55 protein-coding genes, 1 tRNA gene and 1 pseudogene (2 of these 57 running past the window's edge) are annotated in these 55555 nt (G+C 67.6%); 39 read left to right on the top strand and 18 right to left on the bottom strand.

The window, feature by feature from the left end:
* Both panD and AC1RRV_RS14260 read left to right on the top strand, forming a co-directional pair.
* On the top strand, positions 1–16 hold the end of the coding sequence (panD, locus tag AC1RRV_RS14265) for an aspartate 1-decarboxylase (RefSeq protein WP_492860314.1). It extends 341 nt beyond the left edge of the window; 16 of the gene's 357 nt are visible here — the last part of the coding sequence; its start codon lies beyond the left edge, outside the window; the stop codon is at positions 14–16.
* The gene (locus tag AC1RRV_RS14260; RefSeq protein ID WP_492860313.1) at positions 16–495 is read left to right on the top strand and encodes a hypothetical protein; all 480 of its coding nucleotides are present in this window, start codon (positions 16–18) and stop codon (positions 493–495) included. The genes panD and AC1RRV_RS14260 overlap by 1 nt, the downstream gene beginning before the upstream one ends.
* Positions 496–556: 61 nt before the next feature.
* Here the strand turns inward: AC1RRV_RS14260 and AC1RRV_RS14255 are convergent, their stop codons facing one another.
* Positions 557–1318 (bottom strand): SIMPL domain-containing protein, encoded by a 762-nt coding sequence (locus AC1RRV_RS14255; protein WP_492860311.1) that lies wholly within the window; start codon positions 1316–1318, stop codon positions 557–559.
* Positions 1319–1465: 147 nt separating this feature from the next.
* Between AC1RRV_RS14255 and AC1RRV_RS14250 the strand changes: the two genes are divergently transcribed.
* Together AC1RRV_RS14250 and AC1RRV_RS14245 are read left to right on the top strand one after the other, a co-directional pair.
* A tRNA-Ile gene (locus AC1RRV_RS14250) sits at positions 1466–1541 on the top strand.
* Positions 1542–1705: 164 nt separating this feature from the next.
* On the top strand, positions 1706–1966 hold the full coding sequence (locus tag AC1RRV_RS14245; RefSeq protein WP_492860310.1) for a hypothetical protein: 261 nt from the start codon (positions 1706–1708) through the stop codon (positions 1964–1966).
* Between the two features lie 7 nt (positions 1967–1973).
* Here the strand turns inward: AC1RRV_RS14245 and AC1RRV_RS14240 are convergent, their stop codons facing one another.
* Entirely contained in the window at positions 1974–2318 is a 345-nt protein-coding gene (locus AC1RRV_RS14240; protein WP_492860309.1) for a helix-turn-helix domain-containing protein, read from the bottom strand.
* 177 nt (positions 2319–2495) lie between these two features.
* On the opposite strand from AC1RRV_RS14240, the gene AC1RRV_RS14235 reads away from it, so the two are divergent.
* The 15 genes from AC1RRV_RS14235 (at position 2496) to AC1RRV_RS14165 (ending at position 16418) form a co-directional block, all read left to right on the top strand.
* The gene (locus tag AC1RRV_RS14235; RefSeq protein WP_492860308.1) at positions 2496–2933 is read left to right on the top strand and encodes a hypothetical protein; all 438 of its coding nucleotides are present in this window, start codon (positions 2496–2498) and stop codon (positions 2931–2933) included.
* Positions 2930–3145: a hypothetical protein gene (locus AC1RRV_RS14230; protein WP_492860307.1), complete on the top strand. Its 216-nt coding sequence runs from the start codon at positions 2930–2932 to the stop codon at positions 3143–3145. Before AC1RRV_RS14235 ends, AC1RRV_RS14230 begins: the two co-directional genes overlap by 4 nt.
* On the top strand, positions 3102–3848 hold the full coding sequence (locus tag AC1RRV_RS14225; RefSeq protein WP_492860306.1) for a hypothetical protein: 747 nt from the start codon (positions 3102–3104) through the stop codon (positions 3846–3848). The genes AC1RRV_RS14230 and AC1RRV_RS14225 overlap by 44 nt, the downstream gene beginning before the upstream one ends.
* 293 nt (positions 3849–4141) lie before the next feature.
* Positions 4142–4546 (top strand): phage tail terminator-like protein, encoded by a 405-nt coding sequence (locus AC1RRV_RS14220; protein ID WP_492860305.1) that lies wholly within the window; start codon positions 4142–4144, stop codon positions 4544–4546.
* A gap of 81 nt (positions 4547–4627) precedes the next feature.
* The gene (locus tag AC1RRV_RS14215) at positions 4628–5842 is read left to right on the top strand and encodes a phage tail tube protein (RefSeq protein WP_492860304.1); all 1215 of its coding nucleotides are present in this window, start codon (positions 4628–4630) and stop codon (positions 5840–5842) included.
* 85 nt (positions 5843–5927) lie between these two features.
* Positions 5928–6371 (top strand): hypothetical protein, encoded by a 444-nt coding sequence (locus AC1RRV_RS14210; protein WP_492860303.1) that lies wholly within the window; start codon positions 5928–5930, stop codon positions 6369–6371.
* Entirely contained in the window at positions 6257–6718 is a 462-nt protein-coding gene (locus tag AC1RRV_RS14205) for a phage tail assembly chaperone (protein WP_492860302.1), read from the top strand. Before AC1RRV_RS14210 ends, AC1RRV_RS14205 begins: the two co-directional genes overlap by 115 nt.
* A gap of 87 nt (positions 6719–6805) precedes the next feature.
* The gene (locus AC1RRV_RS14200; protein WP_492860301.1) at positions 6806–12433 is read left to right on the top strand and encodes a phage tail length tape measure family protein; all 5628 of its coding nucleotides are present in this window, start codon (positions 6806–6808) and stop codon (positions 12431–12433) included.
* Between the two features lie 5 nt (positions 12434–12438).
* On the top strand, positions 12439–13350 hold the full coding sequence (locus AC1RRV_RS14195; protein ID WP_492860300.1) for a hypothetical protein: 912 nt from the start codon (positions 12439–12441) through the stop codon (positions 13348–13350).
* 2 nt (positions 13351–13352) lie between these two features.
* Complete coding sequence (locus AC1RRV_RS14190) at positions 13353–14333, top strand: hypothetical protein (RefSeq protein WP_492860299.1); 981 nt, start codon at positions 13353–13355, stop codon at positions 14331–14333.
* Between the two features lie 7 nt (positions 14334–14340).
* Positions 14341–14862 (top strand): DUF4376 domain-containing protein, encoded by a 522-nt coding sequence (locus tag AC1RRV_RS14185; protein ID WP_492860298.1) that lies wholly within the window; start codon positions 14341–14343, stop codon positions 14860–14862.
* A 73-nt stretch (positions 14863–14935) separates the two neighbouring features.
* The gene (locus AC1RRV_RS14180; protein ID WP_492860297.1) at positions 14936–15286 is read left to right on the top strand and encodes a hypothetical protein; all 351 of its coding nucleotides are present in this window, start codon (positions 14936–14938) and stop codon (positions 15284–15286) included.
* A gap of 1 nt (position 15287) precedes the next feature.
* On the top strand, positions 15288–15572 hold the full coding sequence (locus tag AC1RRV_RS14175) for a hypothetical protein (RefSeq protein WP_492860296.1): 285 nt from the start codon (positions 15288–15290) through the stop codon (positions 15570–15572).
* A gap of 24 nt (positions 15573–15596) precedes the next feature.
* The gene (locus tag AC1RRV_RS14170) at positions 15597–16148 is read left to right on the top strand and encodes a lysozyme (RefSeq protein WP_492860295.1); all 552 of its coding nucleotides are present in this window, start codon (positions 15597–15599) and stop codon (positions 16146–16148) included.
* 27 nt (positions 16149–16175) lie between these two features.
* Positions 16176–16418: a hypothetical protein gene (locus tag AC1RRV_RS14165; protein ID WP_492860294.1), complete on the top strand. Its 243-nt coding sequence runs from the start codon at positions 16176–16178 to the stop codon at positions 16416–16418.
* Here the strand turns inward: AC1RRV_RS14165 and AC1RRV_RS14160 are convergent.
* Both AC1RRV_RS14160 and AC1RRV_RS14155 read right to left on the bottom strand, forming a co-directional pair.
* A complete protein-coding gene (locus tag AC1RRV_RS14160; RefSeq protein ID WP_492860293.1) occupies positions 16415–17521 on the bottom strand; it encodes a hypothetical protein in 1107 nt (368 codons plus the stop codon). The genes AC1RRV_RS14165 and AC1RRV_RS14160 overlap by 4 nt on opposite strands.
* Before the next feature lie 140 nt (positions 17522–17661).
* Complete coding sequence (locus tag AC1RRV_RS14155) at positions 17662–20409, bottom strand: TonB-dependent receptor (RefSeq protein WP_492860292.1); 2748 nt, start codon at positions 20407–20409, stop codon at positions 17662–17664.
* Positions 20410–20720: 311 nt separating this feature from the next.
* On the opposite strand from AC1RRV_RS14155, the gene AC1RRV_RS14150 reads away from it, so the two are divergent.
* Both AC1RRV_RS14150 and AC1RRV_RS14145 read left to right on the top strand, forming a co-directional pair.
* Positions 20721–22544, top strand: a complete 1824-nt coding sequence (locus AC1RRV_RS14150; protein ID WP_492860291.1) for an alpha-amylase family glycosyl hydrolase — start codon at positions 20721–20723, stop codon at positions 22542–22544.
* On the top strand, positions 22523–24166 hold the full coding sequence (locus tag AC1RRV_RS14145) for an alpha-amylase family glycosyl hydrolase (RefSeq protein ID WP_492860290.1): 1644 nt from the start codon (positions 22523–22525) through the stop codon (positions 24164–24166). Before AC1RRV_RS14150 ends, AC1RRV_RS14145 begins: the two co-directional genes overlap by 22 nt.
* On the opposite strand, the gene AC1RRV_RS14140 is transcribed toward AC1RRV_RS14145, so the two are convergent.
* Entirely contained in the window at positions 24163–25251 is a 1089-nt protein-coding gene (locus AC1RRV_RS14140) for a LacI family DNA-binding transcriptional regulator (protein WP_492860289.1), read from the bottom strand. The two genes, AC1RRV_RS14145 and AC1RRV_RS14140, sit on opposite strands and share 4 nt — an antisense overlap.
* Positions 25252–25501: 250 nt before the next feature.
* On the opposite strand from AC1RRV_RS14140, the gene AC1RRV_RS14135 reads away from it, so the two are divergent.
* The 9 genes from AC1RRV_RS14135 (at position 25502) to AC1RRV_RS14095 (ending at position 36958) form a co-directional block, all read left to right on the top strand.
* Positions 25502–27013, top strand: coding sequence for an MFS transporter (locus AC1RRV_RS14135; RefSeq protein ID WP_492860288.1), 1512 nt, complete (start codon positions 25502–25504; stop codon positions 27011–27013).
* 34 nt (positions 27014–27047) lie between these two features.
* Positions 27048–29366, top strand: coding sequence for a glucan 1,4-alpha-glucosidase (locus AC1RRV_RS14130; protein WP_492860287.1), 2319 nt, complete (start codon positions 27048–27050; stop codon positions 29364–29366).
* A 124-nt stretch (positions 29367–29490) separates the two neighbouring features.
* Complete coding sequence (locus AC1RRV_RS14125; protein ID WP_492860286.1) at positions 29491–31839, top strand: methyl-accepting chemotaxis protein; 2349 nt, start codon at positions 29491–29493, stop codon at positions 31837–31839.
* A gap of 231 nt (positions 31840–32070) precedes the next feature.
* Positions 32071–32640 carry a hypothetical protein gene (locus AC1RRV_RS14120; RefSeq protein ID WP_492860285.1) on the top strand — a complete coding sequence of 190 codons (570 nt, stop codon included), beginning with the start codon at positions 32071–32073 and terminating at the stop codon, positions 32638–32640.
* A gap of 131 nt (positions 32641–32771) precedes the next feature.
* Positions 32772–33266 (top strand): GAF domain-containing protein, encoded by a 495-nt coding sequence (locus tag AC1RRV_RS14115; RefSeq protein WP_492860284.1) that lies wholly within the window; start codon positions 32772–32774, stop codon positions 33264–33266.
* A 73-nt stretch (positions 33267–33339) separates the two neighbouring features.
* A complete protein-coding gene (locus tag AC1RRV_RS14110; RefSeq protein ID WP_492860520.1) occupies positions 33340–34491 on the top strand; it encodes a GNAT family N-acetyltransferase in 1152 nt (383 codons plus the stop codon).
* The gene (locus AC1RRV_RS14105; protein WP_492860283.1) at positions 34491–35411 is read left to right on the top strand and encodes a glycosyltransferase family 2 protein; all 921 of its coding nucleotides are present in this window, start codon (positions 34491–34493) and stop codon (positions 35409–35411) included. Before AC1RRV_RS14110 ends, AC1RRV_RS14105 begins: the two co-directional genes overlap by 1 nt.
* On the top strand, positions 35297–36331 hold the full coding sequence (locus AC1RRV_RS14100; protein ID WP_492860282.1) for a hypothetical protein: 1035 nt from the start codon (positions 35297–35299) through the stop codon (positions 36329–36331). The genes AC1RRV_RS14105 and AC1RRV_RS14100 overlap by 115 nt, the downstream gene beginning before the upstream one ends.
* A gap of 102 nt (positions 36332–36433) precedes the next feature.
* On the top strand, positions 36434–36958 hold the full coding sequence (locus AC1RRV_RS14095; protein WP_492860280.1) for a flavin reductase family protein: 525 nt from the start codon (positions 36434–36436) through the stop codon (positions 36956–36958).
* Positions 36959–37013: 55 nt separating this feature from the next.
* Here AC1RRV_RS14095 and AC1RRV_RS14090 read toward each other — a convergent pair.
* Positions 37014–37109, bottom strand: a pseudogene (locus tag AC1RRV_RS14090) (hypothetical protein); the annotation flags it as partial.
* A 35-nt stretch (positions 37110–37144) separates the two neighbouring features.
* On the opposite strand from AC1RRV_RS14090, the gene AC1RRV_RS14085 reads away from it, so the two are divergent.
* Entirely contained in the window at positions 37145–38641 is a 1497-nt protein-coding gene (locus AC1RRV_RS14085) for a CoA-acylating methylmalonate-semialdehyde dehydrogenase (RefSeq protein ID WP_492860279.1), read from the top strand.
* Between the two features lie 31 nt (positions 38642–38672).
* A complete protein-coding gene (locus AC1RRV_RS14080; RefSeq protein WP_492860278.1) occupies positions 38673–39656 on the top strand; it encodes a M15 family metallopeptidase in 984 nt (327 codons plus the stop codon).
* On the opposite strand, the gene AC1RRV_RS14075 is transcribed toward AC1RRV_RS14080, so the two are convergent.
* The 6 genes from AC1RRV_RS14075 to AC1RRV_RS14050 form a co-directional block, all read right to left on the bottom strand.
* Complete coding sequence (locus AC1RRV_RS14075; RefSeq protein WP_492860277.1) at positions 39631–40047, bottom strand: hypothetical protein; 417 nt, start codon at positions 40045–40047, stop codon at positions 39631–39633. The two genes, AC1RRV_RS14080 and AC1RRV_RS14075, sit on opposite strands and share 26 nt — an antisense overlap.
* A 39-nt stretch (positions 40048–40086) precedes the next feature.
* Positions 40087–40812 (bottom strand): DUF72 domain-containing protein, encoded by a 726-nt coding sequence (locus AC1RRV_RS14070; protein ID WP_492860276.1) that lies wholly within the window; start codon positions 40810–40812, stop codon positions 40087–40089.
* 30 nt (positions 40813–40842) lie between these two features.
* Complete coding sequence (locus tag AC1RRV_RS14065) at positions 40843–41568, bottom strand: endonuclease III domain-containing protein (RefSeq protein WP_492860274.1); 726 nt, start codon at positions 41566–41568, stop codon at positions 40843–40845.
* 70 nt (positions 41569–41638) lie between these two features.
* Entirely contained in the window at positions 41639–42208 is a 570-nt protein-coding gene (locus AC1RRV_RS14060; protein ID WP_492860519.1) for an NUDIX hydrolase, read from the bottom strand.
* Entirely contained in the window at positions 42196–43197 is a 1002-nt protein-coding gene (locus AC1RRV_RS14055) for an inorganic phosphate transporter (RefSeq protein ID WP_492860273.1), read from the bottom strand. The genes AC1RRV_RS14060 and AC1RRV_RS14055 overlap by 13 nt, the downstream gene beginning before the upstream one ends.
* 5 nt (positions 43198–43202) lie before the next feature.
* Complete coding sequence (locus AC1RRV_RS14050; RefSeq protein WP_492860272.1) at positions 43203–43847, bottom strand: DUF47 domain-containing protein; 645 nt, start codon at positions 43845–43847, stop codon at positions 43203–43205.
* Between the two features lie 223 nt (positions 43848–44070).
* Between AC1RRV_RS14050 and AC1RRV_RS14045 the strand changes: the two genes are divergently transcribed.
* From AC1RRV_RS14045 to AC1RRV_RS14025, 5 genes are all read left to right on the top strand, one after another.
* Entirely contained in the window at positions 44071–44550 is a 480-nt protein-coding gene (locus AC1RRV_RS14045; RefSeq protein ID WP_492860271.1) for a (2Fe-2S)-binding protein, read from the top strand.
* Between the two features lie 2 nt (positions 44551–44552).
* Positions 44553–46742, top strand: a complete 2190-nt coding sequence (locus AC1RRV_RS14040) for a xanthine dehydrogenase family protein molybdopterin-binding subunit (RefSeq protein WP_492860270.1) — start codon at positions 44553–44555, stop codon at positions 46740–46742.
* Between the two features lie 52 nt (positions 46743–46794).
* Positions 46795–47424, top strand: coding sequence for a uracil phosphoribosyltransferase (gene upp / locus AC1RRV_RS14035; RefSeq protein ID WP_492860269.1), 630 nt, complete (start codon positions 46795–46797; stop codon positions 47422–47424).
* Between the two features lie 92 nt (positions 47425–47516).
* Complete coding sequence (locus AC1RRV_RS14030; protein ID WP_492860268.1) at positions 47517–47867, top strand: MbcA/ParS/Xre antitoxin family protein; 351 nt, start codon at positions 47517–47519, stop codon at positions 47865–47867.
* Between the two features lie 5 nt (positions 47868–47872).
* A complete protein-coding gene (locus AC1RRV_RS14025; protein WP_492860267.1) occupies positions 47873–48364 on the top strand; it encodes an RES family NAD+ phosphorylase in 492 nt (163 codons plus the stop codon).
* Here AC1RRV_RS14025 and AC1RRV_RS14020 read toward each other — a convergent pair.
* Positions 48361–49263 carry a 5'-methylthioadenosine/S-adenosylhomocysteine nucleosidase gene (locus AC1RRV_RS14020; protein ID WP_492860266.1) on the bottom strand — a complete coding sequence of 301 codons (903 nt, stop codon included), beginning with the start codon at positions 49261–49263 and terminating at the stop codon, positions 48361–48363. The genes AC1RRV_RS14025 and AC1RRV_RS14020 overlap by 4 nt on opposite strands.
* A gap of 157 nt (positions 49264–49420) precedes the next feature.
* On the opposite strand from AC1RRV_RS14020, the gene AC1RRV_RS14015 reads away from it, so the two are divergent.
* Entirely contained in the window at positions 49421–51457 is a 2037-nt protein-coding gene (locus AC1RRV_RS14015) for an ATP-binding protein (RefSeq protein ID WP_492860265.1), read from the top strand.
* Positions 51458–51547: 90 nt separating this feature from the next.
* Complete coding sequence (locus AC1RRV_RS14010) at positions 51548–51925, top strand: response regulator transcription factor (protein ID WP_492860264.1); 378 nt, start codon at positions 51548–51550, stop codon at positions 51923–51925.
* On the opposite strand, the gene AC1RRV_RS14005 is transcribed toward AC1RRV_RS14010, so the two are convergent.
* The 5 genes from AC1RRV_RS14005 to AC1RRV_RS13985 form a co-directional block, all read right to left on the bottom strand.
* Positions 51922–52554 carry a hypothetical protein gene (locus tag AC1RRV_RS14005; protein ID WP_492860263.1) on the bottom strand — a complete coding sequence of 211 codons (633 nt, stop codon included), beginning with the start codon at positions 52552–52554 and terminating at the stop codon, positions 51922–51924. The two genes, AC1RRV_RS14010 and AC1RRV_RS14005, sit on opposite strands and share 4 nt — an antisense overlap.
* A 41-nt stretch (positions 52555–52595) precedes the next feature.
* Positions 52596–53885, bottom strand: a complete 1290-nt coding sequence (locus tag AC1RRV_RS14000; RefSeq protein WP_492860262.1) for a metal-dependent hydrolase family protein — start codon at positions 53883–53885, stop codon at positions 52596–52598.
* A 44-nt stretch (positions 53886–53929) separates the two neighbouring features.
* Positions 53930–54367: an acetyltransferase gene (locus tag AC1RRV_RS13995; protein WP_492860261.1), complete on the bottom strand. Its 438-nt coding sequence runs from the start codon at positions 54365–54367 to the stop codon at positions 53930–53932.
* A 9-nt stretch (positions 54368–54376) separates the two neighbouring features.
* Positions 54377–55216, bottom strand: a complete 840-nt coding sequence (locus tag AC1RRV_RS13990) for a helix-turn-helix domain-containing protein (RefSeq protein WP_492860260.1) — start codon at positions 55214–55216, stop codon at positions 54377–54379.
* 255 nt (positions 55217–55471) lie between these two features.
* A protein-coding gene (locus tag AC1RRV_RS13985; protein ID WP_492860259.1) for a phosphomannomutase/phosphoglucomutase crosses the window boundary here: on the bottom strand, positions 55472–55555 show its 3' end. Its footprint extends 1413 nt past the window's final position; 84 of the gene's 1497 nt are visible here — the last part of the coding sequence; its start codon lies beyond the right edge, outside the window — the gene reads right to left on this strand; the stop codon is at positions 55472–55474.

The following is a 55555-nucleotide window of genomic DNA, read 5'->3' as shown; positions in this document are numbered from 1 at the left end:
CAAGAAGGCGGCCTGATGACGCCGCGCCCGTGGATGCGGCAAGGCGCGCTCGTCGTTCTCGCCGCGGCTGGCCTGTCGGCCTGCGCCCCGAAGCTGCCCTCGGATATCGATGAAAGCACGCTGACCCAGGCGGTCGGGCGCTCGATCGGTTCGCCCTCGACCTGCGTGGTGATCGCCAACGCCGACGGCAAGCTGATCTGGCGCGGCGGGGGCTATGTCACCTGCGCGCGCACCCTGCCCAATTGCGAGGGCGGCGAGACGACGGCCGAGGCGCTGCTGAAAGCCAATCTGGGCAAGCCGGCCCGCTTCGTCAGCTGTCCTAGCCCGGCCGCCGCGGCCAACACCGTGGGCTGGGCGATCGGTCCGGTGCCGACCGGCGAAGGCAAGCCGGCCCGCAACCTGACCTATGTGGCGGTCATGGAGGGCGATCGAGCCCTGCCGGGTCTCGAGATCAAGGATCGGGTCGAGCGGGCCTTCAAGAAGGCCGGCTTCTAGCCGTGAAAATCAAAGCCGCCGCCGGACGTCCCGGCGGCGGCTTTTTCGTTCCAGTCTCAGCCTACTTGGCGGCTTCGTAGACGGCGCTGACGTCCACCCGGACCTTCAGCTCGCCGGCGGCGATGTTGGTCGCGTCCGACATTTCGCGCTTGGCCATGGCGTACATCGGCATCGGGGGCGGAGCGGGGGCGTAGCCGCCGCCTTCGCTCAGATTGACCAGGCGCACGGCCTTGTAGCCCGTGGCGCGGCCATAGAGCTCGGCCTTGGCCTGCAGGGCCTTCACCGCTTCCAGGCGCGCGGCGTCCTCGGCAGCCCGCGGATCGGCGAGGCCGAAGCTGACACCGTTGACCGTGTTGGCGCCGGCATTGACCGTCGCGTCGACCGCCTGGCCCAGCTTGGTCAGGTCCCGCACCGTGATCGTCACCTGGTTCGAGGCCTGGTAGCCGGTCAGCCGGGGCGGCTGGTTCTGCTCGTAGACGTACTGGGCGTTGATGCTCAGGTTCGAGGTCTGGATGTCGCGCTCGGCGATGCCGGCCTTTTTCAGGGCGGCCATCACCAGGTTCATGCGTTCGCCATTGGCCCTGAGGGCGGCGGCGGCGGTGGTCGCCTCGGTCTGGACGCCCAGATTGATGGTGGCGATGTCCGGGGCGACGTGGGTTTCGCCATAGGCCGACAGGTTGAAGGTCGTGGCCTTGAACGCGGCGTCGGCGCTCGTCTGGGCCAGGGCCGGGGCGGCCGCGCCCATCAGCAGCGCGCCGCCGATCAAGGCGGGCAGGGCGTAGGCGGTCAGGGCGCGAGCGGGGCGGCGAGCGGTGTTGGTCATGTACTTTTCTCCAGGACCGTTCGGGGCAGGGGGAAGCGTCCCGAACAGTTAGGGCTCCCTGGTGACAGGTCCAACCTGAACCGGAGCTTTAAGCCGCGTTCGGCTCATGCTAATCCGCCGACGCACCGCACGCTCTCGTGTTCGCGCGGGCCTGTAGCTCAATGGTTAGAGCCGACCGCTCATAACGGTCTGGTTGGGGGTTCGAGTCCCTCCAGGCCTACCACTCCCTCACATCGTGACGACTCTCGCGCAGCGTCTTTTCGTTTGCGCTCAGCACAAAATCAACTGCCGCCTCGATATTTGTGCCAAATGCAAAAATTTCTCTACGTCAGACTCGGACGCATGCGCCGCCGCGACCGATCGACTCACGCGAAGGAGGCGTGCAGAGTGGAGACGTTGAAGGCGGAGGTTGTCGTGTTTTCGGTGACGCGTTTCTGCGTGCAGGCCTTCGGGAGGCGGGGCGGAGCGCTCATGCCGACCGAGGTCAAGGAGTGCTATTTCGAGGAGGATGCGCGGCGCGAAATGGAGATTCTGGCCCGCCGATCCTCGGGCGTGGCTCTATATCGCGTGTGCGGCGAGCCCCTGTCCGGACTCTGGGAAAAGCCACGACTGATCGAGCGGCAGGGCGAAATCCTGGCGCTGGAATGAGTCGATATTATCCTACCTTTTTAAGGGTTTGCCCGATTTCAACCAACTGGAGGCGCTGTACGGGTTGCAGTTGGTCCCAGATCGACCAGATGGCCTCCGAGGCGCCCGGGTCGCGCATGATCAGGTCGGCCGGCTCGCAGCGATAGATGGTCGCCAGGGCTTCCAGCAGATCTTGGGAGTAACCGGTCTCACCGCGCTCGACCCGCGAGAGTTGGGCTAGCGAATAGGGATAACCAACCTCCAGCTCCAGGCGTTCGACGGCCTGCTCCAGGTTCATGTCGCGATGCTTGCGCCAGGCGCGGATGAAGGTCTTCGCGCGCCGCTGCGCCTTGGCCTGCCGGTCGGGTGTCATGCAAATCCCGTAGTGGAAGCGAAGGTGGAATGTCTGGTCATTAAACACAAAATTTGCTTGCCATGCAAATTTGTATTTGGTACAAATTGGATATTCGGAAAGTTGCGCCCGGCGACGCGAGCCCAGCGACCTTCCGCCAGATCCCCCTCCCATCGGCCCTAGCCGCAGGAAGCTCAGATGATTCCGCTCCACGCGACCGGTCCCGCCGGTCATGCGCCTGTTCACGCCGGTATGCCGGCTCCTATGCCGACCTATGTCGCGCGTCGCACCGAGGCCGATCGCCGGCCGCCGCGCGCGGTGCTGACCGCGTTGCTGATGGGTGATCCGCGCCCTGATCGCTATGCGCTTTCCGAGCGGATCCGCACCCGTCTCTGCGGTGCGGCGCCGGAAGAGCCTGTCGTGGCCCCCAAGGTTCTGGCCGTGCTGGAGGCCTTGGCCGACGGTCCCCTGACCCTGGCGGATCTGGCCGACGAGATGGCCGTCAGTCTGTCGGCCGGCAGCGACCGCGCCCAGGCCGCCCGCCAGATCGGCCTCGTGGAGCGTCTGGGCGGACGGCCCTGTCGAGTGGGCCTGACCGCCGCCGGCCGAAGCGTTCTGGCGGAGCAGGGCGGGTGACAGGCCTGCAGGACGAGGTCGCCGAAGGCGCCATCGACCAAGCCGTTCGCGCCTGTGGACCACGCAAGCCGATGCTGTGCGCGATCATCCGCGCCGCCGGCCGCCTGCTGGCCGAGAGCGAAGGCCATGATTTCGTTTCCCAGGTCTGCGCCGGCGAGGCTCGCCGTCATGCCCTGGCCCAGAACCGACGCGGCGTCCGGCTCGGACGCTGAAGCCATTGCGATACAGAAGAAGGGGACCGTCATTTCCATCCAAGTCATCCGCCCCGAAGGGCTGACCTCGACCGAGATCCGTGATCTGGCGCGCGCCGACCGCGCGGCGGCCCTGGCGATCAGTCCCGCCGCCCGCCAAGCCGCGCGCGAAGCCGTGCTGCGTATCGCCGGCGCCCAGCTGGCGCGCACCGAGGCCGCTAGTGTGGGGCAAGGCCTGGTCGAGACCCTGGCCCTGGCCCGCGCTCGCGGGGAGACGGTCGAGACCGATGGCGGCCCGCTGCGGATTTCCAGCCGCGACGGTTTGCGGAGCCTGCGCCAGGCCGGCCACATCACCGACGCCCACTACGCCGTCGGCCTGCTGTATCGCGCGGGTTTCGAGGCGCGGGGCCGCGATCTGGGCGCAGGAGGTCTCGAGCGCCGAGGCGGCGGGCACGACAATGACCGCTTCGTGGCCGGTCGGCTGAGGCGCGCCCGCATGCTGGATTTCGTGGCCCGCGCCGACCGCGCGGTGGCCATGTCGCTGACCGACAAGCCCATGGCCCTTCGACTGCTCCGCTCGGTGGCGGGCGAGGGGACCAGCCTGTCGGTCTGGGGCTCAGGGCGGGCCTTCGAGCGTAATAGGCAAGTCTTGGTCGAGGGTCTCGATGTTCTTGTGGCTCTGGCCAAACAGATCGCGCGCGATCGTCAAAACAAGAACATTTAGAGAACAAATATCTTGATCGACCGGAAGGTAGATGGTTTAATGATTTCATTCTCGGAGATGCGCCTTCAGCGGTGATTTCGACCTCCGAAGACTTTGAAATAGCAATCCGCACACTTTGAACCCTCGCGAATAGCCTGCGGGCCGTTCGACTCGCGAACCCGTCCTTCGCCGAAGGACGGGTTCATCGTCTCGCCCCTTATCCAGAGACCTCCCGACATGACCCTCGTCCCCGACGATGGGAGCCGCATGGCTTCCGCGACCCGTCCGCGCGTCTTGACCTCGGCGGCCCGCCGATGAGCGTGCTGAAGATCCGCGCGGCGCTGGAAACGGCGCTGGCCGCGATGACCCCCGCCCTCGACACGGCCTGGGAGAACGCGACCTACACGCCGAGCTCGGGCACGCCCTACCAGCGCGTGTCGATGCTGTTCGCCGAGCCGGCCAACACCGAGTACGGCGGCGGCTTCCAGCAGGGCGGGATGTTCGTCGTCGCGCTTTGCTACCCGCAGGGCGAGGGCGCGACCGACGCGGCCGCTCGGATCGAGCTGCTGCGCGCCACCTTCCCTCGCGGCGCGGCCTTCACGGCCGACGACCTGACCACCACGGTCGCCCGCACCCCCATCATCCTGGCCGCGATCCTGGAGGGCGACCGCTACGTCGTGCCCGTCCAGGTCCCGTTCCTGGCCACGGTCACCAGCTGACGGCGGTTTCCGCCCGAAGGGACGAGCCCTGGGCCTCGTCCGACTTTCACCCATCCCGATAACTTCTCAGGAGAAGACCCCATGGCAGTCGCCCAGGGCATCAACAAGAAGACCGTCTACAAGAAGCAGACCGGCCTCGGCGCTCCCGCCGCCGGCGCCGGCGGCCAGATCGTCCGCCGCACCAGCTCGGTGTTCCAAGCCCCGCCGGACACCTTCGAGAGCAACGAGATCGTCAGCCACCAGCAGTCCACGGGCGTCGGCATGGGCGTGGTCAAGCCGTCCGGCAAGATCGACAGCCTGCTGTCGCCGGGCAGCTATTCGGCCCTGCTGGGCTCGCTGCTGCGCAAGGACATGGCCGCCGGTGTCTCGGCGACCGGCGCCTCGATCACCATCGCCGCCTCGGGCCAGAACTGGACGCTGACCCGCGCCGCCGGTTCGTACCTGACCGACGGCTTCAAGGTCGGCGACGTGGTGCGCCTGACGGCGGGTACGTTCAACGTCGCCAACAGCCAGAAGAACCTGCTGGTCGTCGCCCTGACGGCCACGGTCGCCACGGTGAAGGTGGTCAACGGCTCGGCCATGGTCGCCGAAGGTCCGATCGCCAGCGCCACGATCGCCGTCGCCGGCAAGAAGTCGCTGGTCCCGACCAGCGGCCACACCAACGACTACTACACCTTCGAGGAGTGGTATCCGGACCTGGGTCGCTCGGAAACCTACGCCGACCAGCAGATCGGCCAGGCCGCGCTGAACCTGCCGGCCACCGGCAACGCCACGATCAGCCTGGACAGCGTCGGCCGCACCCGCACCCTGGGCGCCGCCCAGGTGCTGACCTCGCCGACCGCCGAGACCGCCACCGACATCCTGACGGCGGTCAACGGCGTGATCCTGGTCAACGGCGCGCCGGTCGCCAACGTCACCGGCGCCCAGGTGACCATCAACGGCAACACGGCCCATAGCGACGCCGTGGTGGGCTCGAACGTGGTCGACGACATCCAGCGCGGCCGCGTGGCCGTATCGGGCTCGTTCACGGCCAAGTTCGACGGCGTGACCCTGCAGACGATCTTCGAAGGCCGCTCGACCACCTCGCTGGTGCTGGCGGTGACCGAGGACGCCACGGCCAACGCCGACTTCGTGGTCATCAACCTGCCGATGATCAAGCTGACCGGCGACACCCCCGACGACGGCGAGAAGGCGGTGATCCGGACCTATCCGTTCACGGCCCAGATCAACGGCGCCGGCGGCGCGGCCCTGGCCACCGACCAGACCATCCTCGCCATCCAGGACAGCGCGGCCTAGCCGCCCGCCGTCCTTCACCGCCTCCCGATTTCCCTCAACTCAACGGCCGGGTCGCGCCCGGCCGTCCTTTTCCAAGGACCGACCCATGACCAAGACCTCGATCGACACCCTGTTCGACCTCAACGACCTCGACGCCGTCGCCGCCGGTGATAGCGCCTTCGAGATCGAGTATCTGCGCGCCGACGGCTCCGGCTCCGGCGTCTTCCTGTTCGTGCTGGGCAGCCAGTCCGAGAAGGTGCAGTCCGAGGTCAACCGCCTCGTCAACGACCGCCGCAAGAAGCAGGCCCTGGCCGCCTCGGTCACCTCGCGCAACAACACCCAGGCCGAGGCCTTCACCCCGATCGAGGACGACATCGCCTTCGGCCACCGCCTGACCGCCGTCCGCCTGGTCGGCTGGCGCGGCATCAAGCAGGAGTGGTCGGCCGAGAACGCCTACCGCCTGGTCAGCCGCAATTCCGAGATCGCCGAACAGATCACCACGGCGTCGAACAACCTCGGAAATTTTATGCCGACGAAGTCCGCGGCCTGATCGCCTTCGGCCGCGAGCAGTTCGAGCTCGCGGTCCGACAGGACGACGGCGAACCGCTGAGGACCCACCTCGAAAGCCTGGCCCGACAGGGCGAGGCCGAGGCGACCTGGCGGCTCGCCCACCCGCCGCCGCTGTCGCCGCACGTGGTCCACCTGTGGAGCTGGTACGCCGACCTCAGCCAGACCCGCCAGAGCGGCGGGTTCGGCCCGTCGCGCCTCTCGCGCCTGGAGATCCAGGCCTGGGAGCGCGACGAGGGCGTGCGGCTGAAGCCGTGGGAGCGCCGGGCGATCATGGCCCTCGACGCCGAACACCTTCTGACGATGACGGCCCCCGACAAGGGCGGCTGACCACCTCCGGGCCGTTGCTCTCATAACCGAGAGCGCGGCCCGCACTTTTTGGGGAGAGCCGTTGTGGCTGACAAGGATCTAAGTGAGTTGGCCAAGAACTTCGCGTCCGCCGCCGACGCGGCGGGGAAGCTGACCGCCGCCGAGCGGAAGCTGGCTGACGCGAGCGATGACGCCGCCGATGCCGTCGGCCGGCTCGTCACCCAGGCCGTGAAGTGCGTCAAACAGATCGAGGACCTGGACGCGAAGCTGTCCGCCCTGACCAAGGCGGCGACGCCGCTGAAGGGCGCCCTGTCCAGCGTGAACGACGAGATGACCGAGTTGATGGCGTTGTCAAAGGATGGCGCCAAGTTCGGCGACACCTACGCCAAGGGGCTCAAGGAGGCCGAGAAGGCCGCGAGCGGCGCCGCCAAGCAGATCGATGCGCTGGGCAAGGCGCACAAGAACGGCGGCGCCGAGGCCAAGCTGTCGTCGGAAGAGGTCAAGAAGCTCGGGGGTTCGCTGAAATCCGCCTTCACCTCGTTGGCCTCGGGAAGCGATCCTTTCAAGGTGTTCCTTGAGCAAGGTCCCGCGGTCGCTGAGATTTTCATGAAGGCCGCCGATGGGGGCGTAGGCCTGAAGGGCGTGCTGTTGGGCATCGGCGAGACGGTCGCGCCGATGCTATTGCCCTTGGCGGGCGTCGCGGCGGCGGCGCTCGCGCTGGCTGCGCCATTCGCGCTCAGCGCGGCCGAAATCAACCGGGCCAACGGGGACATAACCAAGGGCCTGGGGCTGACCGAGGAGCAACTGAGCCGGGTCACCCACAAGTCTGTGACCATGGGTGACGTCTTCCAAGCGACGCTCAACGTCATGGGGCGCCACATCACCAGTGGGCCGATTGGCGCAGCCCTGGATTGGCTTCGCCAGGCGTTCGAACAAGTCCTGCGTGGCGTGATCGGTGGTGTGGTTGATCGTGTGGCCGACATCGTCGGCTTTTGGGTCGCCGCCTACGACACGATCACCAAGAACTGGAGCAATTTGCCGGCGGCCTTGGGGGCGATCTTCACGGGCGCGGTCAACCTGGTCATTCGACACGTCGAAGGCATGATCAACGGCGTCTTCGGTGGCATCAACACAGTAGTCGCTGCCGCCAACAAGATACCCGGGATCAAGCTGGCGACCTTCAAGCCTGTCGATATCCCGGAACTGAAGATGGTCGGCGGCAAGGCCGCCGAGGCGGTCTACGACGGTTTTGAGAAGAAGCAGAAAGAGGCCAAGGCCGCCATCACGCGATCGGTCGGTGAAGGATGGAAGGAAGTCAGCGCCGAAGCCGTCGCCGTTGCGCAGAAGGCCGCCATAAAGCAGGCTGGGAAGAACCCGCCCGCCACAGGCGGCTTCAAAAGTACCGCCGCCCCCCGCTCGCCGCAGGAAGCGGCCGAAGCCATCGTGCGCGACTTCTCCGATGTTCATCCTGTTGTGACGGTCGAAGTCGCCGCGGACCTGTCGGCTGCCGAAGAGGCGGTGGAAGGCCTCAAGGCAGAGATCAGCACGCTGATCCCCGTGCCGTTGATTGATGAAAAGAACCTGCTTCTAAGCAACTTGATCAGTCAGTTCGACGAGATCAACAAGCTGGCTCCGGAGGTGGGTAAGAACTTCGAGGCCGCCTTTGGCGGTTCCGGAAAGGCGATTACCGGCGTCATTGCCGCCGTGGCGACGCTTGGCAAGAGGCTCGCGGAGACGAGCCTCGATCAGCGCAAAGCTCAGGGTGCTGAACAGAACGCTGTCAAATTCACACGTGAGCGCGTGAATGCCTCGGTCTCGGGCTTCGCCGAGATGTCGATCGCAGCCAAGGACTTTTTCGATAAGAACTCCAACGGCTATGCCGCCCTGCAGTCCGTCGAGAAAGCCTATCGGGCTTGGCAGTTCGCGCAGAGCGTCCAGCAGATGGCGCAGCAAGCGGCCGATACGGTCAGCAGTGTCGCAAACTCCGTGAGGAAGGGGGCGGCATCGACTGCTGCCGGCGCCGCCAAGATGTTCGAAGTCTTGGGTCCGTTCGCGTTCCCGGCGGTTGCTGCCATGATCGCACTTTTGGCTGGATTTGGCCTTTCCGGCGGCGGAAGTGGCTCGGCCCCCGGCGCCACCGACATGAAGACCCGCCAGGACACCCAGAGCGCCGGCTCCGTCCTTGGCGACTCCAAGGCCAAGTCCGAGAGCCTGGAAAAGGCGCTCACCCATGCTCAGGCCTACGAGAACAAGGATCTCGAACACGGCAACGCCATGGTTCGCGCCTTGCAGTCGATCGACAACCAAATCGGCGTCGTGGCGTCGGCCCTGGCGCGGTCGTTCGCCGCTGGCGGCATGCTGAGCACCGAGGACCTGAACCTTGGCAAGAGCGGCTCGGCGGCGACGCTGTCGAACCTGGGCTTCGGCAAGACCACGACGCGGACGCTGCAGGATCAGGGGATCCAGTTCAACGCCGCTAACCTGAGCGAGGTGCTGACCGGCAATCTCGGCGGTTCGACCTATCAGCAGGTTCTTGAGAACACCAAGAAGAAGGCGTTCGGGATCACCACATCCAACAAGAACAAGGTGATCACCGAGACCGGCGCGCTGGACGGCGATTTCCTGGGCGAGATCACGCGTCTGGTCGGCTTCCTGAACAAGGGCGTCTCGGAGGCGGCCAAGGCCCTCGGGTCCACCGATTTCGAGGCTGCTCTGGCCGGCTTCCAAGTCGACCTGGGCAAGCTGTCGTTCAAGGACATGACCGGCACGCAGATCGAGGAGGCGCTGAACGCTGTCTTCGGCAAGCTGGGCGACGACATGGCCAAGGCCGCCGTCCCGGCCATCGCCGAGTTCCAGAAGGTGGGCGAGGGGGCGTTCGAAACCCTGGTCCGCGTGGCGCGCCAATACGAGGTGATCGACACCACGCTGGAGTCGGTCGGCATGAAGTTCGCCACCGTCGGCGTCGCATCGCTGGCGGCGCGCGAGCGGCTGGTCGAACTGGTAGGCGGCCTCGACAACTTCACCGAACAGGCCGGCTTCTTCGCCGAGCATTTCCTGAGCGAGGAAGAGCGTCTCAAGCCGGTGCGGAATTCGGTCACGGCCCGCCTGGCCGAACTGAATTTGCCCGCCGATCTGACGCGCGAGAGTTTCAAGAACACCGTCACCAACTTGGACGTCTCGCAGGAAGGCGACGCCAAGCTCTACGCCGCCCTGATGGACCTCGCCCCGGCCTTCGACAAGGTCGCGGCCGCCGCCGAGAACGCCAGGGAGAAGATCGACGAACGCCGGACCTCGATCCAGGACGAGATCGATCAGCTGACCAAGTCGCCGAGCGAGCTGCTGGCCGCGAGCCGTCTCAGGGAACGCGAGGAAACGGAGAAGCTGGACGCCAAGCTCGGCGACCTGCTCACCACGCTGTACAAGCTCCAGGACGCCGCCAAGGTCGACGAGAAGCGCACCTCGATCCAGGGCGAAATCGACCAGCTGACCAAGTCGCCGGCTGAATTGCTGGCCGCCTCGCGCGACAAGGAACGGGAAGCGGTCGAGGCGCTGGACGCCTCTCTGCTGCCCCTGCTGCAGCAGCTGTGGAGCCTGCAGGACGCCGCCGAAGAATCGGCCAAGGCCATGGCCAACCAGCAGACAAATGTCGGCATCATGCGCAAGCTGATGGCGATGGACGATGCGGCGTTCAACGCGGCCGGCGGCCACAGCACGAGCGCCCGGGACGCGGACCGTGCCGAAGAACTCGCCGGCCTCGACGCCACCGGGCAGGCCTTGATCAAGATCTACTGGGCTCGCCTAGATGAGGCCGAGGTCATCGAGAAGGCGGCTGCCAAGGCCAGGGAGGTTGCCGACTTCCGCGCGTCGATCCAGGACCAGATCGACGAACTGACGATGACCGACGCCCAGAAGGTCGAGAAAAGCCGGGCGGCGCAACTGAAGGCGGCGCTGGCGCTCGATCCTGCCCTGGAGTCGATGGTCAGGAGTCTTTGGAATGCGGAGGACGCCGCGAACGCCTTCGCCCACGCCAACGCGGTCGCGGACAAGACCAGGTCGATCCAGGATCGTATCGACGACATCGTTCTGACGCCGGCCCAGAAGCTGGCGAAGACTCGCGAGGCCGAGACGGCCGAGGTCATCAAGCTCGACGCCGCGCTCCTGCCGCTGTTGAAGGCTCTGTTCGACACCGAGGACGCCGCCAAGGCCGCCGCCGAGGCGGAAGCGGCCGCCGCGGAGGCCAAGCGCAACGCGGAAGAGGCCGCGACGCGGGCCGCGGAGCTCCAGGTCGCGCGTCAGTCCAAGCTGGCGGAGCTGTTGGACGCTCAAGGCCAGACTCAGGCCGCCAAGCTTTTGCGGCGTGCGCAGGAACTGGCGGCGTTGACCGATCCGGTGCAGCGCGCTCTGCAGCAGCAGATCTACGTGGCTCAGGACGCCGCCGAACGGATCTCCAAGGCGCGGGAAGTGCTGACCGCCGCCTACGAGAAGGAAGGCGCGGCCATCCAGGCCGTCCGCGACAAGATGGCGGACCTGGGCAAGACGCTGCGGGACTATTCGGGGTCGCTGTCCAAGGCGTTGGTCGGGTCCCTTGATCCGGCCTCGCAACGGACGCTCGCCGAGCGGGCGTTCGTCGACGCGGGCAGCCGTGCTCGTCTCGGCGACATGGAGGCCGCGGCGCTGATCCCGTCCCTGGGCGAAGCCTTCCGGGCGGCGTCCGAGGCCAGCGCCGTCGACCAGATCGCCTATCTGCGCGACCTGGCCGTGATCAAGGAGACGACCGACGCGGCCGCGGCCACGGCCGAGCGGCAGAAGACCGTCGCCGAGCAGCAGCTGGCCACGCTGAAGGCGCAGGTGAGCGGCCTGATCGACGTCGAGGCGGCGGTGGTCACGGTCAATGAAGCGGTCGCCGAGATGCAGTCGGCGCTCGTGGCGGCGCAGGCCGACCAGACACTTGTCCAGGTCGAGGCGCTGAACGAGCACCTTGCGGTCCTCTGGGACCTCAACAAGATGCTCATCCTGGTCGAGGGGGCGGTGAAGGACACCGCCCTGACCACGACCCAGGCCTTGCTGGCCAACAGCGCGCTCGAACTGCAGGCCATGGCCAACCAGGCCACGATCCTGACGTCGATCAACACGTCGGTGCTGTCGGTGAACATGGCGACGATCGCGGTCCAGCAAGGGGTCTCGGCTCTGGGCGGACAGCTTGGGGGCCTGGGCGGGCAGATTGGGGGTCTGGCGGACAAGATCGCCGAGGCCGCCAAGCCGCCGTTGGGTACGCCGGGTAACCTGACCAACGATCAGCTTTTCTACAAACAGCAGATCGAGACCGATGCGAACGGCGCGCGGATCCTGAGGGAGACCAACCCGACGGCCTATGCGCAGCTCGTAGCCTATGCGAGCGGGCAGACGGCCATATTCCCGTTCTCGAGGTACGCCCAAGGCGGCGTCTTCACCAACGGCGTCGTCAGCCAGCCCACGACCTTCGACCTGGGGCTGATGGGCGAAGCCGGGCCGGAAGCCGTCGTGCCGCTGGTCCGGGGCCCCAAGGGGCTCGGGGTTCGGATGTCCGGCGACGCCGACCGCAACGCCGAGCTGGCCGCCGAGCTTCGCGCTCTGCGGCAGGAGGTGGCGGCGCTCCGCTCCGACGCTTCCCGCACCGCCCGCGCCTCCGAAAAGACGGCCAACACCCTCGTCCGCGTCAGCCGCGACGGCGACGCCCTCATCACACAGGCGGCCTAAGTCCCATGCGAGTCATTCCTCCGCTCGGCATCGCTCCGGCGATGCTGACCTCGACGACGTGCGCCGAACCCTCGGCGGGCGAAACGGCCTACAACGCCGGCACGACCTACGCGGCCGGCGCCGAGGTCATCAGCACCACGACCCACCGCAAGTACCAGAGCCTGCAGGCCGGCAATGTCGGGCACGACCCGACCTTGGCGGCCAACGCGACCTGGTGGGCCGATATCGGCCCGACCAACCGCTGGGCGATGTTCGACCTGTTGCGCAACACCGGCACGACCGTGGCCTCACCACTGACGGTCACCCTCACGCCGGGGCAGCGGATCGACGCCATCGCCCTGGTGGGCCTGGTCGCCAGCGCGGTGCAGATCACGGTGACCAGCGGGGGATCGACGGTCTTCACCCAGACCATCGATCTCAGCGCCCGGATCGTCACCGACTGGTACGACTATTTCTTCGAGCCCTTCTCGTACAAGGGCGCGGTCGCCAACTTCAGCCTGCCGCCCTACACCAACGGCGTCATCACCATCACCATCACCCGCTCGTCGGGGAATGTGACCTGCGGCGGCGTGGTGATCGGCCAGTCGGCCTATCTGGGGGCGGCGCTCTACGACGCCCAGAACGACGCCCTGAACTTCTCGACGATCAACCGGGCCTTCGACGGCACAGCCGTCCTGGTCCAGCGCCGATCGGTGCCCAAGACCCTGCAGCAGACGCGCTTCGACAAGGCGATCGTCAACCGGCTGATCAAGGTCCGCACCGATCTCAACGCCGTCCCCGCCCTCTGGTCCGCGCTCGACGACGAGGAGGCCTCGTACTTCGAGCCGCTCCTGATCCTCGGCGTCTACAAGCGCTTCACGGTCAATATGGATCGACCGGACCAGGGGCTCCTCGAACTCGAACTTGAAGAGGTCTGAGCATGCCGACATCCCCAACCCCGATCACCGCCCTGCCGCCGGCGCCGAGCACGAGCGATCCGAGTAACTTCGCGAGCAAGGCGGATGCGCTACTGGGCGCGTTGCCGACGTTTACCACTCAAGCCAATGCCGCGGCGGTGAACGTCTACAATAACGCGCTAGAGGCAACCTCCAGCGCGAGCGCCGCAGCCTCATCAGCAAGCGCAGCGGCAGCGTCGAGCACTATCACGCGTTCGACTAGAAGTTCGAATATATCTCTAACTTCTTCCGACAAAGGAAAAGTTATTGAAGTTGGTGCTGGCAGTTTTACTCAAACTTTTGATAGCTCATCGAGTTTGGGGGCTGGATGGTCAGTTAGGTATATAAATAGTTCTACATTTGATATCACTCTGGATCCATTCTCAGGGGAGGGTATTGGGTCTCAGGGTGTTACTTCAAGTGTTGCCGTTTTGAAGCCTGGCCAATGTTGTCTAATCGTGTGCGATGGATCGCAGATTTACTTTGCCGAACTTCCGAGTAGCTATCGAAATTTTGAAGTATTCACATCAAGCGGGACGTTTTCAGTGAAGTCAGGGTGCGTCCGATACTGGGTCGAAGCTGTCGGCGGAGGGGGGAAGGGATCGACCACCGCCGGTGGCGGCGCGGGCGGTGGTTTCAAAGGTTTTGTAAATACCAATAGCAACGTGACCGTCACTATCGGCAGTGGCGACACGACCGGCTCCGGTGGCGGAAACACGACATTCGGCGGATCGACTACCGCCTATGGCGGCGGAGCGGCGAGCGGCGCGACGCCCGGATCGGGCGGGAGCGGCCTGATATCCGGCGGGCTGGTGTTCGCCGGCCAGCGGGGGGGACCGGATGATGGAAGTGGAACGGGTCGAACGGCGAACAACGCCGCTTCAATGTTCGGCGGCGGCTACGGTTCGGGTGGAACGGGCGGTAATGGCAATGGCGCGAATGGCGTCTGCATCGTGATGTGGTGAGGGCGATATGAGAACCGTTCGTATTTCCAAGACGACCAACGAGGTCGTCAACGTCGAGCTGTGGGCCGATCCGCCCGCCGCCAACGACGAGTTCACCTGGATGGCTTCCGACGTCGGAACCTTCGGCTGGACGCTGGTGGATGGCGTCTTGACGCCGCCCTTCGTGCCGCTGGCGGATCTCAAGGCGCGCAAGCTGGAAGACCTCGCGGCGATCCGCTGGGGCAAGGCCCAGACGGTCACCTACGACGGCGTGACGACCAAGGCCGAACCGGCTGTCGCCGTCGTGTCGAGCAAGCTGGAGCTGCGCCGATTGCGCCAACTCCCACCGGATGCGGCGGAAACCTTCAAGCTCGGCGAAGGTGAGTACCGCCAGTGGGGCGAGGCGGACTACGTGGCCTTTGGCGTGGCGGTCGGCGCGCACATTCAGGCCTGCTTCGATCACGAGGAAGGCCTCTTCTCCGCCATTCAGGCGGCCGAAGACAAGGACGAGCTGGACGCCATCGACATCATGTCGGGCTGGCCGTCGTAGTCGCCAACGCACCGTCAGCACCGCCTCGCCCACCGCCCCGCTCGCCGGGGCCTTTTCATACCTGGAGTACCTCATGGACATCGACCCCGACCGCCTGAGGGCGGCGGTCGGCGCGTTGGGTGGCGCGTCGATCTATGGCCTGGTGCAGTTCGGCGCCCTGGCGCTGAGCGGCCACCCGGTCACGCGCGAGGAGTACAAGGCCCTCGTGCTCAACATCGCCTGCGCCACGGCGGCGGGCGTGATCATGGCCGCCTTCCTGGTGAAGGTGGCCGCGCCCCTGATCCCGTTCGCCCTGTTGCGGGACGCCTCGGCGTTCGGCTTCGGCGTCGGCGCCTTCGGCTGGGAGCTGCTGCCCCTGATCTTCAAGGTCATCGGCAACCGGGCCCGAAGGCAGGTCGAGGGCTTGGCCGGGGAGGGGCGCTGAGATGGCGCCCCTGGACCTCTTCACCGCCGCCGCCGCCGTGGTGGCCGGCCTGGCCCTGGCCGTGCGCGGCAACATGCTGAAGCCCGAGACCCGGGCCTGGGCGTCCAGCCGCATCGCTTCGCTGATCGTGCTGGGCCTGTCGATCGTCATGGCCGGCGAGGCGATCGAGGTCTGGGGCAGCGGCGGGGCCACGCCGCGCGAGGCGGTGGTGGTGGCGGCCGTGGCGACCGCCGCCATCGCCATGCTGATCCACCTGAACGCTCAAGGCCGCCACCCGCCGGCCTGATCTCATGCGAAAAGGAGAACCGCCATGCCGACGCCTCGTGCGCGGGACGTCCCCGCGTGCGCGCTCGCGCTGATCCAGCGCTTCGAAGGCCTGCACGACGGCGACAAGCGGACGCCCAATGTCCTCGAACCCCAGGCCGATCCGATCGGCGTCTACACCGTCGGCTGGGGCTATGCCCTGTTCGACAGGGGTAGGCCGGTCAGGGACCGTGAGACGGCCTACCGGTCGTGGCGGGCCCAGTGGCCGGGCGGCATGACGCGGGCCGAGGCCGACGCCCTGCTGCGCCAGGTCGCCCAGGCGGTCCGCGACAAGGTCGTGGACCTGTTTCCGGGCCTCGCGCTCGGTGACGGCCAGCTCGGGGCCATGGTCTCGCTGGCCTACAACATCGGCGTGGGCCAGCCCGGCGGCGGCGCCGACTTCGCCGACAGCAGCGTGCGTCGGCGGCTTCTGGCGGGCGACGTGCAGGGGGCCGCCGACGCCTTCCGGATGTGGCGCTTCGCCGGCGGCCGCGAGCTGCCCGGCCTGGTCGCCCGACGCGAGGCCGAGCGCGCCGTCTTCCTCGGCCGTGTGGCCTGATCACTTCATCACACGAAAGGAGCGCCCATGCAGCGCATCGTCGGTCCCGTGACGGGCCTTGTCGTCACCATCGCCCTGTCGGGCTGCGCCGGTCTCGCCGCCGATCCGGTGGCCTTGGCCCAGGCCGTGAGGATCCTGGACGAGGGCTGCCAGCGGACGGTCGACCTCAATCTGGACAAGCGCCGGCCGGGCGGCGGCTCGCTGCGCGTGACCCGCGCCTGTCCCCCGGCGCCCGAGACGCCTGAAACGCTCGGGCCGCCGAAGCCCTAGAACTGGCTCGGATAGGCCTTGGCGGTCTTGGCGTCGTTGTACTTCGCGCCAGGGCAGTCGGCGCCGTAGCTGGTCGCGGTCTCCCCCAGATAGGGACCGCGATTGACGTCGCCGTTCAGGGCGCGGCACGAGACGGCGGTCTTGTAGACGACCGAGCCGTCGCGGCTGAGGTCGCTCATGAAGATGTCGAAGGCCAGGTCCATCAGCCCGCGCGTGGCGGCCAGGCGGCGCTGGCGGCCGTTGAACAGCGTGGTGACCTCGCCATTGGCCGTCACGTCCCGGGCCAGGGGCGCGGGGCCGGCGGCGGCGCTGGCGGCGTTGATCGCGCCACCCGCCAGCATGGCCTCCAGGTCCTGGAAGCGGCCCGAGGCGGTGCTGACGGCCAGGGCGGTGGCGAAGGCCGCGTCATAGCCGGGACCCGCGCGATCGGAACCGCCGATGGCGGCGGCCTGCGCGGCGCCGATCAGGCCGGCATAGGGGGTCTCGGCGATCGAGACGATCATGTTCTGATTGACGTAGTAGCCGAGGGCCACGCCGCCGATCGCGCCGCCGGGCAGGGCGATGACACGGTCCTTGGACACGCCCAGCGGGCCGGCGATGGCGGCGCGGGCGATGTCGGGAGTCACGCCGGTCCAACGGGCCTGGTACGAGGCTTCGATGGTCTTCTCGCGGACGACCTCGTCGGTGCGCCAGCGCACCAGGCGGAAGGTGACGCGCGCCGAGGCCAGCTTGTCGCTGCCCAGCCAGACGTCGGGGCCGCGCAGCTCCTCGAAGGTCGTGTACAGCATGTACTCGGCGTCGAGACGGCTGGGGGCCAGCATCTCGGCATGCCGCAGATGGTCGTTCAGGCTCTGGACGACCTGGACGCGGGTCGGGCGGGTGGTGATCACCGCGCCGCCGTCGAACCAGCGAAATTCGGGCGCGCCCTCGACAGCCTGGACGGCGACGTTGCGATAGAAGGCGCGGGCGGCGGAAGCCTTGGCCACGGCCAGCGGCGGCATCGGCGGCTGGCGCAGGGCGGCGACGTCTTCGCGGCTGGCGCAGGCGCTCAGCAGGCCGGCGCCGGCCAGCAGGACGGTCATGCGGATGGACTTGAACGGCATTCTGCGCTCCCCCAGATTGGCGGGCAATATCGCGTTCAATCCTAAAGAGAGCTTGAAAGGCCAAGCTTCCGGCCAAAAAAGAGCCCCTGCCGGGCAGGACCGACAGGGGCGCCAAAGGCCTTGGGGAAGGCGTACTCGGTTTAGAACCTGTAGTTCAGGCCCAGCAGGAAGGTGCGGCCGAAGCGCTGGTAGTCGATCACCTGGCGGGTGTCGTTGTTCTGGTAAGTGGTGAACGGCTCGTCGGTCAGGTTGTTGACCTGGGCCAGCAGCGACAGGCCGTCCATCGGGCCGTCGTTGAAGGTGTAGCCGACCTGGCTGTCGATGACGGACTCGCCCTTGACCATCCGGTAGGTGCGGCCGTTGCCGAAGCCCGACATCTCGCCCAGGAACTTGGAGCGATAGCGGTCGCTGACGCGGAACGAGAAGCCGTTCTTCTCATAGTAGACGGTCAGGTTGGCCACGTTCTTCGACAGGCCTGGGATCGGGGTCGAGGCGTCGGCGGGGTTCGGGTGGATCTTGCTGTCGGTGTGCGAGGCCGAGAAGACCGCGCCGAAGCCGTCAAGCGCCGGAACGATCAGGCCGGCCGGCATCGAAATCGTGAACTCCACGCCCTTGATCGAGCCGCCCTTGCCGTTCTGCGGCGTCGACACGATGCCCGTGCGCAGCTTGGGTTCGGGGCCGCTGGTGACCGGGAAGCCGGTGAAGTCGAAGACCAGGTTCTGGTCGTAGACGTAGGTCTTCAGGTCCTTGTAGAAGCCGGCCAGCGAGACATAGGCCTGACGACCGAAGTACTTTTCGTACGACACGTCGAAGGCGTTGGCGCGCCAGGGCTCCAGCTCCGGATTGCCGCCGCTGCCGCTCCAGGGCGACAGGTTGACGTCGGTCGAATTGGCCCTCGCCGGGTCGTAGTTGAAGTTCTTGGACGCGCGCATCTGGTCCATCCGCGGACGGGCCAGGGTGCGGGCCGCGGCGATGCGGATCACCTGCTCGTTGCCGAGGTGGAACTGCAGATTCATGCTGGGCAGGATGTCGGTGTACTTCTTGCCGCCCGCCAGGTTGGTGCGGACCACGCCCGTGCCGGAGCCGCTGGCCCCCAGCGCGGTCGAGCTCTGGTCGGTGTGGACGACCTGGACGCCGACATTGCCGGTGACGTTCAGGCCGCTGAGGTCGGCGTCGATGTCGGCCTTGACGTAGCCCAGCGTCACCTTCTCCTCGACGTCCCAGCTCTTGACCAGCACATCGGCGTTCGGATTGCGGACCAGGTCGTAGACGCCCGAGTTGATCAGGGCGAACGGGTCGTAGCTGACCATGCCCTTGATGCCCATGAACGCGAGCGAGGTGGTGCCTACGATGGCGTTGGTCGGAATGGCGACGCTGGCGGGGTTGCCCTTCACGCGCAGGAACCACTCGTCGTTGATGAGTTCCTTGCCGCGTTCGCTGTAGTTCAGGCCGACGTCGAGGGCCTTGATCGGGCCGTCGTTGAACGCGCGCTTGGCCGACAGGCGGATGGCCTTCAGCTCGTCCTCGATGGTCGGCTTGTTCAGGTAGCCGTCCTGGCCGCCAGGCATGTTGACCGGATCGGAGCCCCAGCCCTGCGAGCTGGTCAGCTTGATCAGGTTGGGGTCGGCGTAGTTCAGGGTCGAGGTGAACTGGGCGACGCCGTCGCCGTCCATGGTAAAGCCCAGGGTGTCGGTCGCGCCGGTGCCGCTGCGGCCGGTGCCGGCGTAGGTTTCCAGGATCTGGTCGGTGCGGTGGACCTTCGACCAGGAGAGGTCGGCCGTGACGGTCAGGTTGTCGTCGACGAAGAACTTGTTGTTCCAGCCGAGCGCCTTGACGGTGTTCTCACGCAGGTTGCCGTCGTTGCGGATGACGCCCTTGACGCCGGCGAACGTGCCCTTGGTCACCAGCTTGTCCACGGCGGTGTAGCCGGGCTGCAGCGTGGCCGACGACCAGTACAGCGGCAGCTCGATGCCGCGCATGATCTGGCGGTTGTTGAACTTCGAATAGAAGACGTCGACGGCGCCGTTGTAGTGCTCGTTCGGCTTGAACTCGAGGACGCCGATGACGCCGTCGCGCTTCAGCTTGCTGGACATCACGTACGGCTTGGCGCCGCCGATCACCAGGTTGCCGGCCGCGTCGGCGGTGGGGTAGCCCCAGGCGTTCCAACGCTCGGCCTGGTAGGGCGACTCCATGTGGGCGTAGCCCAGCGCCAGGCCGATCTTACCGTCGGCGAACTGATTGATATAGGAGATGCTCAGGCGGTTGCCGTGGGCCTTGGTGCCGGCGTTCAGGGCGCCGATGTCGTTCCATTCATAGCGGGCGCCGATAGCCAGGGCGCGCTTGCCGTAGGGCAGGGGACGGACGGTCTGCATGTCGGCGGTGCCGGCCAGGCCCTGGCCGACCAGGGCGGCGTCCGGCGTCTTGTAGACGACCACGCCGCTCAGCAGTTCCGACGGATACTGGTCGAACTCGACGCCCCGGTTGTCGCCGGTCGAGACCTGCTCGCGGCCGTTCAGCAGGGCGGTGGTGAAGTCGGGCGCCAGGCCGCGAATCGAGATGACCTGCCCGCGACCATCGAGGCGCTGGGCGGTCAGGCCGGGCAGGCGGGCGATAGACTCGGCGATCGACACGTCCGGCAGCTTGCCGATGTCCTCGGCCGAGACGGCCTCGACGATCGAGCTGGAATTCTTCTTGAGGGCGATGGCGCCTTCGATGCCGCGACGGATGCCGGTGACAACGATCTCTTCGACCTTCGAGTCGTCCTGGGCGCCGGAAGCGGGGGCCGCGGTTTGGGCCTGGGCCGAGCCGGCGACGGCGAAAGCGAGCGCCAGGCCGGTGGCTCCGCCGGCCATCAACCAGGCGCGACGGCGCGAAAATTCAGTGGTCATGAGTCTCACCCTCCCTGTCCGGCTCTGCGCTATTTGAGTGGTGCGACGGGCCGTTGGTGCAAACTACTGCAAATTAACGCGGTGTAATCAACCCAAAAAATTGCAAACCATGGTTCTTCGGATCCGCGCTTCCGGCGGAAACCCCAGGCTTGTGGCTTTCTTGCGCCACTTATGCGGGGTCATCTGGGGCGAAAGGACCGCAAATCGCTTCAAGGGAGTGGATTGACAGCTTGCGATCGGGCCTGCAAATTCTTGCAAAGAGTTGCAAAGGCGATCCGGCTGCCGTGGTCGCCGCCTTGGGAGGGGGAGCGATGTCGGCCTTGACGCCCTGGCGACGGACGCTGCTGGCCATGACGGCCCTGAGCGCGCTTGGCATGGGCGCGCTGGCGACGACCGCGTCCGCCGCGCCTCAGGTGGCGTCCAAGGCCTACCTGCAGCGCAAGCCTCAGGACGAGGTGATCTACTTCGTCCTGCCCGATCGCTTCGAGAACGGCGACGCCAGCAATGACCACGGGAAGCTGAAGGGCGGCCCGCTAATCGACGGCTTCGACCCGACTCGGGCGGGTTTCTATCACGGCGGCGACATCAAGGGCGTGACCCGGCGGCTGGACTATATCCAGGGTCTGGGCGCGAGCGCCGTCTGGCTGGCGCCGATCTTCACCAACCGCGCCGTGCAGGGCCCCCCAGGCCAGGAATCGGCCGCGCATCACGGTTACTGGATCACCGACTTCACCGACGTCGATCCCCATCTGGGGACCAAGGCCGACTTCAAGGCTCTGGTCGACGCGGCCCATGCCCGGGGCATGAAGGTCTATATGGACATCGTCGTGAACCACACGGCCGACGTCATCCAGTACCGGGAATGTCCGGACAGTCGCTGCGCCTATCGCGGCGTCGCGGACTACCCCTTTGTCCGCCGGGGCGGCGTCGACGGCGCGCCGATCAACGACGGCTTCGACGGCAAGGATTTCAGCAAGCTCAAGCGGACCGACTGGGCCTACACCCCTTACGTCCCGGCGGGCCAGGAGCACGCCAAGACGCCCGACTGGCTGAACGACCCGATCTACTACCACAACCGGGGTGACAGCACCTTCGCGGGCGAGAGTTCGCTGCTAGGTGATTTCGCGACCCTGGACGACGTGTTCACCGAGAACCCGCGTGTGGTCGCCGGCTTCATCGAGATCTACGGCCGCTGGATCGACGACTTCGGCGTCGACGGATTCCGCATCGACACGGCGCGTCATGTGGAGCCCAAGTTCTGGCAGGCCTTCGTGCCGGCCATGCTGGCCCGCGCCAAGGCCAAGGGCATCCCGAACTTCCACATCTTCGGCGAGGTGTTCGACCCCGATGTGGCCGCCTTGGCGCGCCACACGCGCGTCGACAAGTTGCCGGCGGTGCTGGACTTCGCCCTGCAGTCGGCGGTGGTCGACATGGTGGCGGGCAAGGCTGGAACCGAGCGGCTGGCCCGAGTCTTCGCCGCCGATCCGGTCTACGAGGGCGGCGAGGCGACCGCGCGCCAATTACCGACCTTTCTGGGCAATCACGACATGGGCCGCTTCGGCTGGTTCGTGCTGAGGGCCCGGCCGGACATCTCCGACGACGAGCTGCTGGCCCGGGTCACCCTGGCCAACGCCATCATGCTGACCGCCCGGGGCGCGCCGACCCTCTATTACGGCGACGAGCAGGGCTTCACCGGGGACGGCGAATATGCCGACGCCCGCGAGGACATGTTCCCCAGTCAGGTCGCCGGCTACAACGACAACCGTCTGGTCGGCTCGAGCGCCAAGGGCCCGATGTCGGCGTTCGGGACCGACGGCGTGCTCTACCGCCGCATCGCCGCGCTGTCGAAGATCCGCCTGGCCACGCCCGCTCTGCGCGATGGCCGGCAGGTCGTCCGCCTGGCCGGCGACAAGCCCGGGCTCCTGGCCTTCTCGCGCCTGATGGCGGGGACCGAGGTGCTGGCGGTCTTCAATACGAGCGACAAGCCGATCAAGGCCCAGCTCCCGGTCGACGCTGGCTCCGTCGCATGGAAGGCCCTGCACGGCGCATGCGCCGCGACCGCCGTCGCGCCCGGCAGCTATTCCATCGAACTGGGGCCGCTCGACTACATGATTTGCGTTTCCGAGGGACGATAGTGACAGTGCAGGTTGTTGAGCGCCCCGGTGCGGAGACGTCGATGAACGCCGAATGGTGGCGCGGCGCCGTCATCTATCAGGTCTATCCGCGCAGCTACGCCGACTCGAACGGCGATGGCGTCGGCGACCTGCCGGGCGTCACGGCCCATCTCGAGCATATCGCTTCGCTGGGTGTCGACGGGGTGTGGCTGTCGCCGTTCTTCACCTCGCCGATGAAGGACTTCGGCTACGACGTCTCGGACTATCGCGATGTTGATCCGATCTTCGGGACGCTGACCGACTTCGACGCCCTGATCGCCAAGGCCCATGCGCTGGACCTGAAGATCATCATCGACCTTGTGTTCTCGCACACCTCGGACGAGCACCCCTGGTTCGCGGAAAGCCGCCAGGACCGGACCAACGCCAAGGCCGACTGGTTCGTCTGGGCCGACGCCAAGCCGGACGGCAGCCCGCCCAGCAACTGGCAGTCGGTGTTCGGCGGGCCGGCCTGGACCTGGGACGCGCGCCGCGGCCAGTACTACATGCACAACTTCCTGGCCTCGCAGCCGCAGCTGAACCTGCACAATCCGGCGGTCCAGGAGGCCTTGTTGGCGGTCACCCAGTTCTGGGTCGACAAGGGCGTGGATGGCTTCCGCTTCGACGCCATCAACTTCTCGATGCACGACCCGGCGTTCACCGACAATCCGCCGCTGCCGCCGGGCGGCAAGCGCACGCGGCCGTTCGACTTCCAGGACAAGATCCACAACCAGAGCCATGCCGACATCCCGAAGTTCCTCAGCCGCCTGCGGGCGCTGACGGACGCGGCGGGCGGCCGGTTCTCGGTGGCCGAGGTCGGCGGCGACCACGCCGATCGCGAGATGAAGCTGTTCACGGCCGGGAACGATCGGCTGAACAGCGCCTACGGCTTCCTCTATCTCTATGCCGACAAGCTGACCGGCGACATGGTTCCCGGGGGCGCGGCCATGTGGCCGGGCGACGAGGGGGAGGGCTGGCCGTCCTGGACCTTCTCGAACCACGACGCCCCGCGCGCGGTGTCGCGCTGGGCTGAAGGTCGCGATCGCAAGGCCTTCGCCGAGATGTGCCTGCTGCTGCTGATGGGCCTGCGCGGCAACGTCTTCGTCTATCAGGGCGAGGAACTGGGCCTGCCCCAGGCCGATGTGCCGTTCGAGCGCCTGGTCGATCCCGAGGCCATCGCCAACTGGCCCCAGACCCTGGGTCGTGACGGCGCGCGCACGCCGATGCCGTGGGCGTCGGGCGCGATCAACGCCGGCTTCTCGGCGGTCGAGCCGTGGCTGCCCGTCGATCCCGAGCACCTGCCGCTGGCGGTGGACGCCCAGGAGGCGGATCCGGCTTCGACCCTGCATGTCGCGCGTCGCCTGATCGCCCTGCGTCGCGCCCATCCGACCCTGCGTACGGGCGGCATCAGCTTCGTGCACACCAACAGCCCGCTGCTGATCTTCCAGCGCGGTGAGGGGGCTGACGCACTGCTGCTGGCCTTCAATCTGGGCCATGAGACAGTGACGTGGTCGCTGCCCGAGGGCTGGGCGATGCTCGACGGCGTGAACCTGGGCGGCGAGGGCGAGATGCCGTCGTGCGCGGGGCTGATCGCGCGGCGGGCTTAACCCCCGCAGCTCTCGCGGATGATCAGGTCCGTCGGCACGCGCTCCGACCGGCTGGCGCGTTCGCCGCTGTCGAGCAGCTTGGACACCATCAGCCGGCCGGCCTTGGTGGTGTCCTGGGCGATCGTGCTGAGGGCCGGGCTGGCGTAGCGGCTGAACGGGACGTTGTCGAAGCCCATGACCGAGACGTCGCCAGGCACGGCCAGGCCCGCGTGCTTCAGCGCGCGGATGGCGCCCAGGGCGATCAGGTCGGAGGCCGCGACGACGCCGTCGAATTTCACGCCGTGATGGATCAGAGAGTCGACCGACGCCTCGGCCGACTCGACCTCGAAGTGGGCCGGCACGATCAGGTCGGGATCGACGCCCAGCTTGGCGTGCTCGAGCGCGTCCAGATAGCCGCGGTGGCGCTGCATGGCCTCCGGCGCCTCGGTGTCGCCCAGGAAGACGATGCGCTTGCGGCCCAGCCGCTGCAGGTGGAGCGTCGCGCGCCGGCCGCCCATGACGTTGTCCGAGCCGACCGAGCAATAGTTCTGGTCGGGCAATTGCGCGCCCCAGACCACGAAGCGGGTCTCGGTCTCGGCCAGGCGGTTGAAGGCCGCGTGCAGCGAGCTCTGGCCCAGGAAGATCACCCCCTCGGCCCGGCTGGAGGTCATGGCCTCCGACAGGTCCTCGAAATTGGTCGGGGCGATGTGGCTGAGGATCACGTCGCAGCCGCGTTCGCGCGCGGCCTCGCCGACCCCAGCCAGGAGTTCCAGGAAGAACGGGTCCGACATGCTGCTGCCGCGCCCCTGCGGACGGGGGGTGACGATGGCGATCGTCGCTTCGGCCCCGATCGGGCCGGCGGGCATGTAGCGGCGGAAGGGATAGTCCATCTCGCGCGCCAGCTTCCAGATCAGCTGCTTGGTGCGCTTGTTGACGGCCGGGCTGTCGTTGAGGGCCCGCGAAGCGGTCGAGATCGAGACCCCCGCCAGCTTGGCCAGGTCCTCCAGTCGCGTCGCCCCCTTGGTCACCGTCGAGCCGTCCTTAGTGCAAAGATTTCTGCAAACTTTTTCAGTCGCCCATAAGGCGCCGTTCGAGTTGGTTTGCAAGCCGGACGGGGGTGGTTTTGGTCGAATCTTGGGCTTGAAAACTCTTGCAAACACCTAGCGACAAGGCGTGGCGGCCTTAGGCGCTTTAGCGAGGTTGGCGGTTCGATGAGGCGAGCAGTATCGTCAATCAGATATGGATTTTTCGTTGCATGCCGCTTCGGCGCATGCGCAGATGTCGGTCTCGACGGTTTATGAAAAAACTTGCGAACCAGCCGGAGCAACCGGCGGTCGGAGCGGGGGCGGAGGATCCATGGCCAGGCAGAGGCTGAAGTTCCTGCAGATCTGGAACATGTGCTTTGGCTTCTTCGGAATCCAGATCGGTTTCGGCCTGCAAAACGCCAACACCAGCCGCATCTTTCAGACGCTCGGCGTCGACGTCGGCGACCTTGCGATTCTGTGGATCGCCGCGCCGGCCACGGGACTGCTGGTCCAGCCCATCATCGGCCATCTCAGCGACAAGACCTGGGGGCGTCTCGGTCGTCGCCGGCCCTACTTCTTCTGGGGCGCGATCCTGACCACCCTGGCCCTGGTGGTCATGCCCAACTCGCCCACCCTGTGGGTGGCGGCCGCGGCGCTGTGGATCATGGACGCCTCGATCAACATCACCATGGAGCCCTTCCGGGCCTTCGTCGGCGACAACCTGCCCGACGACCAGCGTGCGACCGGCTACGCCATGCAGAGCTTCTTCATCGGCCTGGGCGCGGTGCTGGCCTCGGCCCTGCCCTGGATGCTGACCAACTGGCTCCACGTCGCCAACACCGCCCCGGCGGGGCAGATCCCCGACGCGGTGCGGATCGCCTTCTATACCGGCGGCGCGGGCCTGCTGCTCGCGGTGTTGTGGACGGTGTTCACGACCAAGGAATACAGCCCCGACCAATTGGAGGCCTTCGAGACCGCCGAGCGCGCCGAGAGCGGCTTCCAGTCCCATGAAGAGCCCGAGCCCTCGGTCAACGCCTATATCGGCCTGGCCGCCCTGGGCCTGATGGGCGGCGCGGCCCTGGCCCTGATCGTCTGGACCGCCCGGCTGGAGAAGGAGCTCTACGTCCTGGCCGGCCTGCTGGCCGTCTTCGGCGCGGCCGGGATCGTCGGCGTCCGACTCAAGCGTCATGGCGTGACGAGCAACGGCTTCTCCGAGGTGCTGGAAGACTTCTTCCGGATGCCCAGGACCATGCGCCAGCTGGCGGTGGTGCAGTTCTTCTCGTGGTTCGGCCTGTTCGCCATGTGGATCTACACGACCCCGGCCGTGGCGGCGGTCCACTTCCACGCCAGCGACGCGGCGTCCAAGGCCTATAACGAAGGCGCCGACTGGGTGGGCGTGCTGTTCGCCGTCTACAACGGCGTCGCGGCCCTGGCGGCGCTGGTGATCCCGCTGATGGTTCAGGCCACCAGTCGCAAGGTCAGTCACGCCGCCTGCCTGGCGCTCGGCGCTCTCGGCCTGTTGTCGTTCCTGCTGATCCGCGAGCCGGGCATGCTGTGGATCGGCATGATCGGCGTCGGCTTCGCCTGGAGCTCGATCCTGTCGGCCCCGTACTCGATCCTGGCCGGAGCCCTGCCGGCCCGGAAGATGGGCGTCTACATGGGTATCTTCAATTTCTTCATCGTCATCCCGCAGTTGCTGGCGGCGACGGTGCTGGGCCTGTTGCTCAAGACCTTCTTCGGCGGCCAGCCGATCTTCGCCCTGGTCCTGGGCGCGGCCTCGTTCGCGATCGCCGCCGTCGCGACCTTCGCCGTCCGCGACCGTGTCGCCGGCGAACCCGCCTGAACCCGTTTTCCTTTCAGCCTGACGAGTCCTCGCCATGCGTAGCCTGAAACTTCTCGCCCTGGCTTCGGCCGCCCTGTTCGTCGCCGGCGAGACCCACGCCGCGACCCCGACCACCTGGGCCTATTCGGCCAAGACCGGCGTCGGCGCTTCCTATGAGACCTATGTCGACGGCGCCTACAAGGCTGGCGGCAGGACCGGAGCGGTGTCCAAGGTCTGGTTCTCGATCGCCGACGGCGTGCTGACCGAGACCATGTACGGCCTGATCCACGAGGCCCAGATCAAGCAGATGCGCATCGCCGTCCAGACCTCGACGGGCCTGGCGGTCGAGGGCATCGATACGACCTCGAAGACCGAATACCTGCACGTCGACGCCGCCGGCCGTCCGCTGTCGCCGGCCTACAAGATCACCACCGCCGACAAGCAGGGTCGCTTCGTCATCGAGAAGCGGATCTTCACCGATCCCGACCGCAACGCCCTGTTCCTACGCGTGACGGTCAAGGCGCTGAAGGGCTCGGTGACTCCGACCCTGGTGCTGGAGCCGCACATGGCCAATACCGGCGGCGGCGATACGGGCGCGGCTTCGGCTTCCGCCCTGACCGCCTTCGAGGGCAAGGCGTTCCTGAGCCTGAAGGGGACCAAGCCCTTCGCCAAGGCCTCGGCCAGCGCGCTAAGGGACAACGACGCGCTACTGGGTCTGAAGGCCACGACCGCCTCCGCCAAGGGCGCGATCGTCCTGACGGGCCAACTGCCGGCGGTAGCCAAGGCGGCGACCTTCGACTTCGCCATCGGCTTCGGTCCCGACGCCAAGAGCGCCGACGCGACGGCCGCGGCCTCGCTGAAGACCGGCTATGCCGAGGTGCTGGCCCGCTACAATGGCGAGGGCGTGCGGGTCGGCTGGGAAGACTATCTCGCCTCGCTGACCGAACTGCCGCGCCTGCGTGAAGCTTCGGAAGACGGGGGCAAGCTGGTCCAAGCCTCGGCCCTGATGCTGAAGGTCCAGGAGGACCGCACCCACGCCGGCGCCCTGATCGCCTCGCTGTCGAACCCCTGGGGCGACACGGTCGACGCCACTCAGTCCTCGACCGGCTACAAGGCCGTCTGGCCGCGCGACTTCTACCAGTGCGCCATGGCCCTGGCGGCCCTGGGCGACAAGGAGACGCCGCTGGCGGCCTTCTACTATCTGCCCACCGTGCAGGTCGGGCTCAAGACGCCTGGCAACAAAGGCGACGGCGGCTGGTTCCTGCAGAAGTCGCACGTCGACGGCACGCCCGAATGGGTCGGCGTCCAGCTGGACCAGACGGCCATGCCGATCATGCTGGGCTGGAAGCTGTGGAAGCTGGGCTGGCTGCCGGAAGCTGAGCTCAAGGCCTACTACGCCAAGATGCTGAAGCCGGCCGCCGACTTCCTGGTCAAGGGCGGCAAGGTTGATCTGGACTGGAACAAGTCCACCATCACGCCGCCCTTCACCCAGCAGGAGCGCTGGGAAGAGCAGGGCGGGTACTCGCCCTCGACGACCGCCGCCGTGATCGCGGGTCTGGTCGTGGCGGGCGACGTCGCGGAAGTCGCCGGCGACAAGGCCTCGGCCGAACTCTACCGCCAGACCGCCGACGACTATTCGTCCAAGGTCGAGGCTCGCATGGTCACGACCAAGGGGTCGCTCGGCGACGGCCACTACTATCTGCGCCTCAACAGCGACCAGGACCCGGACAACCGGAGCAAGGTCGAGGAGCGCAACGGCCAGCAGGCCGTGCCGGAAGACAAGATGCTGGACGCCGGTTTCCTGGAGCTGGTCCGCTACGGCGTGCGCCGGGCCGATGATCCGGCCATCGTCGCCAGCCTGCCCAAGCTGGATGACGAGTCGATGGAGGACCTCTATCGCGTTCGCTACGGCTTCAAGTTCCCTGGCGTCGAGGGGACCTTCCCAGGCTGGCGCCGCTACGGTGTCGACGGCTATGGCGAGGACACCAAGACGGGCGCGAACTACGGCGCGGGCAACCAGATGCGGCCTGGCCAGCGCGGCCGGGTCTGGCCGATCTTCACCGGTGAGCGCGGCCACTACGAGCTGGCGCTGGCCAGTCTCTCCGGCAAGCCGGACGCGGCGGCGGTCAAGAAGATCCGCGACACCTATGTCCGCGCCATGGAGCTGTTCGCCAACGAAGGCCTGATGATTCCCGAACAGGTCTGGGACGGCGTCGGCGCGCAAAGCGGCCACGGCTACACGCGCGGGGAGGGCACCGACTCCGCCACGCCGCTGGCCTGGAGCCACGCCGAATACGTCAAGCTGCTACGCTCGGTCAGCGACGGCCGGGTGTGGGACAACTATGCGCCCGTGAAGGCCCGGTTCTCTCGCTGAGAGGGACGGTTCGGGCGCGCGGATTGTCGCAGATCCGCGCGCCTAAAGCATAGTTAACGGCCGATTCAGGATTCGAACGCGAAGACATGGTTAACAGCCAAGTTCGCTGCCGGAGTCCTTTGAAATGACAGCGTTCCGCCGATTGACCATCGCCTGGAAATTGATCCTGGTGGCGGGGCTGGCGATCGGGCTGCTGCTGGTGGCCGCCGCCGCCGCGGTGTCGTCGCACACCAGCACGATCGTCTCCGGTCTGACCAACCAGTATGCCGGCGCTGTCGCCAATGAGGCGATCGATCAGGTGACCGCCGACATCGCCTCGGCGGCGGCGGCTTCGCGAGCCATGGGCGGATCGATCGCGGCCGCGCACGAGGCGGGCCTGATCGAACGCGACAAGTTCATGGCCATCGTCAAGCCGAACGCCCTGGCGACCAGCAGCGTCATGGGCGCCTGGTTCATGGCCGAGCCAAATGCCCTGGACGGCAAGGACGCCGAACACGTCGCCGACACGGTCACGGCGTCGAACAAGGACGGCCGCTTCTCGGTCTATTGGGTGAATGCGGGCGGCCACTCGGCCCTGGAGCTGCAGTCGGACGGCACGGACTTCGCCGAGAGCTACTACACCGACACCGCCAAGAGCGGCGCGCCGAGCCTGACCGAGCCCTATTTCGACACCGTGGCGGGCAGCCAGGTCGCCATGACCTCGGTGGCCTATCCGGTGCTGTCGGGCGGCAAGCTGATCGGCGTGGCCGGTCTCGACATGTCGCTGGACAATCTGTCCAAGGCCCTGGGGCAGCTGCACCCGCTGGGTGGCGGTCGCGTGATGCTGCTGTCGTCCGGCGGCCAATGGGTAGCCCACCCGGATCCGCAGCAACGCATGAAGCCCTACGCCGACGCCGACGCCGAAGCCGTGCGCGGCGTGCTGGCCGGCGGCGCGGCTGTCGAGGTCCTGGGCGTCAAGGAGGGCGACGTCGCGATGATCCGCATCGTCCGCCCGATCGCCATGCCCGACCTGAACACGCGCTGGGCCCTGGTCATGGACGTGCCGGCCGCCGCCATCACCGGTCCGGCCGACCGCCTGGCCAAGATCCTGCTGGTTGGCGGTCTCCTGATCACCGTCGCCGTCCTGGGCGCGCTGTTCTTCGCCAGCGCCGCCCTGGTCAAGAAGCCGCTGACCGGCCTAACCCGCAGCGTCGATAAGCTGAGCGCCGGCCGATACGACGAGGCCGTTCCCGGTGTCGATGGCGGCGACGAGATCGGCGCCATCGCCCGCGCCCTCGACGGCTTCCGCCACGACCTCGCCGACGGCCAGCGCCGCCGGGCCGAGCAGGAGGCCGAACGCGCCGCCGCCGAGATCGAGCGCCAGCGCCACGAGCAGGAAGCCCAGGCCTTCGCCGCCGCCCAGACCAAGGCCGTCCACAGCCTCGGCGAGGGCATGGAGCGCCTGGCCGACGGCGACCTGATCTGGCGCATGCGCGAGGACGACTTCTCGGGCGACTCCGCCAAGATGCCGCGCGACTTCAACGCCGCCGTCGAGAGCCTGCAGGCGACCATGGCCGGCATCCTCACCGCCGCCCGCAGCATTCGCGGCGGCTGCGCCGAGATCAGCAACGCCGCCGACGATCTCTCGCAGCGCACCGAGCGCCAGGCCGCCGGCCTGGAGCAGACCGCCGCCGCCCTCGACCAGATCACCGCCACCGTCCGCCGCAGTTCGGAAGGCGCCGAGCGCGCCCGCCAGGTGACCATCACCGCCAAGGCCGCCGCCGAGCGCAGCGGCGCGGTGGTCAAGGAAGCCGTCGAGGCGATGGGCGGCATCGAGCAGTCGTCGCGCTCGATCACGCAGATCATCGGCGTCATCGACGAGATCGCCTTCCAGACCAACCTCCTGGCCCTGAATGCCGGGGTCGAGGCCGCTCGCGCTGGCGAGGCCGGTCGCGGGTTCGCGGTGGTCGCTCAAGAGGTGCGGGCCCTGGCCCAGCGCTCGGCCGACGCCGCCAAGCAGATCAAGGGCCTGATCAGCACCTCCAGCCAGCAGGTCGGCAAGGGCGTCAAGTTGGTCGGCCAGACCGGCGACACCCTGCGCGAGATTCTGGTCCAGGTGGCCGAGATCAACGAACTGGTCGGCGAGATCGCCTCGTCCTCCAAGGAGCAGGCCACGGGCCTGGCCGAGGTCAATCAGGCGGTGAACCAGATGGACCAGGTCACCCAGCAGAACGCCGCGATGGTCGAGCAGAGCACGGCCGCCAGCCACGCCCTCTCGACCGAGGCCGCCGAGCTGGAACGCCTGATCGGCCGCTTCCAGGTCGGCGCCGAGATCCGCGAAATGCCGGCTCGCATCGAGCGTCGCCCGGCGGCGCCGGTGGCGCGCCCGGTCGCCGCTCCGACGCGCGAGAGCTTCCGCCAGCGGTATGTGCAGGGGGCGAATGCGCTGAAGGTGCAGCCGGGGTCACGGCCGGGGGAGTGGGAGGAGTTCTGAGGGGAGGGCGGCTTTCAACCCTAGTCGGGCATTGGCTCACTGCGTCCTTCGAGGCGCGCTCAGGAGCGCGCACCTCAGGATGAGGTGGTCAGTGCAAGGAGATCCTCATCCTGAGGCGTGAGCCGCAGGCGAGCCTCGAAGGACGCACTGAACATCCGACTCCCACCCATTGCGGACATTGCGGCCAAGCTAGCATAGTCCTCCGCCTAGGGGCGATTGGGAGGGGGCATCGTGAGCATGTTCGAATATGTCGTCGTTCTGACGGGAGTCGTGATCGGGCTCGCCCTGACTCATTTGATGCAAGGCATGGCGCGGATCATCGAACAGCCCAGTCGCGTGCGCGTCTGGTGGCTGCACCTGGGCTGGGTCGGCTACATGTTCGTCAACGCCGTGTTCTGGTGGTGGTGGGAGTTCCGGCTGCGGCTGATCACCGACTGGTCGTTCCAGCTTTACGCCTTCGTGCTCGGCTATGCGTTCCTGATCTATCTGATCTGCGCCGTGCTCTTCCCCAGCGACGTCGGGTCGTTCCAAAGCTTCAAGGACTACTTCATGGCCCGCCGGCGGTGGTTCTTCGGGCTGCTGATCGCGTGGTTGGGTGTCGACTTCTTCGATACGTGGGCGAAGGGCTCGGTCTATTTCGCGTCGCTCGGCATCGAATATCCGATCGCCCAGGCGGGCCTTGCGCTGCTTTGCCTTGTGGGCCTGTTGAGCCCGCGCGAACGCGTCCAGGTCGCCGTCTGGATTCTGATCGTCGGCTATCAGTCGTCGCGGATCATTCGCTTCTTCGACCACCCCGCATAGGACAGGCGGAGACCCTGGCCGGCCAAGGTCAGCTCCCCACCCATCGCCGCCGCCAATTCCCTCTCCTCGTGTCTGAGGGATTTTCCGCGCGCCCCTCTGACATCCCCCGCCGCCCGCGCTATATCCCCGCCATGGCCGAAGCGTTCAACGACATCACCCTCTCCGCCGACAAGGCGACCCGCTATGCCGAGGTCGCCGATGAGATCGCGTCCGTGCTGGACGGCGAGAGCAACGTCACCGCCCGCATGGCGACGGTGGCCTCGATGCTGGCCAACAGTTTCGACCATTACTTCTGGACCGGCTTCTACGTGGTCGATCCGACCAGGGAGCGCGAGCTGGTGGTCGGGCCCTACCAGGGCACGCTGGGTTGCCTGCGCATCGCCTTCGGGCGCGGCGTCTGCGGCGCGGCGGCGGCGACGGGCCAGACCCAGCTGGTGCCGGACGTCCACGCCTTCCCGGGCCATATCGCCTGCGACAGCCGTTCGGAGAGCGAGATCGTCGTGCCGGTGTTTGGTCCTGGCGGAGAGTTGATCGCGGTGTTCGACGTCGATTCCGACAAGCCCGCCTCGTTCGACACGACCGACCAGCATTGGCTGGAAAAGATCCTGGCGGCGACCTTCGGTTGACCTCCGCCATGGCCTGATGATTGCAGGTGGACCTCCATCTTTCCCTAACCGACCAGGAGTAGGACAGATGGACATGCTGGACGTCGAGACCCTTCATCCGAGCCTTCTGGCGCCCGCCGACGCGGCGCTGTGGCGGAGTCTGTCGGTGTCCCAGGCGGCGCTGGCCAATCCTCTGCTGGGTCCAGATTTCGCGCAAGCCGTTGGAAAGGTTCGCGAAGATGCGCGGGTCGCCGTGGTACGCCTGGCGGGCGAGACCGTGGGCTTCCTGCCGTATCACCGCCGCCCCGGCGGCGTGGCGCGGCCGATCGGCTCGCCGCTGTCCGACTATCACGGCCTGGTCAGCCGTCCCGAAGCGGGACTGAAGATCGAGGACGTGCTGCGCGCCGCCGGCATCAGCGTGTTCCGCTACACCGGCCTGCTCGATCCGAACGCCGCGTTCCCGGCCGCGCACGAGGTTGACCGCACGGCCTATGTCATCGATCTGCGCGGAACGACCGCTGACGACTATCTCGAAGCGGTCCGCGCCGAGAGCCCCAAGAAGATCAAGAACTACCGCCGCCTGGACAACAAGCTGGACCGCGAGGTCGGGCCGCTGCGCCTGGTCGCCGGCGACGTCTCGCGCGACGCCTTCAACCAGCTGCTCGACTGGAAGCGCGAGCAACTGGAGCGCACGGGCGTCCACGACTTCCTGCGCGCCGACTGGACGCGCGAGCTGATGGCCGAGCTGTTCCAGCGCCGCGACGGCGCGTTCCAAGGCCTGATGATCAATCTCTATGCCGGCGACGCCCTGGTGGGCGGTCACTTCGGCATCCGCCAGGGCGCGGTCTATCACCCGTGGATCGCCTCGACGAACCCCGAGCACGCCGACTGGTCGCCGGGTCAGATCTTCTTCCCGCGCGCCATCGCGGCCATGCCGGAGCTGGGCTTGACCCGCTACGACCTCGGCCCGGGCCATGACCACTACAAGCGGACCTATGCCCGGAACACGGTGACGATCGGAGAGGGCGCGGCGACCTCCGCCAGCCTCGGGGGCCGCATGGCCCATTCGATGGAAAGCGTCTGGACCATGGCCGGCGCGCACGGCGCGGGCCCGGTCGGCCAGCTGCGCCGGCGCATGGACGCCATCGCGAGCACCGAGCTGACCATGAGCGGTCGCGTGCGCGACTTCGTCGAGGCGGTCGCCTCGCGGGCGCATCGCCGCCAAGGAGCCCATCCGGAGGCCTGATGGCGCGCGTAACGATCATGATCCCGACCCAGCGACGCCCCGACGGCCTGACCGTCGCGGCGCGTTCGCTGTTCGGCCAGACCGGTGTCGACTTCGCCGATCTGGAGCTGGTGATCGTCGACAACGACCAGGTCCCGTCCGCCAAGCCGGTCGCCGAGGATCTGGCCAAGGCCGCGCCGTTCCCGGTGATCTATGTCAACGAAAAGCGTCCCGGTGTCGCCAACGCCCGCAACGCCGGCATGGCTCGCGCCTCGGGTGACTTCATCGCCTTCCTCGACGACGACGAGGAAGCGCCGCCCGGCTGGCTGGCCGCGCTGATGGCCGCCCAGGTCCGTTTCGACGCCGACGTGGTGTTCGGACCGGTGAAGGGCCGCGCCCCGGCCCAGATCGTCGAGCACCGCGACTATCTTGAACGCTTCTTCTCGCGCGAGGGACCGGCCGAGGCGGGCATCCTCGACCATCACTATGGCTGCGGTGACAGCCTGATCCGCCGTTCGGCCCTGCCGGACCCGGTGTCGCCGTTCTCGGCCATCCGCAACGAGATCGGCGGCGAGGACGACCTGCTGTTCGGCCACATGGGGGCCAACGGCGCGCGCTTCGCCTGGGAGCCGGCCGCCTGGGTCTGGGAAGATCCGGTCCCGTCGCGGCTGAACCTCGCCTACACAATCCCGCGCGCCTTTTCGTACGGCCAGGGGCCGACCTCGCACTGCGCCGCCGCCGTGCCGCCCGACAGGACCGGCGTCGCGCGCTGGATGGTCATTGGCCTGGGCCAGGTCGTCGTCTTCGGCCTGGTCGCGGGCTTCAAGTGGCTGAGCCGCGCCAAGGACCGCGCCGAGTGGCTGGACCGCGCCGCGCGGGGCCTGGGCAAGACCTTCTGGTGGGGCCCCTTCAAGATCCAATTCTACGGGAGGACCGCGTGAGCGTGATCACCGACTGGACGGCGGACAAGGCCAAGGCCTTCGGCCGCGAGAACCTGATGTTCAAGCACGCCCTGCATGAGCGTCCGATGTTCGACGACGAGGGGCTGGCGCGCCTGCTGGATCTGTATCCGCGCGACAAGCTGGGCGTCTTCACCATGGGCGAGGACCCCCAGGCCTGGACCACCTGGCGCAAGGGCTCGCCGGGCAACCTGACGGGCGACCAGCTGCTGGACGCCGCAAAGTCGGGCCGCATCTGGCTGAACCTGCGCCAGACCAATGACCACGTGCCGGAATATGCCGCCCTCAGCGACGAGATCTTCGCCGACAAGGAGGCTCATGTCCCCGGCCTGAAGACCTTCAAGCGGGACGTCGGCATGCTGATCAGCAGCGCCAACGCCCAGGTCTTCTACCATCTGGACGTGCCGCTGGTGTCGCTGTGGCAGATCCGCGGCGAGAAGAAGGTCTGGGTCTATCCGGTGGCTGATCCGTATGTCGGCGACTTGGCCCTGGAGAAGATCGTGCTGCGCGAGACGGCCGAGCAGTTCGCCTTCCAGCCCGAGTGGGACGCCGGCGCGCAGGCGGTGACCCTCACCCCCGGCAACATGGTCACCTGGAAGCAGAACGCCCCGCACCGGATCGAGAACGGCCCGATGCTGAACGTCTCGATCTCGATCGAATTCATGACCCCGCCGGCCCTGATGCGGGCCAATGTCATCTACGCCAACGGCGTGCTGCGCCGCCGCCTGGGCGCCCGGCCGCGCGTGCAGAGCGGTTTTGGCCCGACGGCGCTGACCAAGCTGGCCGTGGCGCGCGGGGCCAAGGCCCTGGGGCTGCAGACCCCGCACGTGCGCAATCTGCCGGTGACCTTCGGTCTCGACGCGGCGCGTCCGGGCGTGATCGTCGAAGGTCCAAGCGCCTAAAGCGCGGGCATAAGTAATAATTTTATTCATTCACGGGGCGACCTCGCCCGGACGTCCGTCTCGGACTTGCCCGACGCACTGCTTTGCCCCACTGCTTAGGTGATGAGTAAAGCCGTTACGATCGAACTGGGGGAGGGCGCCGAGCACGACGCCCGGGCTCTGCGCAACGCCTTCGGGTGCTTCACGACCGGGGTGACTGTCGTCACGACCGTCTGCGAGGACGGCCGCAAGGTCGGGTTGACCGCCAACTCCTTCACCTCGGTGTCGCTGGATCCGCCGCTGGCCCTGGTCTGCGTCGACCTGAAGTCGTCCAGCCTGAGCAGCCTGGACGCCGCCGGCCGTTGGGCGGTCAACGTCCTGCACGCCGAGCACCAGCAGCTGGCCCGCCAGTTCGTCCAGAAGGACACCGACCGCTTCGCAGGGATCGACACCGAGACCTGGCGTACGGGCGTGCCGATCCTGCCCGGGTGCATGGCCAATTTCGAGTGCGAGACCCACCACGTCTTCGACGCCGGCGACCACCGGGTCTATGTCGGTCGGGTCGTGAAGCTGCGCTACGATCCGGACCATGAGCCGCTGGTCTATCTGCAGGGACGGTTCCGCCGGGTGCATGTCGACGCCGAATAGGTCGTGCGTGCTTCGAGGCCCGCTGCGCGGGCGCCTCAGCATGAGGACGTTTTCCGATTTCCTCATCCTGAGGTGCGAGCCGAAGGCGAGCCTCGAAGGACGCACAGCCTAAGCAGAAGAAATTTCCGGCATACGTGTTGCCGGAGGGATGCTATTGACGCGCAAAACAGCGTTAGGGAGCGCATCATGCGAGACATCGCCCATTTCGTGAACGGTCAGACCCTGACCGGTTCTTCCGGCCGCTTCGGCGACGTCTTCAATCCCAACACCGGCGAGGTCCAGGCTCGCGTGCAGCTGGCGACCGACGCCGAGCTGGACGCCGCCGTCCAGGCCGCCGCCAAGGCCCAGATCGGCTGGGCGGCGACCAACCCGCAGCGACGCGCCCGGGTGATGTTCGAGTTCAAGCGCCTGATCGAGCGCGACATGAACGTCCTGGCCGAAATCCTGTCGTCCGAGCACGGCAAGGTCATCGCCGACAGCAAGGGCGACATCCAGCGCGGCCTCGAGGTCATCGAGTTCGCCTGCGGCATCCCCCACATCCTGAAGGGCGAATATACTGAGGGCGCGGGCCCCGGCATCGACGTCTATTCGATGCGCCAGCCGCTGGGCGTCTGCGCGGGCATCACCCCGTTCAACTTCCCGGCCATGATCCCGATGTGGATGTTCGGCATCAGCATCGCCGTGGGCAACACCTTCATCCTCAAGCCGTCGGAGAAGGATCCGACCGTGCCGGTGAAACTGGCCGAGCTGATGATGGAAGCGGGGGCTCCGGCCGGCGTGCTGAACGTGATCCACGGCGACAAGAGCGCCGTCGACGCCATCCTGACCCATCCGCTGATCCGCGCGGTCAGCTTCGTCGGCAGCTCCGACATCGCCCACTACGTCTATCAGACCGGCACGGCGCACGGGAAACGCGTCCAGGCCATGGGCGGCGCCAAGAACCACGGCATCGTCCTGCCCGACGCCGACATGGACCAGGTCGTGAAGGACCTCTCGGGCGCGGCCTTCGGCTCGGCCGGCGAGCGCTGCATGGCCCTGCCGGTCGTGGTTCCGGTCGGCAAGAACACCGCCGATGAACTGCGCGAGCGCATGGTCGCCGAGATCCAGACCCTGAAGGTTGGCGTCTCCACCGATCCCGACGCCCATTATGGCCCGGTGGTCTCCAGCCAGCACCGCGCCAAGATCGCCGACTACATCCGCATCGGCCAGGAAGAGGGCGCCGAGCTGGTGGTCGACGGCCGTGACTTCCAACTGCAGGGCTTCGAGAAGGGCTTCTTCATCGGCCCGTCGCTGTTCGACGGCGTCCAGAAGGGCATGAAGACCTACCAGGAAGAGATCTTCGGCCCGGTGCTGCAGATCGTCCGCGCCGAGAGCTTCGAGGAGGCCATGGCCCTGCCGTCCGAGCACCAGTACGGCAACGGCGTCGCCATCTTCACCCGCAACGGCCGCGCGGCCCGCGAGTTCGCGGCGCGGGTCAATGTCGGCATGGTCGGCATCAACGTGCCGATCCCGGTGCCGGTGGCCTATCACACCTTCGGCGGCTGGAAGCGCTCGGCGTTCGGCGACACCAACCAGCACGGCGTCGAGGGCGTGAAGTTCTACACCAAGGTCAAGACGGTGACCGCCCGTTGGCCGGAAGGCGACGTGGGTGACAGCAGCTTCGTCATCCCGACGATGAAATAGAGACCTGGGAAATAGGCCTGAGGCGGTGGTGATGAGCAGTCTGGTTCGACGATCCTTCCTGTCCATCGCCGCCGCCGGCCTGCTGGCCCCGGCCGCCTTTGCGCAGACGCCCTCTTTGGCCAAGGCCGAGTGGGCCGCCATCGGCCAGTATGGCGACAAGGCCGCGCCGTTCACCGTCTTCGAGAAGGACGGCGCGCTGCACATCGACGGCGAGGGCTTCACGTCGGCGCGCCTGACACCCTCGGGCGGTGGTCGCTACGCCATCGCGGGCGGCGGCGAGCTGGTGCGGGAGAAGGGCGCGGTCCGCCTGAACGGCAAGCCGCTGGCCTTCCATGATTTCGGCGTCGAGACGCGGGACCGGATCCACAAGGCCGTCCGCGCCGATCCGGCCGCTCTGCGCAAGCGCGCCCTGGCCGCGACGCCGCCGGTCGAGACCGGCGAGCGCCTGCCGTCGGACCTCGTGGACCTGACGACCATCGATCCAGGCATCAAGCTCGACATCTGGTACGCAGGCCCGGACAACTTCATGGGCATCCCGCTCTACGAACGAGCGGCGGCCTATATGCAGCGTCCGGCCGCGCAGGCCTTGGGGCGGATCCACAAGGCGTTGGCGGCCAAGGGCTATGGCCTGCTGATCCACGACGCCTACCGGCCCTGGTACGTCACCTGGATGTTCTGGGAAGCCACCCCGCCCGAGGACCACGTCTTCGTCGCCGATCCGGCCCAGGGCTCGCGCCACAACCGCGGCTGCGCGGTGGACCTGACGCTCTACGATCTGAAGACCGGCGAGGCCGTCGAGATGCCCGGCCGCTACGACGAGTTCTCGACCCGGTCCTATGCCGACTTCGTGGGCGGCACGACGAAGCAGCGAGCGCTGCGCGCGGTCCTGCGCCAGGCGATGGAGGCCGAGGGCTTCACCGTCTATCCCGAGGAGTGGTGGCACTTCGACTTCAACGACTGGCGTCGCTATCCGATCGGGACGAAGACCTTCACGGAGCTGGCTGCTCGAAGCTGATCACGGCCCAGCCGTAGGCGCGGATCCGCCAGCGGTCGGCTTCGCGGACCTGGACGAAGGTCCAGCCGCCCAGTTCCCTGAAGGACTGTTCGTCGCGCACGCCGGACCAGCGGGTCGGCAGGGTGAAGTGAACGGTGTCGCCGTCCTGGCCGAAGTCCTGGGGGGATCCAAATTCGTGGCGGAGGTCGCTGATCGCGCCGACATGCTTGGTCATCAGAGCCCGCCAATGGGCTAGGCCGTCCTGACCCTGGAAGACGTGCGGCGGGAAATTCTCGAGGATCGTGACGTCGCCAGAGGAGAAGACGCCGTCGAGAAGAGACGGGGTGGCGGTTTCAAGGAAACGGGCGAGGGCCGCTGGAGCGGCCATCATGGCGGCGTCGGGGGTGGTCACGGTCACCTCTCCTGGCTTGCTATCGGCGGCGGCGGTTCGCTACGACCCGGAGGCGACCATGTCCATGAGCTTCAGCGCGTCGTGGCCAGCCGCGCCCAACTGGGTGTTGTCAAATATGCACCACGCCTCAGCCGTCGTGGCCTGAACCGTCAAGCGCCTGGCCAGGCTGGCGAGGGCCGGATCCTCATAGGCCGAACGATACATCACCGGCGAGCCATGCAGGCGATAGTAGGTGAGCCCGCTCCAGCCGCCTGGCTCCGCCGCCTCCGGGACCTTCGCCGGATCGGCCGCTACCCGGGCCATCTCGAAGGCCGTGAGCATCGCGGTCGCCTCGGGCGTGAACCAGGTCGCATGGCGCGGTTCGATCACGGTCGGGCCAGGCGCCCGTCTTCGCCAGGCGGCGAAGAAGCGGTCGACCACGGCCGGGTCGAACTTCAGGCTTGGCGGCAACTGGATCAGAAGCGGGCCGAGTTTCGCGCCGAGGGCCGAGCACTCGTCCAGGAAGCGCGCCAGCGGCTCCTCGACGTCGATCAGCCGGCGCTCGTGCGTGACCGTCTTGGGGATTTTCACGGCGAACCGAAAGTCCGACGGCGTGCTCGCGGCCCATCGCTCGTAGGTCTTGGGCTGATGCGGTCGGTAGAACGAGGTGTTGATCTCGACCGCGTTGAAGCGCGTCGCGTAGCGTTGCAGGCCAGTGCCTTCGGCGGGGAAGGCGTCGGCGACGCGATAGAGGCTCCAACCGGCCGTGCCGATGCGAATGTCCATGCTGAGCCAGCGCGCGAGCCGGCGCTTGGTTCAGCCGCGCGGCCGCCAGGCCAGCACCTCGGCGCTGTGGCCGACGCCGACCTTGGCGCAGATCTGCTTCAGCGGGCAGGCGCCGCACTTGGGGCCTTCGTGCGGACAGAGCATCTGGCCCAGGCCGCGCTTCATCAGCCAGTGCAGCTCGAACAGGTCGTCGGCGCTCCAGGCCGGCGGCGCCAGGTCCATCAGCGCGTGATAGGCATGGGTCGCGTCACCCGCGCCGACGAGCCCGATGCGCTTGGCGACGCGATGGATGTGGGTGTCGACCACCAGGGCCCGCATCGCCAGCTCGCTGAAGTTCAGCACGCAGGCGGCCACCTTCACGCCGACGCCGGGCAGGGCTTGGAGTTCCCAGCGGGCCTGGTCGACGGACATGGCTTTCAGATGGTTCAGCGAAAGCCAGCCGACCTTGTCCTCGATCATCCGCAGGGCGGTGGTCAGGTGGCGCGCCTTGTCGTCCGGGAAGGTCACATCGTCGATGAGCCGGGCCACGGCGGCGACCGGCGCGCTGGCCAGGTCCTCCCAGCATTTGAACTCGGCCCGCAGGCGCAGGAAGGCGGCCCACGAGACGGCGTCCTGGGTGCGGCCGCTGATCGACGACTTCACCAGTTGCGAGATCGGATCCATCCGCGCCACCGGCCGCTGCGGGCCGAATTCGCAGAGCAGGGCGTCGCGCACGCTTTCCAGCGGCGACCGGGCGAGGCCTAAGGACAGTTGCATGGGGATTCGCCGCGCAGGAACATAATGAGAACATTATGCGGCGCGGGACGACTTGTCCACAGCTTGTGGGTTAACGCCGGTAGCGCCCCCAGAGCGCGGTCACGCGACGGCGCAGGCGCTGGAGGGCGATGCGGACGGGCGTCGGCGCGAGAGCGGGGGCGGGGCGCTGCTCTTCCGGCAGCTCGACACCGGTGAAGCGGGCGATCAGGTCGCGCAGTTGTGGTTCCTGGACGGCGAGCGCCGCCTCCACAGGCGTCATCCACTGGAGTGTGCGCTGGCCCTTTTCGGGCCAGGTTTCGTGCCCGCCGGTCACCTGCAGCGGAAAGACGTCGACCTTGACCAGCCGCGCCGCGCCGCTCTTCAGCTTCTTGAGATATTCGTACTCGCCGACCGGCCGTTCGGAGATCACGCCGTCGAGGCCGGCTTCCTCATAGGCTTCCTGGGCGGCTGCGGCGAAGTCGGCCTTGTCCTTCATCGGCCAGCCCTTGGGGATCACCCAACGGCGGGTCTCGCGGGAGGAGACCAGCAGGATGCGCAAGGCCTCGCCTTCGCCGCGCCACGGCAGGGCGGCGACCTGGCGGCGCTTGCCGCCGGACTTGCGCCCTTCCTGCTTTCCTCCCGTATCGGTCACTTCATCCAGAACCCGAGATAATAGAACAGCGCCGCCGTCAGGGCCGCCGCCGGCAGGGTGACGATCCAGGCGATGACGATGTCCTTGGCGACGCCCCAGCGGACGGCCGAGACCCGGCGCGAAGCGCCGACGCCGACAATAGCGCCCGTGATCGTGTGAGTCGTCGAGACCGGAACGCCGATATGGGTGGCCATGAACAGCATGATGGCGCCGCCGGTCTCCGCGCAGAAGCCTTGCATCGGGGTCAGGCGGGTAATCTTGCTGCCCATGGTGTGGACGATGCGCCAGCCGCCGAACAGCGTGCCCAGGCCCATGGCCGTCTGGCACGCGAGGACGACCCAGAACGGGATCTCGCCGGGCTTGCCGGTGGCGCCATGGGCGAACAGCAGGGCCGCGATGATGCCCATCGTCTTCTGGGCGTCGTTACCGCCGTGGCCCAGGCTGTAGAGGGCGGCGGAGACGAACTGCAGCTTGCGGAACACCCGGTCGGCGAAGAACGGCGAGCTCTTCACGAAGGTCCATGAGACGATCAGCACCAGCAGCATGGCCAGGATGAAGCCCATGGTCGGCGAAACCACGATGCCGGCCGCGGTCTTGCCCAGGCCGGCCCACTGGATGGCGCCCAGGCCGCCGACCTTGGCGATCGAGGCGCCGACCAGGCCGCCGATCAAGGCGTGCGAGCTGGACGACGGGATGCCCGCCCACCAGGTCAGCAGGTTCCAGCTGATCGCGCCCATCAGCGCCGCGAAGATCAGACGGTCGCTGATCACGTGCGGGTCGACAATGCCCGACCCGACCATCTTGGCCACGTGCAGGCCGAAGAACAGGAAGGCGATGAAGTTGAAGAACGCCGCCCAGATCACCGCCCAGCGGGCCGACAGCACCCGCGTGGAGACAATCGTGGCGATCGAGTTGGCGGCGTCGTGAAGGCCGTTCAGGAAGTCGAACGCCAGGGCGACGACGACCAGGAAGACCAGGATCAGGAGCGTGGGGTCCACGGTGATCAGACCTGCTCGACGACGATGCCGCTGATGCGGTTGGCCACGTCCTCGAAGCGATCCATGACCTTTTCGAGGTGGCTGTAGATGTCGACGCCGACGATGAAGGCCATCGGGTCGCTGTTGCGGTTGGCCAGGAACAGCGCCTTGCGGCCTTCGTCGTACATGACGTCCGACTGCTCCTCGATCTGGGTGATCTGCACCGCGATCTCGCTGAGGTGATGAGCGTTCTGACGCATCTTCGGCAGCAGGCCCACGGCCTCTTCCGTCAGCTTGGCGGCCTCGACGATGATCCGGGTCATCTCGCGCATCTGCGGCTCGAAGGTCTTCACCTCGAACAGGGCGACGACCTTGGCGGTCTTGCGCATCTGGTCGATGGCGTCGTCCAGCGAGGTGGTCAGGCTCTGGATGTCGCTGCGATCGAACGGGGTGATGAAGCTGCGGCGGACGGCCAGCATCACCTGGCGGGTGATTTCGTCGGCCTCGTCCTCGTGCTTGTTGACCCGCGCGCCGGCGGACTCGACGGCGTCGCCGCCCGCGGTCATGTCGTGCAGCGCCTCGGCGCCGGCGACCAGCGTGCGCGCGTGGGCGGAGAACAGGTCGAAGAAGGCGTCTTCCTTCGGCATGACGGCCTTGAACAAGCCCAGCATAATGCTTCTTTCCTTCGTACGAAGCGGTAGGGGACGCCCCGATACGCGAGGCGAGAAATCTGTGCGGAACGATGTCCATCCGTGAACGGAACGCCGCGCGGCGCACCGGAACCACGGAAGGATTTGGCCGTCAAATCCTATCTGTGAAAGTTATGTGACAGCCCTCGCGCGAACGGCCCCGTTGGGGCAGGATCGCCGCAACCTAGAGGAAGGGAGTTGCGTCATGGCCTTCACGCTGACCGTCAATGGGGAGACCCGCACGGCTGATGTCGAGGGCGACACGCCCCTGCTGTGGGTCCTGCGGGACACGTTGGGCCTGGTCGGCGCCAAGTATGGCTGCGGCGCGGCGCTGTGCGGGGCCTGCACGGTCCATCTGGACGGCGCGCCGGTCCGAGCCTGCATCACGCCGGTCAGCCGCGTGGGCAAGAAGGCCGTGACCACCATCGAGGGCGTCGGCAAGACGCCGGTCGGGGCCAAGGTCCAGGAAGCCTGGAAGGCGGTCGACACGCCCCAGTGCGGCTACTGCCAGGCCGGCCAGATCATGTCGGCCACGGCCCTGCTGACCGCCAAGCCGAAACCCACCGACGAGGAGATCGAGGCGGCGATGGACGGCAACCTGTGCCGCTGCGCCACCTACATCCGCATCCGCAAGGCCATCAAGGTCGCCGCCGGGCTGGACGTCGCCTCTGGGAAGGGGGCTTGATCATGGACGGCGAGATCCTCCGCGACCCCACCCGTCGGTTCGTGCTCACCAGCGGCGCCGCCGTCGGCGGCGGCCTGATGCTCAGCTTCACCATGGCCGCTGAAGGCCAGGCGGCGGGGGCGACCCCAGATGGGGCCAAGCAGGTCAACGCCTATGTCCGCATCGCGCCGGACGGCAAGGTCACCATCGCTTCCAAGGTCCCGGAGGTCGGGCAGGGCATCAAGACCGCCTTGCCGATGCTGATCGCCGAGGAACTGGACGTCGACTGGTCGGCCGTCACGGTCGAGCAAGCCATCGCCGACGCCAAGGTCTATGGCCGCCAGGTGGCCGGCGGCAGCATGGCCACGACCCTCGAATACGACGGCCTGCGCCGGGTGGGCGCCACGGTTCGCGCCCTGCTGATCGCCGCCGCCGCCGCCCGCTGGAGCGTTCCGGCCGACAGCCTGTCGACCGAGCCGGGCTTCGTCGTCCACGCGGCCAGCAAGCGCCGCGCGTCGTATGGCGAGCTGGCCGAGGCCGCCTCCGCCCTCACGCCGCCGGACCCCAAGAGCCTGACCCTGAAGGACCCCAAGGCCTTCCGGATCATCGGCCAGTCGCACAAGAGCCAGAACCTCGACGCCATCACCACCGGCAAGCCGACCTACGGCATCGACGTGCGCCTGCCGGGCATGCTGTACGCCACCTTCGCCAAGGCCCCGGTCTATGGCGCCAAGGTCGCCAAGGTCGATCTGGCCGCCGCCAAGGCTGTGAAAGGCGTCAAGGACGCCTTCGTCGTCGAGGGTGGAACCAATTTGCAGGGGTTGATGCCCGGCGTGGCCGTGGTGGCCGACAGCTGGTGGACCGCCCGCAAGGGCCGCGACGCGCTGGAGATCCAGTGGGCTGAACATCCGACGTCCGCCCAGAGCAGCGCTGGCTTCGCCGCCAAGGCCGCCGAACTGGCCAAGGCGCCGCCACATCGCACGCTGCACAATGACGGCGATTTCGACGGGGCCTTGAAGGGCGCGGCCAAGACGGTCAGCGCCGCCTACAGCTATCCGTTCATCGCCCACGCCCCGCTCGAGCCGCAGAACTGCACGGCGCAGGTCAAGGACGGCAAGGTCGAGATCTGGGCCCCGACCCAGAACCCCGAGCCTGGTCGGGGACTGGTCGCCAAGGCCCTGAATATCGATCCGTCGGCGATCACCATCCACCTGATCCGCGGCGGCGGCGGCTTCGGCCGGCGCCTGATGAACGACTACATGGTCGAGGCGGCGGTCATCGCCTCGAAGCTCGACGGGCCGGTCAAGCTGGTCTGGACCCGCGAGGACGACATCCAGCACGACTTCTACCGGCCGGGCGGCTGGCACAACCTGACCGCCGGGCTCGACGCGAACGGCGCCCTGGTCGCCTGGAAGGACCACTTCGTCACCTTCGGCGAGGGCGAGACCTTCAACACCTCGGCCGGCATGAACTCGACCCAGTTCCCGTGTCGGGCGGTGGCCAACTATCGTCACGACGTCTCGGTCATGCCGCTGGGCTTCCCGACCGGCTATCTGCGCGCGCCGGGCAACAACGCCTTCGGTTTCGTGCTGCAGAGCTTCACCGATGAGCTGGCCATCGCCGCCGGCAAGGACCCGGTGGCCTTCCGTCGCGAGCTGTTGGGCGAGCCGCGCCTGCTGGGCGAGCCGGGCAAGGGCGACAGCTTCCACACCGGCCGCATGCGCGGCGTGTTGGACCTGGTCGTCGAGAAATCCGGCTGGGGCCGCAAGCTGCCGAAGGGTTCGGGGCTGGGCGTGTCCTGCCACTACAGCCACCTGGGCTATGTGGCGGTGGTCATGCAGGTCACGGTCAAGGATGGCGCGCTGAAGGTCGACAAGGCCTGGGCCGCGGTCGACGTCGGTCGTCAGATCGTCAACCCCAAGGGCGCCGAGCAGCAGGTCCAAGGCTCGATCCTGGACGCCATCGGCGCGGCCCTGCACCAGCAGGTCACGTTCGAGGGCGGGGCGGCGACGCAGAGCAACTTCGGCGACTTCCCGCTGCTGCGCATGAGCGAGGCGCCGGACGTCGAGGTGCACTTCAAGCTGTCGGACAACAACCCGACGGGCCTGGGCGAGCCGGCCTATCCGCCGGCGCCGGCGGCCCTGTGCAACGCCATCTTCGCGGCGTCCGGGAAGCGGATCCGCAGCTTGCCGGTCGGCGACCAACTGGCCTGATTTTAGGCGGCCTGCTAGGAGCGTGGAGACACGCTTCCAGCAAGGTCTTCCCATGTCTCAGGTCACCGTCGTCAGCCACCCGCTCGTCCAGCACAAGCTGACCAAGATGCGGGACAAGACGACCTCGACGAAGACCTTCCGCGCCCTGATGCGCGAGGTCGCGACCCTGATCTGCTACGAGATCACCCGCGACCTGCCGATGGACCCGGTCCAGATCGAGACCCCGGTCGCTCCGACCACGGCCTATGAGATCGCCGGCAAAAAGCTGGTCTTCGCCCCGATCCTGCGGGCGGGCCTGGGGATGTGCGAGGGCATGCTGGACCTGGTGCCCTCGGCCCGCGTGGCCCACATCGGCCTCTATCGCGACCACGATACGCTGGAAGCGGTCGAGTACTACTTCAAGGCCCCCGAGGACATCGCCGGCCGCCTGGTCATCGTCGTCGATCCGATGCTGGCCACCGGTCACTCGGCCATCGCCGCCATCTCGCGCTTGAAGCACTATGGCGTCACCAACCTGCGCTTCGTCTGCCTGCTGGCGGCCCAGCCGGGAGTAGAAGCCCTGCAGGAGGCGCATCCGGACGTGCCGATCTGGACGGCGGCGGTCGACGCCAAGCTGAACGACAAGGGCTACATCGTGCCGGGGCTGGGCGATGCTGGGGACCGAACGTTCGGAACGCGGTAGGGGGCAAGTCCGGTTCCCAGGCGAGCGCCTTGATTGCCGCGTGAATTGACGCCATATTCGTCATTCTGACCGGCAATGACGAAAGGCATCCCATGGGCCTGGCCAAATATGCCGACGACGGGTTCTTCGCCCCGCGCAAGATCGCCGACGCCTTCCGCACGACCAGCGAGGAAGTCGCCCGCACGGCCGGGCTGGGCAGGGATGCGGTTCAACGCCGGGAGCGCTTCCGTTCGCCCAAGACCCAGCGCCGCCTGCGGGAAATGGTCGAGGTCATCAACAAGGTCGAACCTCGCTTCGGCTCCGAGCTGATCGCCTACGCCTGGTATCGTTCCGAGCCGTTGCCCGGATTCTCCGGGCACACGGCGATGCAGCTCGTCCGCGAAGGGCGCGTCGACGAGGTGCTGGACTACATCGACGCCGTGGACGCTGGCGTCCACGCCTGATCCGGATGTACCGAGGGCTCCTCTATCGCGCCTTGAACCCGGTCTATGCCCGCGAGCCGCTGTCCGGGCGGGGCGCTGAGCTCTATGGCGGCCGGTTCAACGCCAAGGGGACGCCGGCGCTCTATGCCTCGCTCACCATCATGACGGCGCTGCGCGAGGCCAATCAGGTCGGGTCCCTGCAGCCCACGACCTTGGTCTGCTACGACGCCGAGATCGAGCGGGTCTTCGACACGCGCGATGCGGCCGCCCTGGCCGTCGAGGGCATGGATGGCGAGGCCTTGGCGGACGCCGGCTGGCGGGATCGGATGACGGCGAACGGCGGGGCGAGAACCCAGGCCTTCGCGCGTCGCGTGGCGGGCGCCGGCTACCAGGGCCTGCTCGTCAGAAGCTTCGCGCGCGGCGCCGGCGCCGACGATATGAACCTGGTGCTGTTTTCCTGGGGCGCGGGCCCCCCTTCGCGCCTGACCTTGATCGATGACGAGAAGCGGCTGGCCTAGTCCGCCAGCGCCTTCACGAACGCCTTCACCACCGTCGCGGAATTGTCCGAGGCCAGGGCCATGAAGGTGTGCATCTCGTTGGCGCCCGCGCCCCCGCCGGCCAGGTCAGACAGGCTGCGGAAGGCGATGAACGGGGTCTTGTTGACCAGGGCCACGTGGGCGACGGCCGCGCTCTCCATGTCGACCACACGGGCCTCGAACGTGGCGCGCAGGTATTTGCGATAGCCGGCGTTGTCGAGGAAGACCGACGCCGAGACGCCATTGCCGCCCACGACGACCTTGGGCGGATGGACCAGGCATTTGTCGATGGCGCAGCGCTGCAGGGCCACGCTGGCCGCCACCTTGCGGGCCGTGTCCAGCAGGGTCGCATCGGCCGGGAACCAGATGCGCGCCGGGGTTTCCAGGTCGGTACCCGGCAGCAGGACGCCGCGCGGATAGATCATGCCGTAGTTGGCCAGGGTGCTGTTGCGGATGCTGGGTGAGACCTCGAAACCCTTGTCGGTCTCGCGGGCGAAGGCGCTTTCCAGGTTCTGGGCCCATTGGTCGGCCACCACCACGTCGCCGATGTCGAGACCCTCGTCGACCCCGCCGGCGATGCCGGAAAAGACAATGCGGGTGATGTTGAAACGGTCCAGCGCCATCTGGGTCGTCATGGCCGCGTTGACCATCGAGACGCCGCTGAGGAATACCACCACCGGCTTGCCCTCCAAACGGCCGGTCGTGAAGCGCACGCCGTTGACCTCGAAGGCCTTCTGTTCGCTGGTCGCGGCGTTCAGGGCGCCGATTTCGGGCGGGAAGGCCGAGATCACCGCGACGCGCGGTGTTTCGTCCAGCCTCTGAGCCAGGGCCGGTGAAACGATCAGGAACAGGCAGGCCAGGACGAGGGCGGGCAGGCGCATGGCGACTCCTACGGTGCAGCCTGCCTCCTTAGCCCCCGCGCGGCGCCCGCCCAAGGGGCGAAGCGCGTTCACGTGTCGACTTTCCTTTGATGATCAAGGCGCAAGCCGAGTCAGTCGTTAGTTGCTATGACCGGCATGACTGGCAGTGTTGGTGACGATGGACGACCGCTCCGATTCCCGATCTGGCCCCGGACGCCTTGGCGATCTGGCCGCCGCGCTCGGCCTGGGGCTGGTGGTCTTCGCCATGGCCTATGCCTGTATCGATCTGCCGCGGCGCTTCGGTCACAACGCTCCGATCTGGCTGGCCAACGCCTTCGTGCTGACCGCGCTGCTGCGCACCGAGCCGCGCCGCTGGCCGCTGCTGGTGGCTTGCGCCGCCGCCGGGACCTTCCTGGCCAGCCTCTATCTGAAGGCCAAGCTCGGCCTCGCCCTGGGTCTGATGGTGGCCAATGTCACCGAATACCTGTTCTGCGCCTGGGCGTTGCGGCGCGTCGTCGGCGCCTCGATCGCCATCGGCCGGCCTCGCGATCTGGGCTATCTGGCGCTGTTCGCCGTTTGCGGCCCCCTGATCTCCACCGGGATCTCCACGGCGACTTTCGCCGCGATGGGCTGGGGCGGACTGCCGCTGCGGGCGATGAGCTGGGGCCTGGCCAACGCCCTGGGCCTGATGGTCCTGGTTCCCTGCCTGCTGGCCTTGAGCCAGGCGCGCGACCTGCTGGCCGACCGACCGCTGACCCGGCGCGGCTGGCTGGCCCTGGGGGCCCTCGACGCCGTCGCCTTGCTGGTGTTCGGCCAAAGCCGCTATCCGCTGCTGTTCCTGGTTCCGCCGGTCCTGGCGTTCGTCGCTCTGGAGCTGGAGGTGCTGGGCGCCGCCGTGGGCGTGGTCATGGTCGGTGCGATGGCGGTGGTCTTCACCGCCCTGGGTTCGGGGCCGGTGGGCCTGATCGCCGAGGACCTGACCGAACAAGCCCTGTTCCTGCAGCTCTTCCTGGTCGTGGCGATCTTCTCGGCCCTGCCTCTGGCCTCGACCAGCGCCCAGCGTCGCCGCCTGAAGGCCCAGGCCGAGGAAGCCGCCCACGTGAAGGCCGAGTTTCTGGCCAATATGAGCCACGAGCTGCGCACGCCGCTGACGGCCGTGTTGGGCTTCACTCAGCTGGTCGAGCAGCAGCCCGAGCTCAGCGACGAGACCCGCGCCTACGTCCAGCGGGTGGCCAATGCCGGCAAGGCGCTGCGAGCCACGGTCAACGATATCCTCGACTTCTCGAAGCTGGAGGCCGGCCAGGTCGACATCAAGCCCCAGCCCATGTCGCCGGCGAGCCTCGCGCGCGAGTCGATCGAGCTGTTCGCCGCTCAGGCCCGCGACAAGGGCGTGGGGCTGCGGGCCTCGGGCCTGGCCAACCTGCCGCCGCTGGTCGAGGCCGATCCCGACCGGCTGCGCCAGATACTGCTGAACCTGATCGGCAACGCCGTGAAGTTCACCGAGCGTGGCGCGGTGACCGTCGCGATCCGCTTCGACGAACAGGCCGAGCGGTTGGTGTTCGAGGTCTCCGACACCGGGCCCGGCATCGCGGCCGAGCAGGCTGGGCAGCTGTTCCAGCGCTTTTCCCAGGTCGACGGCGCCGCGACGCGGAACTCGGGCGGCACGGGCCTGGGCCTGGCGATCTGCAAGGGGCTGGTCGATGCGATGGGCGGTGACATCGGCGTCGAGAGCACGCCGGGGACCGGCTCGCGGTTCTGGTTCGCTATCCCCGCCCGCGTCGCCGAAGCCGGCCCCGAGGAAGACGCCCCGGACGCCGTGGCCGGACTGCCGGAGGGATGCCGCGTGCTCGTCGTCGACGACAACCCGGCCAACCGCCATCTGGTCCGGGCGATCCTGGCGCCGTTTGGCGTCACGCCGGTCGAGTCCACGGACGGCGATGAGGCGGTCGAGGCGGCGGAGGCGCGGGACTTCGACATCATCCTGATGGATCTGCGGATGCCGCGAATGGATGGCCGCACCGCCGCGACCTGCATCCGCGAGGGGCAGGGGCGCAATCGCCATTGCCCCATCCTGGCCTTCTCGGCTGACGCCTCGGCGCTGCCGGCCGACGGCCTGTTCGCCGGCCACGTGGCCAAGCCCCTGTCGGCGCTCGGACTGGTCGAGGCGATGGCGGCGGCTATGACGGCGCGCGAAACATTGTCGCGGGCGGTCTGATATCCGCGCGACGCGTTTGACGCCTTAACCATCTTGAGGTTTTTACGGCGCGAACGGTGTTCGCCGCATGCGGCCCAGGTTTTTCGATCGATGTTCCAGCGTATTCCCTTGATCTATGTCGCCGATGACGACGAGCCGACGCTCGAGCTGATCGCAGCCTTCCTGACCCGCGAGGGGCTCGAGGTCGTGGGATTTTCCAGCGCCGACCGCCTGATCGCGGCGATCCCCCCGCGCCGGCCCGACGCGGTGCTGCTGGACGTGCGGATTCCCGGTCTGAGCGGACTGGACGCGCTGAAGGCCCTCAAGGACTCGGAGCACGCCGACATCCCCGTGCTGATGCTGACCGGCGACGGTCGCCTGGATCGGATCGTCCAGGCCATGCAACTGGGCGCGAGGGGCTATGTGATGAAACCCTTCGACGGTCCCAAGCTGGTCGCCGAAGTGCGGGCGATCCTGCCGCCGACCTAGCCCAGAAGGCTCCTGCACCAGGCCAGGACGTCGTTCCACCAGCTCCGGAAATTCTCGAACAGGCCAGGCGCCTTGGGCGCGGGCTTGGGCTTGACCTCGACCGGTACGAACCAGCTGGGCGCGGCCGGCGGGGCGCAGTTCATCCGCATGCCCACGCCCTTGAGATAGCCGCGCCGCACGCCGCCGGACTGGATGGCCTTGGCCACCGCCTTGTCGTGCCTGGAGGCCCCGGTCAGCCTGCGGACCCAGTTTCGGAACGGCAGCACGTCGCGGGTCGTGTCCCTGACTCCGGCGACACCCGCGCCGTAGGCCGCGTCGGCGACCTTCTTGCCCTTCGAGCGGTCGTCCGGCGGCGGCGCTTCGTCGAGGTCGGGACCCAGAGCCGCGTCCAGCCGGCCGATCTCGGCGGCGATCGGCTCGCAACGGTTCAGGCCGGTCACGTCGTAGGGATCGGTGACCGCCCGCGCCAGCACGGGCGGGATCGACTTGCGCTTGAGGTTCAGGTCCTCCAGCGGCGCGGTCGCCGCGTCGCGGAAGGTGTCGCGCTGCTGCATCGTGCCGGGATCGGTCCCAGCCAGGGCGGGGCCGGCGAGGGCGGTCAGCAGCAGGACGAGCGATAAGCGGCGCATGACGGCAGAACGCCCTGTCTCCAGATTCCGCGCAAGAGGGCTCACGGCCGCCGCACGACCTGGCCGCCCTTCATGACGAAGACGACGTCCTTGGTCGCCTCGATGACCTGGGTCGGATCGCCCGTCACGGCGACGATGTCGGCCAGATAGCCGGGCTTGAGCTGGCCGAGATCATGGGCGCGGCCCAGCACCTTGGCGTCGACGGCCGTGGCCGCCAGCAGGGCCTGGGCCGGCGTCATGCCTTCCTTGACCAGCCAGACCAGCTCGCGGGCGTTGTCGCCGTGCTTGAACACCCCGACGTCGCTGCCCATGCCGATGGTGACGCCGTTCTTCATGGCCAGCTTGAAGGCCCGGTCGGCGGTCTGCATCGCGGCGGTGGGCTGCGTCTTGCCGGCGACATAGCCGCCGAAATAGGTCGAGGTGCTCTCGACCGCCGTCAGGGTCGGGAAGAACACCACGCCCTTCTCGGCCATCAGCTTGAAGGTGGCGTCGCTGCCGCCGTAGCCGTGCTCGATGGTGTCGACCCCGGCCAGCACCGCCCGGCGCATGCCCTCGTCGCTGGAGGCGTGGGCCGAAACCGGGCGACCGCTGGAATGGGCCGCCTCGACCAGGGCTTTCAGCTCCTCGATGGAGAAGGTCGGTCGGGTGGAGCCGTCCGGGCCGATCCGGTAGTCGGCATAGACCTTGATCCAGTCCGCCCCGGCGCCGGCCTGCTCGCGCACGGCCTTGATCACCTCGGGAACGCCGCTGGCTTCCTGGGCCCCCTGGGGCAGGTCGGCCTCGGGATTGTAGTTCCTGCGCGCCGGGCCGTAGGTGTTCGTCGCGACGATGGCGTTGGTCGCCACGAACAGGCGCGGACCCGGAATCAGGCCGTCGTTGATCGCCTTCCTCAGCGGGACATCGGCCGCGCCGACGCCTTCGGTGCCCAGGTCGCGCAGGGTGGTGAAGCCGGCCTGCAGCGTCGCCTTGGCCTGCACCGCCGCGCGCAGGGTGCGGTAGGTGGGCGTCTCCTTCAGCACCTGATCGTCCCACAGGGTCTCGTTGTAGGGATGCAGGAAGAGGTGGCTGTGCAGGTCCATCAGGCCGGGGATCACCGTCGCGCCGGGCAGGTCGACGATCTCGGCCCCGGCGCTATCGGCTTGTGACGCCACTTGGCCGACCGGGCCGACGGCGGCGATCTTGCCGTCCTTGACCAGGACCGCCCAGCCCTCGTGCGGCGGGCCGGCGTTCTCGGCGGTCCAGACCCTGGCGGGCTTGAGCAGGACCGGCTGGGCGGCGGCCGCGAGGCCGGGTGTCAGGATGAGGGCGAGGGCGGTGAGAAGACGGCGCATGGGCGACTCGCGATGGGACGCCCGCAGCTAAGCCGAAAACCGCCTCAGACGCCAAAGCGCAGGTGGATCAGCGGATAGGGCCGCCCCTGGCCGTCGGTGGCCGACCAGCCGATGCGCTCGAACCCCATGTGCTCATAGAAGCCGACCGCCTGGGCATTCCGCTCGTTGACGTCGGTGGTCAGCGTCGGGTGCACCGCCAGGGCGTAGTCGATCATGATCGCCCCGACGCCGGCCCCGCGATGCTCGGGATCGATGAACAGCGCCTCCATGTGGCCGTTGTCGATCAGCATGAAGCCCAGCGGACGATCGCGGTCGTCGACGGCCAGGGTCAGCGGGGCGGTGGGCAGGAAGCCTTCGACCTCCTCGCCGATGGCGGCGCGGTCCTCGGGTGACAGGAAGTCATGGGTCGCATCGACGGCGGCGGCCCAGATCTCCAGGACGCGGACGCCGTCTTCGGGGCGGGAGGGGCGAAGCCGGATCATGGGCGCGGTCTAGACGGTCGTCGCCTCGCGCGCCAGTCGGGCGCAGACCTCGGCGGTATGGGCGTCGGCGGGAAAGGCGCACTCGATCCGCAGCTCGTCCAGCGTGACATCGCGCGGGGCGGCGAAGGTGGTGATGGTCTCGAAGAAGCGCAGGTCTCCAAGCTCACTGCGGAAGACCAGGTTCAGCACCGGCGCGGGCTCGACATCGACCTCTCTGAAGCGCCACCGAGCCGGCACGTCGGGATAGGCCAGCACCTCGTCCAGCAGGGCCTGGGCGGTCTTGTCGGACGGCACGGCGGCGATGTCGGCATGCAGGTGGCGCAGGAACTTCTGGGCGACCTCGGGCCAGTTGACGATCACCGCGCGGAAGTCGTCGGGGTCGAACACCTGGCGCAGCAGATTGGTGTGCGGGCTCTGCTTGCCGCGCATCAGCAGATGATTGACCCGCTGCGCGGCCTGGTTGGCCATCAGCACGTCGAAGTGGCGGTTGATCACGAAGGCCGGGTAGGGCTCCTGGTGGGCGACGATCAGCTCGATCGCCTCGCGCATCCGCTCCAGGGCCGGAGTGATGAGGGTGTTCTCCGAGTACTGCGGCGCATACCCGGCGGCCAGCAGCAGGGCGTTTCGCTCCCGCAGCGGCATGGCCAGGGCGTCGGCCAGGCGAAACAGGGTCTCGCGGCTGGGCTGGGCCTTGCCGGTCTCGACGCACGAGAGGTGGCGGGTCGAGACGCCGGTCTCCAGCGACAGGTCCAGCTGGCTCATGCGCCTTGCCGCCCGCCATTCGCGAAGCAGGAGGCCGACGGGCGGAGGAGAAATCTTCGACCGCTGTGCAGCGCCTTGGGAGTACATGTCCATCGCCTAGCGTCTTCTCCGCATGCAGACCATGACTTCGGAGATCATCGCCAACAACCCGTGTCATCCCGGTCGGACCCCGGCGAAAGCCGGGGGAGAGCCGGGACCCAGGGGCGGCGCGCTCGGCGTTTACGCACCCCTGGGTCCCGGATAGCGCCTACGGCGCTTCCGGGATGACACGAGGAAGAGGGTGAAACGAAAAAGGCCGGAGCTTTCGCCCCGGCCCTTCGCTGATCGGTCAGAAAGAATAGATCAGATTTCCTGGTTGTACTTGCCGACCCGGTCGCCCAGGCGCGGCTTCACTTCGTCGTGGAACAGGGCGCGCATGTCGTCTTC

This window comes from Caulobacter sp. GW821-FHT11E10 (assembly GCF_058808375.1).
Note: the sequence above shows the minus strand (reverse complement) of the source record. Positions and strands in the feature narration are given on the sequence as shown.

Coding starts and splice junctions, on each gene's coding strand:
- AC1RRV_RS14260 (WP_492860313.1), top strand. CDS start 16: ATGACGCCGCGCCCGTGGATGCGGCAAGGCGCGCTCGTCGTTCTCGCC.
- AC1RRV_RS14255 (WP_492860311.1), bottom strand. CDS start 1,318: ATGACCAACACCGCTCGCCGCCCCGCTCGCGCCCTGACCGCCTACGCC.
- AC1RRV_RS14240 (WP_492860309.1), bottom strand. CDS start 2,318: ATGACACCCGACCGGCAGGCCAAGGCGCAGCGGCGCGCGAAGACCTTC.
- AC1RRV_RS14235 (WP_492860308.1), top strand. CDS start 2,496: ATGATTCCGCTCCACGCGACCGGTCCCGCCGGTCATGCGCCTGTTCAC.
- AC1RRV_RS14225 (WP_492860306.1), top strand. CDS start 3,102: ATGCCCTGGCCCAGAACCGACGCGGCGTCCGGCTCGGACGCTGAAGCC.
- AC1RRV_RS14220 (WP_492860305.1), top strand. CDS start 4,142: ATGAGCGTGCTGAAGATCCGCGCGGCGCTGGAAACGGCGCTGGCCGCG.
- AC1RRV_RS14215 (WP_492860304.1), top strand. CDS start 4,628: ATGGCAGTCGCCCAGGGCATCAACAAGAAGACCGTCTACAAGAAGCAG.
- AC1RRV_RS14210 (WP_492860303.1), top strand. CDS start 5,928: ATGACCAAGACCTCGATCGACACCCTGTTCGACCTCAACGACCTCGAC.
- AC1RRV_RS14195 (WP_492860300.1), top strand. CDS start 12,439: ATGCGAGTCATTCCTCCGCTCGGCATCGCTCCGGCGATGCTGACCTCG.
- AC1RRV_RS14190 (WP_492860299.1), top strand. CDS start 13,353: ATGCCGACATCCCCAACCCCGATCACCGCCCTGCCGCCGGCGCCGAGC.
- AC1RRV_RS14185 (WP_492860298.1), top strand. CDS start 14,341: ATGAGAACCGTTCGTATTTCCAAGACGACCAACGAGGTCGTCAACGTC.
- AC1RRV_RS14180 (WP_492860297.1), top strand. CDS start 14,936: ATGGACATCGACCCCGACCGCCTGAGGGCGGCGGTCGGCGCGTTGGGT.
- AC1RRV_RS14175 (WP_492860296.1), top strand. CDS start 15,288: ATGGCGCCCCTGGACCTCTTCACCGCCGCCGCCGCCGTGGTGGCCGGC.
- AC1RRV_RS14170 (WP_492860295.1), top strand. CDS start 15,597: ATGCCGACGCCTCGTGCGCGGGACGTCCCCGCGTGCGCGCTCGCGCTG.
- AC1RRV_RS14165 (WP_492860294.1), top strand. CDS start 16,176: ATGCAGCGCATCGTCGGTCCCGTGACGGGCCTTGTCGTCACCATCGCC.
- AC1RRV_RS14160 (WP_492860293.1), bottom strand. CDS start 17,521: ATGCCGTTCAAGTCCATCCGCATGACCGTCCTGCTGGCCGGCGCCGGC.
- AC1RRV_RS14155 (WP_492860292.1), bottom strand. CDS start 20,409: ATGACCACTGAATTTTCGCGCCGTCGCGCCTGGTTGATGGCCGGCGGA.
- AC1RRV_RS14150 (WP_492860291.1), top strand. CDS start 20,721: ATGTCGGCCTTGACGCCCTGGCGACGGACGCTGCTGGCCATGACGGCC.
- AC1RRV_RS14135 (WP_492860288.1), top strand. CDS start 25,502: ATGGCCAGGCAGAGGCTGAAGTTCCTGCAGATCTGGAACATGTGCTTT.
- AC1RRV_RS14130 (WP_492860287.1), top strand. CDS start 27,048: ATGCGTAGCCTGAAACTTCTCGCCCTGGCTTCGGCCGCCCTGTTCGTC.
- AC1RRV_RS14125 (WP_492860286.1), top strand. CDS start 29,491: ATGACAGCGTTCCGCCGATTGACCATCGCCTGGAAATTGATCCTGGTG.
- AC1RRV_RS14115 (WP_492860284.1), top strand. CDS start 32,772: ATGGCCGAAGCGTTCAACGACATCACCCTCTCCGCCGACAAGGCGACC.
- AC1RRV_RS14110 (WP_492860520.1), top strand. CDS start 33,340: ATGCTGGACGTCGAGACCCTTCATCCGAGCCTTCTGGCGCCCGCCGAC.
- AC1RRV_RS14105 (WP_492860283.1), top strand. CDS start 34,491: ATGGCGCGCGTAACGATCATGATCCCGACCCAGCGACGCCCCGACGGC.
- AC1RRV_RS14095 (WP_492860280.1), top strand. CDS start 36,434: ATGAGTAAAGCCGTTACGATCGAACTGGGGGAGGGCGCCGAGCACGAC.
- AC1RRV_RS14085 (WP_492860279.1), top strand. CDS start 37,145: ATGCGAGACATCGCCCATTTCGTGAACGGTCAGACCCTGACCGGTTCT.
- AC1RRV_RS14080 (WP_492860278.1), top strand. CDS start 38,673: ATGAGCAGTCTGGTTCGACGATCCTTCCTGTCCATCGCCGCCGCCGGC.
- AC1RRV_RS14070 (WP_492860276.1), bottom strand. CDS start 40,812: ATGGACATTCGCATCGGCACGGCCGGTTGGAGCCTCTATCGCGTCGCC.
- AC1RRV_RS14065 (WP_492860274.1), bottom strand. CDS start 41,568: ATGCAACTGTCCTTAGGCCTCGCCCGGTCGCCGCTGGAAAGCGTGCGC.
- AC1RRV_RS14050 (WP_492860272.1), bottom strand. CDS start 43,847: ATGCTGGGCTTGTTCAAGGCCGTCATGCCGAAGGAAGACGCCTTCTTC.
- AC1RRV_RS14045 (WP_492860271.1), top strand. CDS start 44,071: ATGGCCTTCACGCTGACCGTCAATGGGGAGACCCGCACGGCTGATGTC.
- AC1RRV_RS14040 (WP_492860270.1), top strand. CDS start 44,553: ATGGACGGCGAGATCCTCCGCGACCCCACCCGTCGGTTCGTGCTCACC.
- upp (WP_492860269.1), top strand. CDS start 46,795: ATGTCTCAGGTCACCGTCGTCAGCCACCCGCTCGTCCAGCACAAGCTG.
- AC1RRV_RS14030 (WP_492860268.1), top strand. CDS start 47,517: ATGGGCCTGGCCAAATATGCCGACGACGGGTTCTTCGCCCCGCGCAAG.
- AC1RRV_RS14025 (WP_492860267.1), top strand. CDS start 47,873: ATGTACCGAGGGCTCCTCTATCGCGCCTTGAACCCGGTCTATGCCCGC.
- AC1RRV_RS14020 (WP_492860266.1), bottom strand. CDS start 49,263: ATGCGCCTGCCCGCCCTCGTCCTGGCCTGCCTGTTCCTGATCGTTTCA.
- AC1RRV_RS14015 (WP_492860265.1), top strand. CDS start 49,421: ATGGACGACCGCTCCGATTCCCGATCTGGCCCCGGACGCCTTGGCGAT.
- AC1RRV_RS14010 (WP_492860264.1), top strand. CDS start 51,548: ATGTTCCAGCGTATTCCCTTGATCTATGTCGCCGATGACGACGAGCCG.
- AC1RRV_RS14005 (WP_492860263.1), bottom strand. CDS start 52,554: ATGCGCCGCTTATCGCTCGTCCTGCTGCTGACCGCCCTCGCCGGCCCC.
- AC1RRV_RS14000 (WP_492860262.1), bottom strand. CDS start 53,885: ATGCGCCGTCTTCTCACCGCCCTCGCCCTCATCCTGACACCCGGCCTC.
- AC1RRV_RS13995 (WP_492860261.1), bottom strand. CDS start 54,367: ATGATCCGGCTTCGCCCCTCCCGCCCCGAAGACGGCGTCCGCGTCCTG.
- AC1RRV_RS13990 (WP_492860260.1), bottom strand. CDS start 55,216: ATGTACTCCCAAGGCGCTGCACAGCGGTCGAAGATTTCTCCTCCGCCC.